Origin of the sequence: Pseudomonas wadenswilerensis (assembly GCF_900497695.1) — a bacterium.
GTDB classification, from domain to species: Bacteria; Pseudomonadota; Gammaproteobacteria; order Pseudomonadales; family Pseudomonadaceae; genus Aquipseudomonas; species Aquipseudomonas wadenswilerensis.
In genome coordinates, this window is the sequence record NZ_UIDD01000011.1 from 338,645 (window position 1) to 396,315 (window position 57,671).

47 protein-coding genes and 1 pseudogene (2 of these 48 running past the window's edge) are annotated in these 57,671 nt (G+C 62.7%); 19 read left to right on the forward strand and 29 right to left on the reverse strand.

The features are described from left to right. Nucleotides 1-708, reverse strand: the 5' end (the start) of a protein-coding gene (gene ettA / locus CCOS864_RS24470; RefSeq protein ID WP_115088784.1) for an energy-dependent translational throttle protein EttA. The gene continues 957 nt to the left of window position 1, outside the view; only the first 708 of its 1,665 coding nucleotides appear in the window; its start codon is at nt 706-708; its stop codon lies beyond the left edge, outside the window. A gap of 266 nt (nt 709-974) precedes the next feature. Here ettA and CCOS864_RS24475 point away from each other — a divergent pair, with 266 nt between their 5' ends. The 3 genes from CCOS864_RS24475 to CCOS864_RS24485 all read left to right on the forward strand — a co-directional run bounded on the left by CCOS864_RS24475 (nt 975) and on the right by CCOS864_RS24485 (nt 6,986). Continuing rightward, nucleotides 975-4,805, forward strand: coding sequence for a sensor domain-containing protein (locus CCOS864_RS24475; RefSeq protein ID WP_115088785.1), 3,831 nt, complete (start codon nt 975-977; stop codon nt 4,803-4,805). A gap of 195 nt (nt 4,806-5,000) precedes the next feature. Then, nucleotides 5,001-6,254 carry a serine hydroxymethyltransferase gene (gene glyA, locus CCOS864_RS24480; RefSeq protein WP_038997233.1) on the forward strand — a complete coding sequence of 418 codons (1,254 nt, stop codon included), beginning with the start codon at nt 5,001-5,003 and terminating at the stop codon, nt 6,252-6,254. A 162-nt stretch (nt 6,255-6,416) separates the two neighbouring features. After that, entirely contained in the window at nt 6,417-6,986 is a 570-nt protein-coding gene (locus tag CCOS864_RS24485) for a hypothetical protein (protein ID WP_115088786.1), read from the forward strand. 37 nt (nt 6,987-7,023) lie between these two features. Here the strand turns inward: CCOS864_RS24485 and yjiA are convergent, their stop codons facing one another. The 3 genes from yjiA to CCOS864_RS24500 form a co-directional block, all read right to left on the reverse strand. Beyond that, a complete protein-coding gene (gene yjiA / locus CCOS864_RS24490) occupies nt 7,024-7,989 on the reverse strand; it encodes a GTPase (protein ID WP_115088787.1) in 966 nt (321 codons plus the stop codon). A gap of 90 nt (nt 7,990-8,079) precedes the next feature. Beyond that, nucleotides 8,080-8,277, reverse strand: a complete 198-nt coding sequence (locus CCOS864_RS24495) for a YbdD/YjiX family protein (RefSeq protein ID WP_010226397.1) — start codon at nt 8,275-8,277, stop codon at nt 8,080-8,082. 18 nt (nt 8,278-8,295) lie between these two features. Further along, nucleotides 8,296-10,362 carry a carbon starvation CstA family protein gene (locus tag CCOS864_RS24500; protein ID WP_115088788.1) on the reverse strand — a complete coding sequence of 689 codons (2,067 nt, stop codon included), beginning with the start codon at nt 10,360-10,362 and terminating at the stop codon, nt 8,296-8,298. Between the two features lie 183 nt (nt 10,363-10,545). Here CCOS864_RS24500 and CCOS864_RS24505 point away from each other — a divergent pair, with 183 nt between their 5' ends. Continuing rightward, nucleotides 10,546-10,911 (forward strand): PilZ domain-containing protein, encoded by a 366-nt coding sequence (locus tag CCOS864_RS24505; RefSeq protein WP_115088789.1) that lies wholly within the window; start codon nt 10,546-10,548, stop codon nt 10,909-10,911. Between the two features lie 263 nt (nt 10,912-11,174). After that, nucleotides 11,175-12,695, forward strand: a complete 1,521-nt coding sequence (locus CCOS864_RS24510) for a nucleobase:cation symporter-2 family protein (protein WP_115088790.1) — start codon at nt 11,175-11,177, stop codon at nt 12,693-12,695. Between the two features lie 54 nt (nt 12,696-12,749). Here CCOS864_RS24510 and CCOS864_RS24515 read toward each other — a convergent pair whose 3' ends face one another. The 9 genes from CCOS864_RS24515 to radA form a co-directional block, all read right to left on the reverse strand. Beyond that, nucleotides 12,750-14,075, reverse strand: coding sequence for a TolC family outer membrane protein (locus CCOS864_RS24515; protein ID WP_115088897.1), 1,326 nt, complete (start codon nt 14,073-14,075; stop codon nt 12,750-12,752). A 5-nt stretch (nt 14,076-14,080) separates the two neighbouring features. Beyond that, nucleotides 14,081-15,415, reverse strand: coding sequence for an HlyD family type I secretion periplasmic adaptor subunit (locus CCOS864_RS24520; RefSeq protein WP_115088791.1), 1,335 nt, complete (start codon nt 15,413-15,415; stop codon nt 14,081-14,083). A 2-nt stretch (nt 15,416-15,417) separates the two neighbouring features. Next, nucleotides 15,418-17,193 carry a type I secretion system permease/ATPase gene (locus CCOS864_RS24525; protein ID WP_115088792.1) on the reverse strand — a complete coding sequence of 592 codons (1,776 nt, stop codon included), beginning with the start codon at nt 17,191-17,193 and terminating at the stop codon, nt 15,418-15,420. A 160-nt stretch (nt 17,194-17,353) separates the two neighbouring features. Continuing rightward, the gene (locus CCOS864_RS24530) at nt 17,354-17,971 is read right to left on the reverse strand and encodes a heme acquisition protein HasA (RefSeq protein ID WP_115088793.1); all 618 of its coding nucleotides are present in this window, start codon (nt 17,969-17,971) and stop codon (nt 17,354-17,356) included. Between the two features lie 82 nt (nt 17,972-18,053). Then, on the reverse strand, nt 18,054-20,744 hold the full coding sequence (locus tag CCOS864_RS24535; protein WP_115088794.1) for a TonB-dependent receptor: 2,691 nt from the start codon (nt 20,742-20,744) through the stop codon (nt 18,054-18,056). Nucleotides 20,745-20,922: 178 nt separating this feature from the next. Continuing rightward, entirely contained in the window at nt 20,923-21,381 is a 459-nt protein-coding gene (locus CCOS864_RS24540; RefSeq protein ID WP_115088795.1) for a hypothetical protein, read from the reverse strand. Nucleotides 21,382-21,456: 75 nt separating this feature from the next. Beyond that, nucleotides 21,457-22,455, reverse strand: coding sequence for a FecR family protein (locus CCOS864_RS24545; RefSeq protein ID WP_233674524.1), 999 nt, complete (start codon nt 22,453-22,455; stop codon nt 21,457-21,459). Between the two features lie 68 nt (nt 22,456-22,523). Then, a complete protein-coding gene (locus CCOS864_RS24550; protein ID WP_038997249.1) occupies nt 22,524-23,027 on the reverse strand; it encodes an RNA polymerase sigma factor in 504 nt (167 codons plus the stop codon). A 105-nt stretch (nt 23,028-23,132) separates the two neighbouring features. Beyond that, nucleotides 23,133-24,500 (reverse strand): DNA repair protein RadA, encoded by a 1,368-nt coding sequence (gene radA, locus CCOS864_RS24555; RefSeq protein WP_115088797.1) that lies wholly within the window; start codon nt 24,498-24,500, stop codon nt 23,133-23,135. 174 nt (nt 24,501-24,674) lie between these two features. Here radA and mscL point away from each other — a divergent pair, with 174 nt between their 5' ends. Beyond that, nucleotides 24,675-25,100, forward strand: a complete 426-nt coding sequence (mscL, locus tag CCOS864_RS24560) for a large-conductance mechanosensitive channel protein MscL (protein ID WP_115088798.1) — start codon at nt 24,675-24,677, stop codon at nt 25,098-25,100. Nucleotides 25,101-25,136: 36 nt separating this feature from the next. On the opposite strand, the gene CCOS864_RS24565 is transcribed toward mscL, so the two are convergent. Continuing rightward, on the reverse strand, nt 25,137-25,913 hold the full coding sequence (locus CCOS864_RS24565) for a ferredoxin--NADP reductase (RefSeq protein ID WP_115088799.1): 777 nt from the start codon (nt 25,911-25,913) through the stop codon (nt 25,137-25,139). Nucleotides 25,914-26,289: 376 nt separating this feature from the next. On the opposite strand from CCOS864_RS24565, the gene CCOS864_RS24570 reads away from it, so the two are divergent. Further along, complete coding sequence (locus CCOS864_RS24570) at nt 26,290-26,994, forward strand: autoinducer binding domain-containing protein (RefSeq protein WP_115088800.1); 705 nt, start codon at nt 26,290-26,292, stop codon at nt 26,992-26,994. A gap of 94 nt (nt 26,995-27,088) precedes the next feature. After that, entirely contained in the window at nt 27,089-28,213 is a 1,125-nt protein-coding gene (locus CCOS864_RS24575) for a methyltransferase (protein ID WP_115088801.1), read from the forward strand. A gap of 170 nt (nt 28,214-28,383) precedes the next feature. On the opposite strand, the gene CCOS864_RS24580 is transcribed toward CCOS864_RS24575, so the two are convergent. The 3 genes from CCOS864_RS24580 to CCOS864_RS24590 are packed head-to-tail and all read right to left on the reverse strand — an operon-like array spanning nt 28,384 to nt 31,002. After that, nucleotides 28,384-28,539 carry a DUF2474 domain-containing protein gene (locus tag CCOS864_RS24580; RefSeq protein ID WP_115088802.1) on the reverse strand — a complete coding sequence of 52 codons (156 nt, stop codon included), beginning with the start codon at nt 28,537-28,539 and terminating at the stop codon, nt 28,384-28,386. A 12-nt stretch (nt 28,540-28,551) separates the two neighbouring features. Then, nucleotides 28,552-29,559, reverse strand: coding sequence for a cytochrome d ubiquinol oxidase subunit II (gene cydB, locus CCOS864_RS24585; RefSeq protein ID WP_115088803.1), 1,008 nt, complete (start codon nt 29,557-29,559; stop codon nt 28,552-28,554). Between the two features lie 3 nt (nt 29,560-29,562). Next, complete coding sequence (locus tag CCOS864_RS24590) at nt 29,563-31,002, reverse strand: cytochrome ubiquinol oxidase subunit I (RefSeq protein WP_115088804.1); 1,440 nt, start codon at nt 31,000-31,002, stop codon at nt 29,563-29,565. A 361-nt stretch (nt 31,003-31,363) separates the two neighbouring features. On the opposite strand from CCOS864_RS24590, the gene CCOS864_RS24595 reads away from it, so the two are divergent. Further along, the gene (locus CCOS864_RS24595; RefSeq protein ID WP_115088805.1) at nt 31,364-32,590 is read left to right on the forward strand and encodes an MFS transporter; all 1,227 of its coding nucleotides are present in this window, start codon (nt 31,364-31,366) and stop codon (nt 32,588-32,590) included. A gap of 84 nt (nt 32,591-32,674) precedes the next feature. On the opposite strand, the gene CCOS864_RS24600 is transcribed toward CCOS864_RS24595, so the two are convergent. Next, the gene (locus CCOS864_RS24600) at nt 32,675-33,223 is read right to left on the reverse strand and encodes a DJ-1 family glyoxalase III (protein WP_115088806.1); all 549 of its coding nucleotides are present in this window, start codon (nt 33,221-33,223) and stop codon (nt 32,675-32,677) included. Between the two features lie 39 nt (nt 33,224-33,262). Then, the gene (locus CCOS864_RS24605) at nt 33,263-33,742 is read right to left on the reverse strand and encodes a GNAT family N-acetyltransferase (RefSeq protein ID WP_115088808.1); all 480 of its coding nucleotides are present in this window, start codon (nt 33,740-33,742) and stop codon (nt 33,263-33,265) included. Nucleotides 33,743-33,950: 208 nt separating this feature from the next. Between CCOS864_RS24605 and CCOS864_RS24610 the strand changes: the two genes are divergently transcribed. Both CCOS864_RS24610 and trmA read left to right on the forward strand, forming a co-directional pair. Then, nucleotides 33,951-35,246 carry an NCS2 family permease gene (locus tag CCOS864_RS24610; protein WP_115088809.1) on the forward strand — a complete coding sequence of 432 codons (1,296 nt, stop codon included), beginning with the start codon at nt 33,951-33,953 and terminating at the stop codon, nt 35,244-35,246. Further along, a complete protein-coding gene (gene trmA / locus CCOS864_RS24615) occupies nt 35,243-36,328 on the forward strand; it encodes a tRNA (uridine(54)-C5)-methyltransferase TrmA (RefSeq protein WP_115088811.1) in 1,086 nt (361 codons plus the stop codon). Before CCOS864_RS24610 ends, trmA begins: the two co-directional genes overlap by 4 nt. Before the next feature lie 75 nt (nt 36,329-36,403). Here trmA and CCOS864_RS24620 read toward each other — a convergent pair whose 3' ends face one another. After that, on the reverse strand, nt 36,404-37,576 hold the full coding sequence (locus CCOS864_RS24620) for an alkaline phosphatase family protein (RefSeq protein ID WP_115088813.1): 1,173 nt from the start codon (nt 37,574-37,576) through the stop codon (nt 36,404-36,406). 171 nt (nt 37,577-37,747) lie between these two features. On the opposite strand from CCOS864_RS24620, the gene CCOS864_RS24625 reads away from it, so the two are divergent. Next, complete coding sequence (locus CCOS864_RS24625) at nt 37,748-38,608, forward strand: shikimate dehydrogenase (protein WP_166675728.1); 861 nt, start codon at nt 37,748-37,750, stop codon at nt 38,606-38,608. A 100-nt stretch (nt 38,609-38,708) separates the two neighbouring features. Here the strand turns inward: CCOS864_RS24625 and CCOS864_RS24630 are convergent, their stop codons facing one another. Beyond that, on the reverse strand, nt 38,709-39,377 hold the full coding sequence (locus CCOS864_RS24630) for a TetR/AcrR family transcriptional regulator (protein WP_115088815.1): 669 nt from the start codon (nt 39,375-39,377) through the stop codon (nt 38,709-38,711). Between the two features lie 77 nt (nt 39,378-39,454). Next, nucleotides 39,455-41,365, reverse strand: coding sequence for a 3-dehydroshikimate dehydratase QuiC (quiC, locus tag CCOS864_RS24635; protein WP_115088817.1), 1,911 nt, complete (start codon nt 41,363-41,365; stop codon nt 39,455-39,457). A gap of 209 nt (nt 41,366-41,574) precedes the next feature. On the opposite strand from quiC, the gene CCOS864_RS24640 reads away from it, so the two are divergent. Continuing rightward, a complete protein-coding gene (locus tag CCOS864_RS24640; protein ID WP_115088819.1) occupies nt 41,575-42,915 on the forward strand; it encodes an MFS transporter in 1,341 nt (446 codons plus the stop codon). Here CCOS864_RS24640 and CCOS864_RS24645 read toward each other — a convergent pair. The 3 genes from CCOS864_RS24645 to CCOS864_RS24655 all read right to left on the reverse strand — a co-directional run bounded on the left by CCOS864_RS24645 (nt 42,912) and on the right by CCOS864_RS24655 (nt 45,543). After that, a complete protein-coding gene (locus CCOS864_RS24645) occupies nt 42,912-43,790 on the reverse strand; it encodes a DMT family transporter (protein WP_115088820.1) in 879 nt (292 codons plus the stop codon). The genes CCOS864_RS24640 and CCOS864_RS24645 overlap by 4 nt on opposite strands. Nucleotides 43,791-43,808: 18 nt before the next feature. Continuing rightward, nucleotides 43,809-44,615 (reverse strand): sugar phosphate isomerase/epimerase family protein, encoded by an 807-nt coding sequence (locus tag CCOS864_RS24650; RefSeq protein ID WP_115088822.1) that lies wholly within the window; start codon nt 44,613-44,615, stop codon nt 43,809-43,811. A gap of 151 nt (nt 44,616-44,766) precedes the next feature. Further along, entirely contained in the window at nt 44,767-45,543 is a 777-nt protein-coding gene (locus tag CCOS864_RS24655; protein WP_115088824.1) for an IclR family transcriptional regulator, read from the reverse strand. Between the two features lie 172 nt (nt 45,544-45,715). Here CCOS864_RS24655 and CCOS864_RS24660 point away from each other — a divergent pair, with 172 nt between their 5' ends. From CCOS864_RS24660 to CCOS864_RS24665, 3 genes are all read left to right on the forward strand, one after another. Next, a complete protein-coding gene (locus CCOS864_RS24660; protein WP_115088826.1) occupies nt 45,716-47,428 on the forward strand; it encodes an FAD-dependent oxidoreductase in 1,713 nt (570 codons plus the stop codon). A 107-nt stretch (nt 47,429-47,535) separates the two neighbouring features. Further along, the gene (locus tag CCOS864_RS28345; protein ID WP_208644393.1) at nt 47,536-48,093 is read left to right on the forward strand and encodes a hypothetical protein; all 558 of its coding nucleotides are present in this window, start codon (nt 47,536-47,538) and stop codon (nt 48,091-48,093) included. Beyond that, on the forward strand, nt 48,090-50,285 hold the full coding sequence (locus CCOS864_RS24665; protein ID WP_244211950.1) for a beta-eliminating lyase-related protein: 2,196 nt from the start codon (nt 48,090-48,092) through the stop codon (nt 50,283-50,285). The genes CCOS864_RS28345 and CCOS864_RS24665 overlap by 4 nt, the downstream gene beginning before the upstream one ends. Before the next feature lie 55 nt (nt 50,286-50,340). On the opposite strand, the gene pcaG is transcribed toward CCOS864_RS24665, so the two are convergent. Both pcaG and pcaH read right to left on the reverse strand, forming a co-directional pair. Then, nucleotides 50,341-50,946, reverse strand: coding sequence for a protocatechuate 3,4-dioxygenase subunit alpha (gene pcaG / locus CCOS864_RS24670; RefSeq protein ID WP_115088828.1), 606 nt, complete (start codon nt 50,944-50,946; stop codon nt 50,341-50,343). A gap of 11 nt (nt 50,947-50,957) precedes the next feature. Further along, nucleotides 50,958-51,677, reverse strand: coding sequence for a protocatechuate 3,4-dioxygenase subunit beta (pcaH, locus tag CCOS864_RS24675; RefSeq protein WP_115088830.1), 720 nt, complete (start codon nt 51,675-51,677; stop codon nt 50,958-50,960). Nucleotides 51,678-51,877: 200 nt separating this feature from the next. Between pcaH and ypfJ the strand changes: the two genes are divergently transcribed. The 3 genes and pseudogenes from ypfJ (at nt 51,878) to CCOS864_RS28845 (ending at nt 54,892) form a co-directional block, all read left to right on the forward strand. Continuing rightward, nucleotides 51,878-52,762 carry a KPN_02809 family neutral zinc metallopeptidase gene (ypfJ, locus tag CCOS864_RS24680; protein ID WP_115088832.1) on the forward strand — a complete coding sequence of 295 codons (885 nt, stop codon included), beginning with the start codon at nt 51,878-51,880 and terminating at the stop codon, nt 52,760-52,762. A 345-nt stretch (nt 52,763-53,107) separates the two neighbouring features. Beyond that, nucleotides 53,108-54,037, forward strand: a pseudogene (locus tag CCOS864_RS28840) (methyl-accepting chemotaxis protein); the annotation flags it as partial. A gap of 141 nt (nt 54,038-54,178) precedes the next feature. Next, nucleotides 54,179-54,892, forward strand: a complete 714-nt coding sequence (locus tag CCOS864_RS28845) for a methyl-accepting chemotaxis protein (protein ID WP_420849258.1) — start codon at nt 54,179-54,181, stop codon at nt 54,890-54,892. 113 nt (nt 54,893-55,005) lie between these two features. Here CCOS864_RS28845 and ggt read toward each other — a convergent pair whose 3' ends face one another. Further along, the gene (gene ggt, locus CCOS864_RS24690) at nt 55,006-56,673 is read right to left on the reverse strand and encodes a gamma-glutamyltransferase (RefSeq protein ID WP_115088835.1); all 1,668 of its coding nucleotides are present in this window, start codon (nt 56,671-56,673) and stop codon (nt 55,006-55,008) included. A 117-nt stretch (nt 56,674-56,790) separates the two neighbouring features. Then, nucleotides 56,791-57,671: the 3' portion of a LysR family transcriptional regulator gene (locus CCOS864_RS24695; protein WP_115088837.1), read on the reverse strand. 16 nt of this gene lie beyond the right edge of the window; the window shows 881 of its 897 coding nt (coding positions 17-897); its start codon lies beyond the right edge, outside the window — the gene reads right to left on this strand; the stop codon is at nt 56,791-56,793.

The window sequence follows — 57,671 nt, forward strand, 5'->3', positions numbered from 1 at the left end:
GGCGCCGCGGTCGAGTTCGAGAATCCAGCCAGCGACGTTGTCGAGGAAGTAACGGTCGTGGGTAATGGCTACCACGGTGCCCGGGAAGTCGTGGAGGAAGTGTTCCAGCCAGGCGACGGAGTCGGCATCCAGGTGGTTGGTCGGTTCGTCGAGCAGGAGCATGTCCGGGGCCGACAGCAGCAGGCGGCACAGGGCCACACGGCGTTTTTCACCACCGGACAGGTGCTCGACCTTGGCTTCCCAGGCCGGCAGGCGCAGGGCGTCGGCGGCTACTTCCAGCTGACGCTCGAGGTTGTGGCCGTCGCTGGCCTGGAGGATGGCTTCGAGCTTGGCCTGTTCGGCGGCGAGCTTGTCGAAGTCGGCATCCGGCTCGGCGTAGGCAGCGTAGACCTCGTCCAGGCGCGCCTGGGCGTCCTTGATCACGCTGACCGCTTCCTCGACCACTTCACGCACGGTCTTGGACGGGTCCAGCTGTGGCTCCTGGGGCAGGTAGCCGATGTTCAGTTCCGGCATCGGACGGGCTTCGCCGTCGAACTCGGTGTCGACACCCGCCATGATTTTCAGCAGGGTGGATTTACCCGAGCCGTTGAGGCCGAGCACGCCGATCTTGGCGCCTGGGAAAAACGACAGGGAGATGTTCTTCAAAATTTCCCGCTTCGGCGGGACAACTTTGCCCAGCCGATGCATGGTATAGACGTATTGAGCCATGGAAAACCTAGCGTCAGAGACGAAAAAATAGAAGCGAAACAGATGAAGGGAGCCGTAGCGCCCAGGAAAGGGCCAAAGCTACCGTAATGCGCCGGGTTGGGCAAACCGCCGACGAACAGGGCTGGCACTTTGCCACGTTTGCGGGCATGCTAGCCGCCCTTCGGGCGTCCGGCTTATAGTGCGCAACCGGAGCCGTCGCCAGGAACGCGGCACTTGCCAACCAGCAGCTCTAAACCTGCCATCCAGCCATACCGCAGGATCAACGTTTGACCAATCTCACTCAGCCGTCCTCCCTGCGCAAGCCGGCCACTGCGTCAGGCTCGCCGCTGCGCGGCTCATTGAAAGGCGCGCTGGCCCTGTTGGTCCTGTTGCTGCTCGGCCTGCTGCTGTGGCAGTTGATTGCCCAGTTCCGTCATACCCAGGCTGACCAGTATCAGCAGAGCTTGAACGACAGTGCCGAGCTCGCCGATCACATGAGCCTGAACATGGCGCTCAAGGCCCAGGTGGCGCTCAATCAGGTCCAGCAATACCGCTCGTCGCCTGGCCCTGAGCAATTGCCGAACGTCATCGCCCAGTTGCGCCAGCAACAACCGAACCTGCTCAGTGTCGCCTGGGTCGGCGCCGATGGCAGCCTGCAAGCCGACAGCCTGAACGGTACGCCCGATTACCAGGCGCTGGACGAGTTGCTGCGGCTCAACCAGGGCCGCGACCTCTATTACAGCAACAGCGCCGACAACCAGCAGGTCTACCTGTTGTTGCGCCAGCCGGGGAAAGCCCCCAGCGGCTATTGGCTCCTGCGCCTGGCGCCGAGCTACTACAGTGACCTGACCACTCACCTGGACCGCCCGGATCATCCTTTGTGGCTGCTGGAAAACAGCCGCACCGGCGAGATCATCAACCGTCACCAGCCGACGCCCGGCAGCGACGAGCCGCTACAAAGCGTGATGCTGGCGTTCCTCGACAACAGCACCTGGCAACTGCGCGGCCTGTTCGATGCCGGCCTGGCCCGCCAGCAACTGCTGCCGGCACTGATCGGCAAATGCATGCTCGGCTTGTTCTGCGCGCTCATCCCGCTGCTGGCCCTGATCAACATGCGCCGTCGTCATCGCCTGCTGCAGGAAAGCCGCCGGCGCTACCACGACATTTTCGAAGGCACCGGGGTCGCCCTGTGCGTACTCGACCTCTCCGGCCTGCCCGGCCAGCTCGAACGTTATCGCCTGCGCAGCCGCCCGGCCCTTGAGCAGCGCCTGGCCTTCGACCAGCCATTGCGCCGGGCGCTGCTGCAAGAACTGAAGGTCACCGAAGTCAACCAGGTCGCCTTGCAACTGCTCGGTGTCAATTGCTGCGACAGTGCCTGGCAGCGCCTGGTCGAAGGCGCGCAGACCGGCAACGACGGCATCGGCATCCAGCTGCTCGGGGCAATCCTCGACAACCAGCAACAGCTGGAGCTGGAGGTGCGCCTGCCGGTGGCTGATGGCGAGGACCTGCACCTGTGGCTGATGGTGCGTTTCCCGCAGCAGCGCCGTGATTACCAGGCGGTGATCCTCAGCATCAGCGATATCACCAGCCGCAAGCAGGTCGAGCTGTCGCTGCTCGAACGCGAAAGCTTCTGGTCGGACGTAGTGCGTACCGTGCCCGACCAGCTGTACGTGCAAGACGTGCAAAGCCAGCTGATGATCTTCAGCAACCGCAACCTGGGCCAGACCCTGGGCTACAGTCGCACCGAGCTGGCGCAGATGGGCGATCATTTCTGGGAGTTGCTGCTGCACCCGGACGATGCCCAGCTTTACCGGCAATTGCGCCAGCAGCAACGCAACTCGGGTTATGTCGAGCAACTGCATTGCCAACTTCGATTCCGCCACCACGACCAGTGCTGGCGCCGCTTCGACATCCGCGAACAGGCCCTGACCCGCAATAACGCAGGCTGCGTGACGCGGATCATCGGTGTCGGCAAGGACGTTACCGAACAGATCGAAGCCAGCGAATCCCTGCGCGACAGTGAGCAACGCTACCGCATGCTCGCCGAAAGCATCAGCGACGTGATCTTCTCCACCGACAGCCTGCTGCAGTTGAACTACGTCAGCCCGTCGATCCAGGCGGTCCTGGGCTTTGAAGTGGAGTGGATCTTCGAAAACGGCTGGCACTCGACCATCGCCAACCCGGCCCAGCTCACCGGCATCTACAGCCTGGTCGAGCGGGTCAACAAGGCCCTGGGCGACCCCGAGCAACTGGAGCAGTTGCGCACCCAACTGCCGACCCAGCTGTTTTTGTTCGACTGCCTGCGCGCCGATGGCCGCAAGATCCCTATCGAGTTGCGCCTGGTGCTGGTCTGGGATGACCAGGAGCGTTTCGAGGGCATCCTTGGCGTCGGCCGCGACATCAGCCAGCAACGCCGCGCCGAGAAAGACCTGCGCATGGCCGCCACGGTATTCGAGCACTCGACCTCGGCAATCCTCATCACCGACCCGGCCGGCTACATCGTCCAGGCCAACGAAGCCTTCAGCCGCGTCAGTGGTTATGCCGTGGCCGATGTACTGGACCAGTTGCCGAGCCTGCTGACCGTCGATGAGCATCAGGATGCCCACCTGCGCTACGTGCTCAAGCAGCTGCACCAGCGCGGCACCTGGGAAGGCGAAGTGTGGCTCAAGCGCCGCAGCGGCGAACACTATCCGGCCTGGGTCGGCATCACCGCAGTGCTCGATGACGAAGGCGACCTGGCCAGCTACGTGTGCTTCTTTACCGACATCAGCGAGCGCAAGGCCAGCGAACAGCGCATCCATCGCCTGGCCTACTATGACGCCCTGACCCACCTGCCCAACCGCACCCTGTTCCAGGACCGCCTGCACACGGCCCTGCAGCAGGCCGAGCGGCAGAAGGCCTGGGTGGTGCTGATGTTCCTCGACCTCGACCGCTTCAAGCCGATCAACGACTCCCTCGGCCATGCCGCGGGCGATCGCATGCTCAAGGACATGGCCGAGCGCCTGCTCGACTGCGTCGATGACGACGACACCGTGGCGCGCATGGGCGGCGACGAATTCACCCTGCTGCTGCAACCGCGCGCCACCCGCGAAATGGCCCTGAACCGCGCCATCCACGTGGCCGAACAGATTCTCGGCAGCCTGGTGCGGCCATTCGTGCTGGAGAACCGCGAGTTCTTCGTCACCGCCAGCATCGGCATCGCCCTCAGCCCGCAAGATGGCAGCGAGCTCAGCCAGCTGATGAAGAACGCCGACACCGCCATGTATCACGCCAAGGAACGCGGCAAGAACAACTTCCAGTTCTACCAGGCCGACATGAACGCCAGTGCCCTGGAGCGCCTGGAGCTGGAAAGCGACCTGCGCCACGCCCTGGAACAGAACGAATTCATCCTTTATTACCAACCGCAGTTCAGCGGCGACGGCAAGCGCCTGACCGGCGCCGAAGCGCTGCTGCGCTGGCGCCATCCGCGGCGCGGGCTGGTACCGCCGGGGGATTTCATCCCGGTGATCGAGGAGCTCGGCCTGGTGGTCGATGTCGGCGACTGGGTGCTCAAGGAGGCCAGCCGCCAGCTCAAGGCCTGGCACCAGGCCAAGGTGCGGGTGCCGAAGGTCTCGGTGAACATCTCGGCACGGCAGTTCTCTGATGGTCAATTGGGCGAACGCATCGCCACCATCCTCAAGGAAACCGGCCTGCCGCCGGCGTGTCTGGAGCTGGAGCTGACCGAAAGTATCCTGATGCGCGAGGTCAACGAGGCCATGGTGATCCTCGACAGCCTGAAGAACCTGGGCTTGAGCATCGCCGTCGACGACTTCGGCACCGGCTATTCGTCGCTCAACTACCTCAAGCAGTTCCCCATCGACGTGCTGAAGATCGACCGTACCTTCGTCGACGGCCTGCCCGAGGGCGAACAGGATGCGCAGATCGCCCGGGCGATCATCGCCATGGCCCACAGCCTGAACCTGGCGGTGATCGCCGAGGGCGTGGAAACCCATGAGCAACTGGAGTTCCTGCGTGAGCACGGCTGTGACGAGGTACAGGGTTACCTGTTCGGGCGGCCGATGCCGGCGCATCAGTTCGAAGCGCAATTCAGCAACGAAACGCTGTTCATGTTCGAGTAGCCCCATCGCTGGCAAGCCAGCTCCCACAGGTTCTGCATGCACAGTTCCTTGTGGGAGCTGGCTTGCCAGCGATTGGAGCACCACCGATCCCTGAATGAAGCCCACTTGTCTGCGACATGATGCCCTTTCATATGCCAGACAAAAGCTGATGAGGTAGAATGCCCGCCTATTTCAGCACGATCCTTGAGGACCGCCATGTTCAGCCGTGATTTGACCATTGCCAAGTACGACGCCGATCTCTTTGCCGCCATGGAGCAAGAAGCTCAGCGCCAGGAAGAACATATCGAGCTGATCGCCTCGGAAAACTACACTAGCCCCGCTGTCATGGAAGCCCAGGGCTCGGTGCTGACCAACAAGTACGCCGAAGGCTACCCGGGCAAGCGCTACTACGGCGGTTGCGAGTACGTCGACGTGGTCGAGCAACTGGCCATCGACCGTGCCAAGGAACTGTTCGGCGCCGATTACGCCAACGTCCAGCCGCACGCCGGCTCCCAAGCCAACAGCGCCGTCTACCTGGCCCTGCTGTCGGCCGGTGACACCATCCTGGGCATGAGCCTGGCCCACGGCGGTCACCTGACCCACGGCGCCAACGTCAGCTCCTCGGGCAAACTGTACAACGCCATCCAGTACGGCATCGACGCCAACGGCCTGATCGACTACGACGAAGTCGAGCGCCTGGCGGTCGAGCACAAGCCGAAGATGATCGTTGCCGGTTTCTCGGCCTACTCGCAGATCCTCGACTTCCCGCGTTTCCGCGAAATCGCCGACAAGGTCGGTGCCTACCTGTTCGTCGACATGGCTCACGTAGCCGGTCTGGTCGCTGCAGGCGTGTACCCGAACCCGGTGCCGTTCGCCGACGTGGTCACCACCACTACCCACAAGACCCTGCGCGGTCCACGTGGCGGCCTGATCCTTGCTCGCGCCAACGCCGAGATCGAGAAGAAGCTGAACTCCGCAGTATTCCCGGGCGCCCAGGGCGGCCCGCTGGAGCACGTGATCGCCGCCAAGGCCATCTGCTTCAAGGAAGCGCTGCAGCCTGAGTTCAAGGCCTACCAGCAGCAAGTGGTGAAAAACGCCCAGGCCATGGCCGGCGTGTTCATCGAGCGCGGTTTCGACGTGGTTTCCGGCGGTACCGAGAACCACCTGTTCCTGCTGTCGCTGATCAAGCAGGAAATCTCCGGTAAAGATGCCGACGCCGCCCTGGGTCGCGCCTTCATCACCGTCAACAAGAACTCGGTACCGAACGACCCACGTTCGCCGTTCGTCACCTCCGGCCTGCGCTTCGGCACCCCGGCTGTGACCACTCGCGGCTTCAAAGAAGCCGAGTGTAAAGAACTGGCTGGCTGGATCTGCGACATCCTCGCCGACCTGAACAACGAAGCGGTGATCGACGCCGTTCGCGAGAAGGTCAAGGCCATCTGCGCCAAGCTGCCGGTGTACGGCAAGTAAGCACAGCGGCATGATGTGAAAAAGCCCGGCTCTTGAGCCGGGCTTTTTTGTATCTGCCCCTGTGCTGCCCTAATTATCTAACACTTGAGGACTCACCTTCGCCCTTACCGTGAAGAGGTGCAGCGCCGCTGTGCTTCTGACACTCACAACTCAGGTGAATCCATGCCAACCCATCGTCAACAATCCTTCATTGCCCAACTGGAAACCGCCAGCCACCCAATCAACTTTCTCGGTGAGCTGGTGGGCTCGCCAGTGAAAGTAGCGCTGGTCCGCTCAGGCGGCGGCGCCTTCAGCGGTGCAATCCAGTACCGCGATGACTCGCATTTTCTTGGCCATCAGGCGCCTGCCAACCAGGCCATGGTGCCGCTGACCCTATACTTTCGCCACACGCCGGAAGGCTACAAGCTGTACGTCCGGTCCCCCGGTCCCCAGCATGGCAAACGCCTTGGTGCGAATGAAACGGGTCTGCTCGGTGCCTTTCCGGTAGAGAGCTGTCCACCCAGCACTTTCAGCCTGCTCAACCCGAATGGCCGGCCAATCAGCCACGAGCACCTGAACAACCTGCGCCTTCCCATTCACTTGAAGTTGAACAATGGCAGCTTGACGCACCGCCGCACCATTCACGACTCCAAACAGATCTATCTGGGTACCAAAGGGGGAGCACCACTGGAAATCACCCTCAATATCCTTGAGTTGAATGCGCCTTACCTTAGCGAGCCGAACGAGATCTGAGACATTCCCCCTATCGCCGAAACGCGGTAGGGGGAGCTCAAGTCAGCGCAGCGAATCCGGCGCGAATCTTCGCCTCCGGCAAATCATCCGCAATAAACACCATCACACTCTCGCGCGCCTCCCCCTCTGCCCACTCGCTGTCCCAATCAAAGCCATAGAGCTTGAGCACCCCCTGGAACACCAGGCGCCGATCCTCCCCGGCAATGTTCAGCACGCCCTTGTAGCGCAACAGCTGCTTGCCATGCTCTTCCAGCAACTGGTTCATGAAGTCGCTGAGGCGATCAATATCCAGCGGCGAATCAGTGCGCAACACCAGGCTGGAGATTCGATCCGGCGTCGCCGTCTGCCCGGCCGGGCGCAGACGCAAACCGCCGCCCAGGTCGGCATTGAGGTTGAAACCGCGGACATCGAGCAGCTCGGCCAGATCGATCTTGCCGTTGTCCACTACCCGAATCGGTGCGCGGCGGTTGATCCGCCCCAGACGCTCGCTCAGTGCCTGGAAGCTGGCGGCGTCGACCAGGTCGGTCTTGCTCACCAGCAGGCGGTCGGCAAAACCGACCTGTGCCTGGGCAATGGTCTGGGTCAGGTGCAGATCGGCGTGCGCGGCATCGACCAGGGTGATGATGCCGTCGAGGATATAGCGCTCGCGCAGCTCTTCATCGATGAAGAAGGTTTGCGCCACCGGCGCCGGGTCGGCGAGGCCCGTGCACTCGATCACCAGGCGGTCGAAGGCGATCTCGCCGCTGTCCAGGCGCTCAAGCAGCAGGAACAGCGCCTTGGTCAGGTCGGTGTGGATGCTGCAGCACACGCAGCCGTTGGCCAGGGTCATGACCTGCACCGGTTCATCACCGAGCAGTTGGGTATCGATACCGGCATCGCTGAATTCGTTTTCGATAACGGCGATCTTCAGGCCGTGCTCGGCCTTGAGCAGGTGGCGCAACAAGGTGGTCTTGCCGGCGCCGAGAAAGCCGCTGAGCACGGTAACGGGAATTGGAGGTAACAAACCGAATACTCCTGAACGCTGAAAATGACTGTGGGAGCCCGGCGCAAACCGGGCTCCCACAGCTTTGTCACTTGCCTTGCATGCCGCTTTTCAACAGCACTTGGGCCCACCCTTGCCGCCGTAACGAGCCTCCTGGCGTTCGCGGAAGAACTCCTCGTAGGTCATTACCGGTTTGTCCGGGTGCTTGGTCTGCATATGCTCGACGTAGTTGTCGTAGTCGGGCATGCCGACCATCAGGCGGGCTGCCTGCCCCAGGTACTTACCCAGTCGACCGAGATCGTTGAACATCACTGCATTCCTCTTGGGTTACGCATCCGGCAGGGCCTGGAACGGGGACTCTTTGTCAGTCCGCTCTTTTTTGCCCAGGGCAGCGATGCCGACCTTGAGGGCGAAGAACAGAATGCTGAAGACCACGAACAGGAACAGGCCGGTCAGGGCCGCGTTGGTGTAGGCGTTGAAGATCACGTGCTGCATCTGGCCGATGTCCTTGGCCGGGGCCAGCACCTGCCCTGCGTCGAGCGCCACGCTGTACTTGTTGGCCAGGGCCAGGAAGCCGACCGCCGGGTTCGGGTCGAACAGCTTGATGAAGCCGGCGGTGGTGGTGCAGATCAGCAGCCAGACCGCAGGCACCAGGGTGACCCACATGTAGCGCTGGCGCTTCATCTTGATCAGTACCACGGTGCCGAGCATCAGGGCGATACCGGCGAGCATCTGGTTGGAGATGCCGAACAGCGGCCACAAGGTGTTGATGCCGCCCAGTGGATCGATCACGCCCTGGTACAGCAGGTAACCCCAGAGCGCCACGCAACCGGCGGTGGCGAGCAGGTTGGCGCCCCACGATTCGGTGCGTTTGAGCGCAGGCACAAAGCTGCCCAGCAGGTCCTGGAGCATGAAGCGCCCGGCACGGGTACCGGCGTCCACTGCAGTGAGGATGAACAGTGCCTCGAACAGGATCGCGAAGTGATACCAGAAGGCCATGGTGTTCTCACCCGGCAGCACCTGGTGGAGGATCTGCGCGATACCCACCGCCAGGGTCGGCGCACCACCGGCACGGGCCAGGATGGTGTGCTCGCCGATGTCCTTGGCTACCGCCTCAAGGGCATCCGGGGTAATGGCAAAGCCCCAGCTACTGACGGTTTGCGCAACCGAGACAACATCAGAACCGACCACTGCGGCCGGGCTGTTCATGGCGAAGTACACGCCTGGTTCGATCACCGAGGCGGCAACCATGGCCATGATCGCCACGAACGACTCCATGAGCATGCCGCCGTAACCGATGTAACGGGCGTTGACTTCGTTATCCAGCAGTTTGGGCGTGGTCCCCGAGGAGATCAGCGCATGGAAACCCGACACCGCGCCACAGGCGATGGTGATGAACAGGAACGGGAACAGGGTGCCCTTCCACACCGGGCCGGTACCGTCGGTGAACTGGGTCAGCGCCGGCATTTTCAGCTCGGGAGCGATGATCAGGATACCGATGGCCAGGCCGACGATGGTGCCGATCTTGAGAAAGGTCGACAGGTAGTCACGCGGTGCCAGCACCAGCCACACCGGCAGTACCGCGGCAACGAAACCGTAGCCCACCAGCATCCAGGTGATCTGCACGCCAGTGAAGGTGAACGCCGGGCCCCAGACCGGATCGGCGGCAACCTGGCCCCCCAGCCAGATCGACAGCAACAGCAGCACCACGCCGATCAGCGAGATCTCGCCGATATGCCCCGGGCGGATGTAGCGCATGTAGATGCCCATGAACATCGCGATCGGGATGGTCGCCATCACCGTGAACATGCCCCATGGGCTCTCGGCCAGGGCCTTGACCACGATCAGCGCCAGCACCGCGAGGATGATGATCATGATCAGGAAGCAGCCGAACAGGGCAATGGTGCCGGGGATCCGGCCCATCTCTTCGCGGACCATGTCGCCCAGCGAGCGGCCGTTGCGGCGGGTGGAGAGGAACAGGATCATGAAGTCCTGCACCGCACCGGCCAGCACCACCCCGGCAATCAGCCAGAGCGTGCCCGGCAGGTAGCCCATCTGCGCCGCCAGCACAGGACCGACCAGCGGGCCGGCACCGGCGATCGCGGCGAAGTGGTGACCGAAAAGAATATGTTTGTTGGTCGGCACGTAGTCCAGACCATCGTTGTTAACCACCGCCGGGGTGGCCCGACGCGGGTCCAGCTGCATCACCTTGGTGGCGATGAACAGGCTGTAGTAGCGGTAGGCGACCAGGTAGATGGCCACCGAAGCGACGACGATCCACAAGGCGTTGATGGCCTCACCACGACGCAGGGCGACCACACCCAGCGCACAGGCTCCTATGACTGCCAGCGCCAGCCACGGAATGTGGCGTAGCAGGCTATTATTGTTGTTCATGGTTTGCTTCCAGCTAGTGGATAAAAGACAGCCTTTCGAGTCTAGCGATACTGGCAGGAAAGGCCAGCCCCCACGTTGGTCTAGAGCCCTCCAGCGCGGGCTGAGCAAATCTGGTTATGCGCCCTTGCGCAGACCTTGGCAAGTGCTGAGCTATAGTCAGGAAGAACCCTGGAGTGTCTGAACATGAGCGACCACCAAGAACGTCGACGTTTCAAACGCATTGCCTTCGACGCGCCCACCGAACTGGTACAGGGCGAACACCGCTGGCAGGTCAGCCTGCTGGACATCTCCCTCAAGGGCATATTGATCGAATCCCCCGAACCCTGGGATGCCGATCTCGAAGAACTGTTCGATGCAGTGATTCACCTGGGTGAAAACGCGCAGGTAGAGATGCAGGTGCAACTGCGCCACATCGACGACCGCCAGCTCGGCTTTATCTGCCTGCACATCGACCTGCATTCGCTGGAGCATCTGTGCCGCCTGATCGAGCTTAATCTGGCCGATCGCACCGAACTGGAGCGCGAGTTCCACGAACTGATCGAAGTTTAGAAACTCTTAGCTTCCTACCTACCATCACCCAAACACCTTTCTTGTCCACTTAGACAGCTTTCCAGCCAGTTCCACGGTGCCCTCACGAGGCCCTGTGGCGCTGGCCTGTGGCTGTTGGAACAGAATCTGCATCCAGCCCTGAAGCCAAACCATCAGTAGGACTGTTCCTACGCCAATCTAAAAATTGTATACAATTGTTCTGGCATTCGTGTGTAGGACTTGTCTACAGTAGCGCCACAACAATAAAACTGAGAACTTGCCCCATGAATACGTCCTCCCCTAGCACGTCTTCAGCCCAGCGTCCCGAAGACGAGAACCTGGGCCTTGGCGCCAACCTGGCTTATGGCCTGCAGCATGTTCTGACCATGTACGGCGGTATCGTCGCCGTGCCGCTGATCCTCGGCCAGGCGGCCGGCCTGGGCCCTGCCGACATCGGCCTGCTGATCGCCGCATCGCTGTTTGCCGGCGGCCTCGCCACCCTGCTGCAAACCCTCGGACTGCCGTGGTTCGGTTGCCAGTTGCCGCTGGTGCAGGGCGTGTCGTTCGCCGGTGTGGCGACCATGGGGGCGATCCTCAGCAGTGAAGGCGGTGGAGGCTTGCCCGGGGTACTGGGCGCAGTCATGGCGGCCTCTCTGATCGGTTTTCTGATTACCCCGGTGTTCTCGCGGATCACCAAGTTCTTCCCGCCGCTGGTGACCGGTATCGTCATCACCACCATCGGCCTGACCCTGATGCCAGTGGCCGCACGCTGGGTCATGGGTGGCAACAGCAAGGCCCCGGATTTCGGCAGCATGGCCAACATCGGCCTGGCCGGGCTGACCTTCGTCATCGTCCTGGTGCTAAGCAAGCTGGGCAGCGCGACCATCTCGCGGCTGTCGATCCTGCTGGCCATGGTCATCGGCACCCTGATTGCCTGGTCGCTGGGCATGGCTGACTTCAGCAAGGTCCTCGACGGCCCGCTGGTGGCGATGCCGACGCCGTTCCACTTCGGCATGCCGACCTTCCACATCGCCGCCATCCTGTCGATGTGCATCGTGATCATGGTGACCCTGGTGGAAACTTCGGCGGACATCCTCGCCGTTGGCGAGATCATCGACACCAAGGTCGATTCCAAACGCCTGGGCAATGGCCTGCGTGCCGACATGGCGTCGAGCATCCTGGCCCCCATCTTCGGCTCCTTCACCCAGAGCGCCTTCGCCCAGAACGTCGGCCTGGTAGCCGTGACCGGGGTCAAGAGCCGCTATGTGGTCGCCACCGGCGGGGTGATCCTGGTGGTGCTCGGCCTGCTGCCGATCATGGGCCGGGTCATTGCCGCGGTGCCGACTTCGGTACTCGGTGGCGCCGGCATCGTGCTGTTCGGCACCGTTGCCGCCAGCGGTATCCGCACCCTGTCCAAAGTCAGCTACAAGAACAACGTCAACCTGATCATCGTCGCCGCTTCCCTGGGCTTCGGCATGATCCCGATCGCTGCGCCAAACTTCTACGCGCAGTTCCCCAACTGGTTCGAGACCATCTTCCACTCCGGCATCAGCTCGGCGGCGATCATGGCGATCGTGCTCAACCTGGTGTTCAACCACTTCACCACCGGCAACTCCGACCAGCAGTCGGTATTCGCTGCCGCCTACGAACGCACCATCCACTACTCGGACATTTCCGCGCTGCGTGATGGCGACTACTTCGAAGACGGCAAGCTGTTCAACGCCGAGGGCATAGAAGTGCCGGTGATGAGCGAGGGCGAGCATGGAGAGCCGCCGGCGCGACGAGAGGCGGTTTCGGAACACTGAATGAGTTAGCGGTTGAATCTTCGGGGCCGGTGCACATGCACCGGCCTTTTTGTTTCAGCGCGAAGCAAAGTAGCCATTGAGCTGCTGCAAATCCTGCGGCTCCAGCACCCCGGCCAGATAACGCAACTGCAACCAGGCGCGCAGGTAGTCGTAGCGCGCCTGGGCCAGGTCGCGGCGGGCACTGTAGAGCTGCTGTTCGGCATCGAGCACGTCGAGGTTGACCCGTTCGCCACCGGCAACGCTTTTGCGCGTGGCGGCAATCAAGCCACGGGCTGACTCCACTGCCAGTTCATAGGCACGGATCTTCGCCGTACTGCTGGCGCAGAGGTTGAACTGCTTGCGCAATTGATTGACGGTATCGGCAATCTGCCCATCCAGGCTGAAGCGCGCACTGTCACGCTCGGCAGCCGCCTGGCGGGTGGACGCCGACACCCCGCCGCCGGCGAACAGCGGCAGGCTGATCTGGATGCCGATGCTGTCGGTGTCATAGCGCTGGTCGTAGCTGCTTTCGGAACTGGAGCTGGATTTGCCGGTGCTGGCATAGGCGCTCAGGGTCGGCAGGTGGCCGGCGCGCTGACGCTCGACGGCATAGTCGGCGGCTACCAGGGCGTGACGCTGGGATGCCAGCTCGGCGTTGTGGCTCACTGCCAGGTCGCGCCAGCTCTCGAAACGTAGCGGTTGCAAGGGTTGCACGCGAAAGTGGCCGCTCAGCGGTGCCAGGTCCTCGACCTCCAGCGGCTCACCAATGATTGCCTGCAAGGCGCGCAGGGCCGCATCGAGGTTGTCGCTGGCCTCGATTTCCTGGGCCTGGGCCAGCTCATAGCGCGCCTGGGTTTCCAGCAGGTCGGTACGGGTACCCTCGCCGCCCTTGAGCAAGCGCCGGTTCAATTGCAGTTGCTCGGCATAGGCACGGCGCTGGGCCTGGGCCAGGGCGATCTGCTCGTTGGCGAACAGCGCTTCGCTGTAGGCGCCGAACACCCGCACCGCCAGCTCCTGGCTGCGGCTACGAAAGCGCTCGTCCGCCAGCAACGCCTTGGCCACACCCTGGCGGTACTCGGCCCAGGCGCCGTAGTCGAACAGCGGCTGTTGCAAGGTCAGTGTCGAGGAGTAGCTGCGATAGTCACGCTGGCTGGTGACGTTGCCGCGGGCGTTGGTCTGGGTCACTTCGGAATCGTTGCGGGCATTGTTGTAGCGGTAGGACAGGTTCGGCAGCAACGCTGCCCGGCCGATGGCGCGGCTCTCAAGGCCGGCATCGCGCTCGGCGATGGCGGCATGGAAGGTCGGGTCGTTGCGCAGGGCCAGGGCATAGGCATCACCAAGGTCCACCGCAGCGGCCGACAGGCTGGTGCCCAGCAACAGCAGGCAGGACAACACACGCATCGACATCATTCCTCCGCCAGGGCGACATGCACCCGGTCGGTCAACGGCTTGAACAGGTAGTTGAGCATCGAGCGCTCGCCAGTACGCACGAAGGCTTCCACCGGCATGCCCGGGCGGATGTCCTGGCCGGCCAGTTGCTGCAAGCCGGCGTCACTGACCTTGGCGCGTACCTGGTAGTAGGGCTGCTGGGTTTTCTCATCGACCAGACGGTCGGCCGAGACCAGGGTCAGCTCGCCTTCGACCCGTGGGGTTTTGCTTTGGTTGAAGGCGACAAACATGATTTCTACCGGCAGGCCCGGGTGCAGGCGGTCGACAAGCTCCACCGGAGCACGCGCATCGATCAGCAAGGACGCATCGCTGGGGACGATCTCCATCAGTTGCTGACCGCGGGCGATCACTCCGCCATTGGTGAACACGCTCAGGCCCACCACGGTGCCGCTGGCCGGTGCGCGCAGTTGGGCGTTGGCCAGTTCGAAGGCGGCGCTGCGCAGGCGATTGCCGAGGTCTTCGGCGCTGGATTGCATGTCGCTCAACTGCTGGCCGACTTCACGTTGGTACTCTTGCTGACGCTGGGCCATGCGCAGTTTCAGCTCCAGAACCTGACGGCGGGTGCGGCCGATATTGCCCAGGTCTTCCGAGATCGCCCCGTTGATCTGCGCGTACAGGCGTTCGCTGTCGAGCAAGCGGTTGCGCGGGATGTAACCGTCGCGGGCCAGTTCACGCAGGCCCTGCAGTTGCTCATCGAGCGCGGCGCGTTGCTCCTGCTTGTGGCTCATCGAGCCCTGCACGCCGGCCAGCATGGCCTCGGCACCGGCGATGTTTTCGCGCAGGCCGGCCAGTTCCATGTCCAGTGACTGACGCCGGCTGCTACGCAACTGACGCTGCAGTTCCAGGGCGGTGGTTACCCAGGGCTCGCTGGCCAGTGCCTGCAACTCGGCCGGGAAAGTGATGCTTGCCAAGCCGTCACGCTCAGCTTGCAGGCGCGCCTCGCTGGCCCGGGCGTTGACGTATTGCACCCGCAACGAATCATGCTGGGCCTGGGCCTGGGTGGCGTCCATCTGCACCAGCACCTGCCCGGCACTGACGCTGTCGCCGTCGCGTACCAGCAGGCGCTCGATGGTGCCGCCGGTGGGATGCTGCACAGCCTGGCGACTGCCGGCGACTACCACGTTGCCTGACACCGGCACGCCCTTGTCCAGCGGTGCCAAGGCGGCCCAGAGGATGAAACCGCCAAAGCCGCCGATCACCAGCCAGCGGCCCAAACGGCTGTGGCGGCGGGCATCGAGGGTCAGCAGGTTGTCGGGAATGGCGTGAGCGTGAAGCGACTGGGGGGCGGTCATGATCAGGATCTCGGGGTGCCGTAGCTCATGCTGACGCTGGCCGCGCTGCGCAGCGCCGAAGTAGGAGTAGGAGTGGGGATGCCGGCCGGCTTGTGGCTGCGCTGCAGGTCCTGCAACACCCGCGCGGTCGGGCCAAAGGCCTGCATTTGACCGTTCTGCAGCACCAGCAACTTGTCTACCGCCGCCAGCAGGCTGGATTTGTGGGTGATCAGGATCAGCGTGCGCTGCTGCGCCTTGACCTGTTTGATCGCCTCCAGCAAGGCGCGCTCGCCGAAGTCATCGAGGTTGGAGTTGGGTTCATCGAGCACGATCAGCGCCGGCAGGCCGTACAAGGCCCGGGCCAGGCCGATGCGCTGGCGCTGGCCACCGGAGAGCCCCGCCCCGCCTTCGCCGAGCTGGGTGTCATAGCCGTTGGGCAGTTTCAGGATCAGCTCGTGCACACCGGCTAACCGCGCGGCGGCCACTACCAGCGACGAATCGACCTCACCCAGCCGGGCGATGTTCTCGGCAATGCTGCCAGCGAACAGTTGTACGTCCTGGGGCAGGTAACCGATGTGAGCGCCGAGCAGGCCCTTGTCCCATTGCTGCAGCTCGGCGCCATCCAGGCGCACCTTGCCGGCTGCAGGTGTGGCGACGCCGACCAGCAAGCGTGCCAGGGTCGACTTGCCGGAGCCGGACGCACCAATGATGCCAAGGCTGTCGCCGGCCGCCAGCTCGAAGCCAAGGTTGACCAGGCACGGCTTGCGCGTGCCCGGTTGCACCGCACTCAACTGCTCCACCAGCAAGTGCCCGAGCGGCGTCGGCAGTGGCATGCCGGCCGCGCGCGGCGGCTGCTCGCTGAGCAGGGTGTGCAACCGCTCATAGGCCTGGCGTGCCGAACCCCATTGACGCCACACGGCAATCAGCTGGTCGATCGGCGCCAGCACCCGGGCCATGAGAATGGAGCCGGCGATCATCATCCCCGGGGTAATCAGTTGCTCGATCGCCAGCCATGCGCCCAGGCCCAGTACCAGCGATTGCAGGGCCAGGCGCAGGCCCTTGGACACTGCGCTGATCGCTGCCGTGCGTTCGCTGCCGAGGTTCTGGCGCAGGAGAAAACCGTGGTGCAACCTGGCCCAGCGCTGACGCACCGCCGCCAGCATGCCCATCGCCTCCATGACTTCGGCATTACGCAGGTTGGCGCCAGCCTGCTGTCCGGCCTGCTGCGACAGCTGCCCGGCTTCGGCGAACGGCGCCTGGGTCAGGCGCTCGTTGATCCAGGCGAGGATCGTCAACAACACGGCGCCAACCAGCGCCATCAACCCCAGCCAGGGGCTGAACAGGAACATCACCAGCAGGTACACCGGGAACCACGGCGCATCGAAAAAGGCGAACAGCGCCTGGCCGGTGGCGAACTGGCGCAAGGTGGTCAGGTCGCTGAGCACCTGGGTCGCCGCGCCCTTGTGGCCGGCCAGGCTGGCATGATAGGCGGCCTCGAACACACGCGGGTTGAGGCGCATGTCCATCTGCGTGCCGAGGCGGATCACCACCAGGCTGCGCACCCATTCCAGCAGGCCCATGAAGGCGAACAGGCCGAGGACCATCAGGCTGAGCATCAGCAGGGTCATCTCGTTGCCCGAAGACAGCACCCGGTCATAGACCTGCAGCATGTACAGCGCCGGCGCCAGCATCAGCAGGTTGATCACCGCAGTGAACAAGCCAATGTTGGCAAAGCCGGCGCGGCAGGCCTTGAGCGCCTGCAACACCTCGTTCGCAGGGCGGGAGCGGGTTGCTTTCATGAAGGACCTCAACAGGGCAAGCCCACGGGCGATTGACCTCGCCGGCGCAGGCTCGCAGAATTCGCACCACCGCAGCCTGGGCCCGGCAAAGACGCAGGCGGCGGGGTAAGCAAGCAGCGAATGGAGGAGTGATCTTCCATTCGCTTTTTTTTGCCTGGGGTCAGGCGGCCAGGGCGAAGTCCTCGGCCAGGGCCTGGACACCCACCACATCGGCCGAAGCCACGCTCAGCGGACCGGCAGCCAGCGCGGCGCTGACCACATCGAAGCTGTCGTCGGTGGACACGCCGTAACCGGCCAGCAGGTTGTCCAGCACGCCTTCCAGGGCCGAGGTGTTGCCCTGCATCAGGCCGTAGATCACGCTCTGTACTTCGTTGCCGACGCGACCGGCACCCAGCGCCGCATCCAGATCCAGGCCATTGAAGCTGACCACGTAGTTGCTCAGGGTGAAGTCGCTACCGCTACCACCGCCCAGCACCTGCCCCAGGGAAACATTGTCCAGCTCGCCCCACAGGTAGTGGTTGAGGTTGTCACCGGCTGGCAGGCCGCGGTCGAACACATAGTGCAGACCATTGGCAGTGTTGCTGTCGGCGATGAATGCGTAGTCGGAGCCCTGGCTACCGTGGGTAGCGTACTGGTCGCCGCTCAGGCTGCCGTTGCTGAAGCCGCCGGTATTGCTTTGTCCATGACCTGCAGTGACGAAGCCCGAAGTCCAGAACGCCAGGTAGTCATCGATCGACGAGCTGGAGAAGGCGGCATCGTAAGTAACGGAAAGAGTCATAACGGTTCCTCGTTGCATTGCATGATTGCGAAGGCGTATTCCCTGCCTTCGTGTCGCCCGACATGGGCAAACCCGGTGTGGATCAGAATTTGTATTCGAGCATTCCGCTCAAGGTCCGGCCGCGGGCCAGCGACAGGTTGTCGGTGTCGCCCATGGCCACGAAGTAGGCTTCGTCGGTAGCGTTCTCCAGCGACAGCGCCAGGTTCAGGCTCGGCGTCATCCAGTAGCTGGCGTACAGGTCGTAGACCTTGTATTTGGGCCATTGCGCCTGGTCGATCAGGCGGTAGCCGTGGTCGTTGAGGTTCTCACCGTTGCCCTTGCTGTAACGCAGGCGGGCGCCGACATCGAGGGTGCGGTCAAGAAAGCGCATGCCGACCGTCAGCGAGCCACGGTCAGCCGGCATGTAGCTGGCGTTGCCCATGATGTGGCCGCAGCTGACGGCCTGGTCGAGGTCGGCGGCGTCCTCGGCACGCGAGACGCGTACCGGCAACATGATGACGCGGCTGCCGACCCGTACCGGGCGCATCACCGTTCCGGCGTTGGCCAGGCGCTGTCCGCCACCCATGTACAACTGCTTCGAGCAGAAATCATTGCTGCCGATCATGTGGGTGTAACTGAGTTGGCTGTAGTAGCGCCCTGCGTCGTAATCGAGGCTGTACTCAACCCCGCGAAAACGCGTCTGCTCAAGATTGTTCTGGTAGGCCGAGCGCCCGAGCGAAGTACCCAGCGCAGTTGCCCCGGGGAGATCGGCGTTGACATCCATGAACGAGAAATTGTCGATGCGGGTATCGAAATAGGCGACCTTGGCGCCAAAACGATCTCCTTCCTGCAACAGCGACTCCTTGAACAGGTTCACCCCCAGTTCCCAGTTGTGCGACTCCTCGGCCTTGAGGAACGGATTGGGATAGAGCATCTCGCTGCCACCGCCATGGGGGCGGCCGCTCATGAACACTTCGGTCACCGACGGCGGACGCCAGCCACGTCCCCAGCGGGTATAGACCTGCATCCAGTCGACACCGGGTCTCACCGCGATGCCGAAGGTGGGCGAGAAGCGGCCCTGCTCCTGTTCTTCGTCAAAGATCAGGTGGGTCTGGACACGTTGAAGGTTCTCACCAGTGACACCCCTTGGGTACATCCAGGTGGTGATACCGGTTTCGCCCGTCAGGCGATAACGGTCATAGCGTAATCCGGCATCGACCGTCAGCCAGTCGCCATGCTCGTACTGCACATCGCCGAACAGGCTGGCCATGATGCGCTTGCCTTCAGGCGTGGTGCCCTGAACGTAAGGCAAGGCCTGTTCATTAGGGGCCGGGACCCGGTCGGTGTTCGGCTTGAAGCTATCCTGGAACAGCTCGGTACCGTAGTTGAAGGTGATCTTGTCGGCATCGCCCAGGTAGAAGCGCGAAGTGTTTTGCAGCTGCAGGCCCCAAGTATCGGTCTGAAAACGATCGCCGTACGCCTCGACGCGGTTGTTGCTGCTGGCGGAGGCATCGTTACCGGCATTCCAGCGATCCTGCCGGGTCGAGACGAAATACAGCTTGGCCTTCAGATCGACCAGGTCGTTGTCTGGGCTGTAGCTGTAATCGAGCGAGGCATTCCTGGCGTTGAAATCACTGCTGCCGGTACGCTTGTAATAGAACTGCCGGGTTTGGTTGTCGTAGTAGGTCCAGGCGTCCTTGCTGTCGGTGTCGGTTTCCATGTAGTTGAGCTGCAGGCGCTGGTCGTTGGGCAGGTTCAGGCCCAGCTTGAGCAGTTGCGAACGGGTGACGCTGCCGGTCTCGCCGACCTCGGAGTGCAGCCAGTCCTTCCAGGCTTCGGGGTAGCTGGTCTTGCCGCGGATCTGGGTGCCGAGGTTATCGGCGTTGTTGGTGCCGGCGCGGTAATCACCGAAGTGCCGCTCACTGACGCCCAGCAGTACATCGCCTAGCTCATTGCCGAAGGCAAACAATGCGCTGCCATTGAAGTTTGTGCCATTGCCCAGCTCGCCGATGCCATTACCCGCGCGCAGGCGACCACCGTATTCCTTGTCGGGCCCGAGAAAATCACTGGCCTGCACTGTATTGAAGCTGGCGATACCGCCAATAACGCCGGCACCACCCATGCCCGCCTGGGTGCCTTTTTCGATCTCGATGGAGCTGATGAATTCCGGGTCGACGAACATCACCCCGTTGCGCTGCTGGTGACCGTTGACGTTGAAGTTCTGGCGCATGCCGTCGATGTTCATGTTGACCCGGCCGTAGTCCTGCACGCCGCGAATATTCACCGACAGGCCCGGGTCACGCTGGTTGACGGCGGTGTAGACGCCGGCGGTTTCTTCGAGCATGTCGGCGGCATGGCGTGGCGGGCGCTTGTCGATCTGCTCGCGGGTGATGACGCTGACCGAACGGGGAGTCTGATAAACCCAATCGGCATCGCTGTTCGAGTCGACATGCGTGGCGCCCAGCTCCAGCGCCTGGCCGTCGTCGCTCACCCGCTCCAGGCCGACCCGGTCGGAGCCGCTGAAGCGATAGCGCACGGGCGAGCCGCGCAACAACAGGCCAAGCCCTTCCTGTGCCGAATGCTCGCCACGCAAGCCTTCACTGCGCAGGCCTGCCAGCTTGCGGCTGTCGAAGAACACCTGCACCCCGGCCTGTTCGGCGAAGGCCAGCACAGCACTGTCCAGGGCCTGGGCGGGAATGTCGAAGTGGATCAGTGCGGTGCGCTGGCTGGGTGTCGCGGGCTCGGCCGCCTGGACGCTGCCAATCCCCATCGGCAAGGTCCAGGCGCCCAGCATCAGGCTGCTGGCAAGGGCTACCCGACCGAGCGGCCGGGTGCGTCGTTGGTGTGGATTGCTCACGTCTGTTGCTCGCTGTGTTGGCGTTTTCTAGTAATGAAAATCAATCTCAACAAACAGACGTGCAACGTGGGGAAAGTCAGTAAAGAAATTTCAAAAGAATTTTAACCCGTGAACATCAGACGCCGCAGGTGAGCGCCGATTGCCCTTGTTTACGGTCCTTGCCGCTGTTTTCGATGATCGACGCCGTCACCGCAACCTCATCGCCGCTGGCCGACATGTCACCGTCTTCGGCCACCCGGTAGCCCAGCTTGCGAAACAGCGAACGCACCTGATCCGGCGGTGCATCAAAATAGATCCCGTGCCATTCATAGCCGATGAATACACCAGTGACCTTGATGCCATGGAAGGGCTGATTGACCGGAGAGCTCACCTCCTCTTCCTGCGCTTCTACAGGCAGCGCCTGACGTTTGGCGATAGCCTGATCGAAGTACGGCTCAAGCTTTGCGCCGAACTCGCATGTGGCGGGGTTGAACTGCACCAGGTCGTCGGCCGCCAGCACTTGGGTGCTGGACAGTCCGAGCAGCAAGGCGCCGGAGATGGATGAAGCAATACACGCGAAAAAACCACTGGCCATATCCCTGCCTTCAGATCGTCGTCAAAACGCCAGTTTCGTGGAAAACAGTGCTACCGACAATCGGCCATGCGGCACTCAATAGATCAGGGTCAGCCCAGGCAGGTCGAGGCGGCTGGCCTTGAGCTCGTCGGTCAGCATGCCCAGCGCGGCATCAAGGTTGTCCAGGCGAAACATGCCGCTGACTTCACGCCGGGCCAGGGCCTGGTCGGTGATCAGCACGTGCCCGCCACGATAGCGATTGAGTTGCGCGGCAACCTCGCCCAGCGGCTCGCGCTCGAACACCAGCACACCACGCTGCCAGGCGGTAGCGCGACGTACATCGTGCTCGGGCCATGGACGAATACCGTGGGTCGTGTCGTAGCGCAGGCTCTGACCTTCCTTGAGCACCTGCTCGGCGCTGCCCGCTTGCGGGGTGGCCTGCAAGGTGACTGCAACACTGTGTTCGAGCATGCCGACCCAAGTGCCGCCATCAGGCTCGGGGCCCACCACGAAACGCGTGCCCAGGGCACGGCTGCTGCCCCCTGCCCGCTCGACCACGAACGGCCGTTGCTCATTGCCGGAGACCGGCGCAACGGTAAACACCGCCTCACCGGCCAACAGGCGTACACGACGTTCGCTGTCGCTATAGACCAGTTCGATGCCACTGTGACTGTCGAGGTCGACTTTACTGCCATCGGGCAAGGACACCTGGCGAACCTCACCTTTGGCCGTGGCGTAGTCAGCGCGCAATGCCAGTGAAAGGCTGGGCGCCTGCTCCACCCCCACCACCGCCAGCACCAGCAGCGCCGCCGTACTCAACGCCCAGCGCAGGCGTGAACGGCGTCGGCGCCCGGCCAGTGGACGAGCCACCGCAGGGAGCGCGATTGATACAGGCTGGTCCATACGCCCAAGACGGCCGAGGTCGGCCCAAGTCGCCTGGGCAAAATCCAACGCCTGCGCATGGCGCGGATCACTGGCCAACCACCGCGCCAGCGCCTGCTCCTGCTCGGGGTTCAACGGGCCGGCGCTGCGCAGCACCGCCCACTCGGCGGCCTGCTCGCGAATGGCTTGCTCTGGCGAGTTCTGGCTGGTCACACGGTTCTCTCGAATTCTGGTTATGTGAGTGCTGACGTCTGAAGGCGCATTTCCCAGTAAACCGTTCGTCATCCTGGTTCCTGCAGACACTGCATCACATAGGCCAGGGCCTTGGCCAGATGCTTCTGTACCGAGCTGTCGGAAATATCCAGCGCCCGCGCCACCTCGGCGTGGGTCATGCCCTCAAGCCGATTCAGACGGAACACTTCCTGGGTACGTGGCGGCAAGTCGGCCAGTGCCCTGCGCAAGCGGCGCATGTGCTGTTCGGTGGCGGCGTTTTCGTCCAGGCCGGGGCTGTCTTCGACGATGGACTCCAGTGCTTCATGGGGCACCGAATCGGTCTTGCGCCGTTGCTGCTGGCGCACGTGATCGATCATCAGGTTGTGCGCAGTGCGATAGAGGTAGGCCGGGGTGTTGTCGATCCGTTCACGGCCCTGTTGCTCGGCCAGGCGCAGGAAGCTTTCCTGTACCAGGTCGGCGGCCAGTTGCGGGTCGCGCACCTTGCGCGTCAGCAACCCCTGCAAGGTTTTCGCGTGCTTGAGGAACAGCCGCTTCAAGTCGGACTCCGCCACGCGAACTCCCTGTGGATGGCCGGAAAGAAGACGGCATGCTACTCGTTAGTGAGAATCAGTTGCAACTTCAACCCGGCAAGCCTTGCACTTGCCGGGGCTTTCAGGTCACTCGAACAACGCATCCAGCGCCTGCTCAAGACGGGTCACGGCAATCACCTGCAACCCGGGTGGCGCCTCTTTCGGCGCATTGCCCTTGGGCACGATGGCACGCTTGAAGCCATGCTTGGCCGCTTCCTTCAAGCGCTCCTGGCCGCTGGGCACAGGCCGCACCTCACCGGACAGACCGACCTCGCCGAACACCAGCAGGCCGTTGTCCAGCGGACGGTTGCGCAGGCTGGACATGATCGCTGCCATCAACGCCAGGTCGGAGGCCGTCTCCAGCACCTTGACCCCGCCGACCACGTTGAGGAACACATCCTGGTCATGGGTAGGGATGCCGCCGTGGCGATGCAGCACCGCCAGCAGCATCGCCAGGCGGTTCTGGTCCAGGCCCAGGGTGACGCGCCGCGGGTTGGACAGGTGGCTGTCGTCGACCAGCGCCTGGACTTCGACCAGCATGGGCCGGGTACCTTCCCAGGTGGCCATGACCACACTGCCCGGCACTTCTTCCTGGGCACGCGTGAGAAAGATTGCAGAAGGATTGGAAACTTCCTTCAGACCGCGGTCGGTCATGCCGAACACACCCAGTTCGTTGACCGCGCCAAAACGGTTTTTCACTGCGCGCAGCAGGCGCAGGCGGCCGTCGGATTCACCTTCGAAATACAGCACGGTATCGACCATGTGCTCGAGCACCCGCGGGCCGGCCAGCGCGCCTTCCTTGGTCACGTGACCAACCAGGAAAATCGCTGTGCCGCTCTGCTTGGCATAACGCACCAGCAAGGCTGCACTTTCACGCACCTGGGAAACACCGCCGGGGGCCGACTGCAACTGCTCGGTGAAGATGGTCTGGATCGAGTCGATGACCATCACCTTGGGCTTCTCGACCCGTGCCGTGGCGATGATGGTCTCGATGCAGGTTTCGGTCATCACCCGCAACTTGTCCTGGGGCAGGCCCAGGCGCCGGGCGCGCATGGCCACCTGTTGCTGGGACTCTTCGCCAGTGACGTACAGCGCCGGCATGCGCGTGGCGATGTTGCACAAGGTCTGCAGGAGAATGGTCGACTTGCCGATACCCGGGTCGCCGCCGATCAGCACTACCGAGCCGTCGACCAGGCCGCCGCCGAGCACCCGGTCCAGCTCGGTGCTGGCGGTGGTGAAGCGCGGGATCTCCTCGACGCTGACTTCAGCCAGGGTCTTGATCTGTGCCTGCTGCCCGGCCCAGCCGGTGCGCCCGCTGGGGGCCGCAGCGGCACCGCTTTCCAGTACGGTCTCGACCAGGGTGTTCCAGGCCCCGCATTCACCGCATTGCCCGGCCCACTTCGGGAAGGTCGCGCCGCACTCGGTGCAGCCGTACATGCGCTTGGCCTTGGCCATGGGACGGTCCTCTGGAAAAAGGGACCATGATAGCCGACCTCGACCGCATGGGCGGCCACAGAAATCGACAAAACTATTCGGTATAACCGCAGTCTGTTGCAGCAGCGCGGGGCATGAAGTGGATAGCTGATTTACACTGCGTTTACCAACCTCATCTGTTACAAGGAATAAACCATGGGCGTGCTCAGTGAATTCAAGGCCTTCGCGGTCAAAGGGAATGTCGTCGATATGGCCGTCGGTATCATTATCGGCGCCGCCTTTGGCAAAATCGTTTCATCTTTTGTAGGTGACGTGATCATGCCGCCAATCGGCTTGCTGATCGGCGGTGTCGACTTCAGTGACCTGGCGGTAACCCTCAAGGCTGCCGAAGGCGACATACCGGCCGTGGTCCTGGCCTACGGCAAATTCATTCAGACCATTCTCGACTTCATCATCGTTGCCTTCGCGATCTTCATGGGCATCAAGGTTATCAACCGCCTGAAACGCGAAGAAGCTGCGGCGCCAACCCTGCCGCCGGTACCGACCAAGGAAGAAGAGCTGCTCACCGAGATCCGCGACCTGCTCAAGTCGCAAAACCAGCAACCCAGAGATCCGGTATAAAAAAACGGCGCCTGCGGGCGCCGTTTTTCTTGCTGCTTACCAGTAGGTCTCGACAGCCACCTGCCCGGGGCGGCGGCTGAGGCTGAGGTTCATGTCGCGCTGTTTGAGCACCTTGCGGGTGTCGTCGATCATCTGCGGGTTGCCGCAGAGCATCACCCGTGAATGCTCCGGGGTCAGCGCCAGGCCCGCCGCGCGCTCCAGCTCGCCATTCTCGATCAGGGTGGTAATGCGCTGGTTCAGCGCACCAGGATGTTGTTCGCGGGTGACGATCGGGATGAACTGCAGCTTGCCGGCATGTTCGGCCAGGTAGTCGCGCTGCTCCAGGCCGGCGATCAGGTCCAGGTACGCCAGCTCGCGCGCTTCACGTACCGAATAGACCAGCTTGATCGACTCGAAGCGCTCCCACACCTCGAAGTCCTGGAGGATCGACAGGAACGGCGCAATGCCGGTGCCGGTCGCCAGCAGCCACAGGTCGCGGCCGTCGACAAAGCGGTCGAGGGTCAGGTAACCAAAGGCCTGGCGATCGATCAGCAGGCTGTCGCCTTCGCCCAGGCGGCTCAGCTCACTGGTGAATTCACCACCCGGCACCACGATGGAAAAGAAATCCAGATGCTCGTCGAACGGCGAGGACACCATCGAATAAGCGCGCCAGACCACGCTACCGTCAGCCTTGGTCACCCCCAGGCGGGCGAACTGGCCGGCACGAAAACGAAAGCCCTGGTCGCGGCTGGTGCGCAGGCTGAACAGGCTGGGGGTCAGCGGCTGGACGTCGAGCAGCGTCTGGCGGGTGAACTTTTCAGCACTGGCAGTCATGACTTACTCCAAAAAACAGATAGCCCAGTGTCGCGCAAACGCCGCAAGATAAACACCGCAGGTTTGTAGTGGCATCGGCCTGTGTCGATCCAACCGGGAATCAGCCAGGATGGCGCACTCCGGCACGCTGCAACAACATTTCAACAGCCAGAGGCGAAAATAGAAGCAGTGCCTGGTAATAGCTCAATGATTTCACACTGATATCAACCAAATAATAACGCGTCGCAACTTGAAACTAACTGCCACGCCTTAAAGAACCTGCCTATCGAAACGATCACATTTCTATAGCAAAAAAACCCAACAAAACCGTCGGACTTTTCCTACACTGCTCTCCACGTTTATCCGTTGTTGGATCCACCAACAAGAGACTGGCCCCATGCCGCACTGGAAAGAACAGCAACTAGAGCAGTTGCTTGGCGAAACCGACGAAATACGGATGTTTGAGCTCGCGGTTTCCCTGGCCCAGCAACTGGACATGGAGTACCTGGCTTTCGGCATGCGTGTGCAGATAGCGACCCAGGCGCCTCAACTAAGAACCTTCAACAATTATCCCGATGCCTGGAACGACCACTACCAAAGCTGCAACTACCTGAACATCGACCCCATCGTCACCCACTGCCATCGCTCGCTGATGCCGATCCTGTGGTGCGATGACCTGTTCCGAGAGACGCCTCAATTCTGGGAAGACGCCAAATCCCACGGTCTGCGCCATGGCTGGAGCCAGTCGGCACACGATATGCGTCACAACGAAAGCATGCTCAGCGTCGTCCGCAGCCAACAGCCAATCAGCCTCGAAGAACTCTACGACAAGGCCGGCCAGACCATCTGGCTGTGCAACCTGCTGCACACGCTGATGATTGACCGGCAGCCGGGGCACGACACGCCGTCCTGCAATTTGTCCGCGCGGGAGACCGAAGTGCTGAAATGGTCTGCCGCCGGCAAGACCGCCGCCGATATCGCCTGCATCCTTTCGCTGTCGCAGAGCACGGTGAACTTTCACATCCGCAGCATCATCACTAAAACCAACGCGAGCAACAAAGCCGGCGCAATCGCCATTGCAGCGATGCGCGGCCTGATCTGAGGCAACAACCCCGCACTCTTTCAAAGCACGGTAGAATCACGGCCCTGTAGAGCGCGCCGCGCGCACGCACATCAATGCCCCAGAGCCTTACACCATGCCCCTGCTGACCAGCCCCTTCGCCGAACTCGACCTGCTTCGCCAGCCCGAGCAAGCCAACGACCCCCTGCAAGCCTTCGATGCTGCCGACGAGTATTTGCTGGAGCACATGGCCGAGCAGTCCCCTACGGCAATTACCCGGGTGCTGGTGCTCAATGACAGTTTCGGTGCCCTGGCCATCAGCCTGGCACCGAATGTATCGGTGCTCAGCAGCGGCGATTCGCACCTGGCTCATCTGGCCCTGGAAAAGAACCTGGTACGCAACGGCCTGGCCTTCGACGCAGTGCCGTTCGTGGCGGCCAGCAGCCCCTGGCAAGGCCCGTTCGACCGCGTGCTGGTACGCGTGCCGAAGACCCTGGCCTTGCTCGAAGAGCAGTTGATCCGCCTGCAGGGCCAGCTGGCGCCCGGCGCGCAAGTGGTTGCCGGGGCCATGATCAAGCACCTGCCACGGGCTGCCGGCGATCTGCTGGAGAAGTATATCGGCCCGGTGCAGGCATCGCTGGCGAAGAAAAAGGCCCGGTTGTTGATTGCCACCTTCGAGCCGAAGTCGCCATTTGTCTCGCCCTACCCGACCCGCTATCAACTCGATGCGCCACGCCTTGAGCTGCTCAACCACGCCAACGTGTTTTGCCGCGAAGGCCTGGATATCGGCACCCGGGCGTTCCTGCCACACCTGCCCAAAGACCTCGGCGACGCCCGAGTCGCGGACCTGGGTTGCGGCAATGGTGTGCTGGCCATTGCCAGCGCCCTCGCCAACCCGCAGGCGCAGTACACCCTGGTCGACGAGTCGTACATGGCCGTGCAGTCGGCGCTGGAGAACTGGCAGGCCGCACTGGGCCAGCGGGAAGTCACTGTCCGCGCCGACGACGGCCTGGCCGGGCAAGCGCCGCAGTCGCTGGATGTGGTGCTGTGCAACCCGCCGTTCCACCAGCAGCAGGTGGTCGGTGACTTCCTCGCCTGGCGGATGTTCCAGCAGGCTCGGGAGGCGCTGGTGGTCGGTGGCGCGCTGTATATCGTCGGCAACCGTCATCTGGGTTATCACAGCAAGCTGGCGCGGTTGTTCCGCGGGGTCGAACAGGTGGCGGCGACACCGAAGTTCGTGGTGCTCAAGGCGCGTAAATAAACCAGCACTGCGTCGCCTGCATCGCTGGCAAGCCAGCTCCCACAATAGACCGGTGTCCACTGGCCATGTGGGAGCTGGCTTGCCAGCGATGAGGCCCTAAAAAAAACCCTCCGCAGCTGACGCTGCGAAGGGCTGTAAATCCGCCGCAAGGCGGGATGGGAAATAGCGTTTCAGTGCGTGCTCAGTCCGGCCGCACTCATGAACAGGCGCATCAGCCAGGCAACAATCGCCAGGCTCACCACGCTGCCCACCCAGATCAGCGCCAACCAGCCCAGGCGCTGCCAGAGCGGTTTTTTCTCTTCGTCAATCGTGCCTTTGCCAGTCATTGCCATGCTCCCCTAGTGGTAGCCATCTTCGTGGGTCACCTTGCCGCGGAACACGTAGTAGCTCCAGAAGGTGTAACCGAGGATGAACGGGATGATGAACAAGGTCCCGACCAGCATGAAGCCCTGGCTTTGCGGCGGCGCGGCAGCGTCCCAGATCGAGATCGACGGCGGGATGATGTTCGGCCACAGGCTGATGCCCAGGCCGCTGTAGCCAAGGAAGATCAACACCAGGGTCAGCAGGAACGGGGTGTAGTGAGCGTTACGCGCCACCGCCCGGAGCAAACCGTAAAGGGTCACCAGCACCAGGATCGGCACCGGCAGGAACCAGAACAGGTTGGGCAGGCTGAACCAGCGCTCGGCAATGTCCGGGTGGGCCAGCGGCGTCCAGATACTGACGATACCGGTCACCGCCAGCAGCACCAGGGCCAGCGGACGCGCCAGGTCGTGCATCTGCAGTTGCAGCTTGCCTTCGGTCTTCATGATCAGCCAGGTGCAGCCGAGCAAGGCGTAGGCAACGATCAGGCCCAGGCCGCAGAACAGGCTGAACGGGGTCAGCCAGTCGAGGCTGCCGCCGGCGTAGCTGCGATCGACCACCTTGAAGCCTTCGATGAAGGCACCCAGGGCCACGCCCTGGAAGAAAGTCGCCGCGAGCGAGCCGCCGATGAACGCCTTATCCCACAGGTGACGCTTGGCCGCAGTGGCCTTGAAGCGGAACTCGAAGGCCACGCCACGGAAGATCAGCCCGATCAGCATCAGCATCAACGGCAGGTACAGCGCCGAAAGCACCACGGCGTAGGCCAGCGGGAAGGCGCCGAACAGCGCCGCACCACCGAGTACCAACCAGGTTTCGTTACCGTCCCAGACCGGGGCGACGGTGTTCATCATCACATCGCGGTCCTGCTCACCCTTGACGAAGGGGAAGAGGATGCCGATGCCGAGGTCGAAGCCGTCCATGACCACGTACATCATGATGCCGAAGATGATGATGATGGCCCAGATAAGCGGAAGATCAACACCCATGATTCAGTTCCCCTTGTTCAGGCTGGCGTGCTCGCCATTGTCATGATCGTCATCGGCGGCAGACAGCGGCCGTGCCGGGGTGCGTTGCTGGCCGGGGCCACCCGGGTTGGTCTCGTCGCCTTCACCGGTTTTCGGCCCTTTGCGCACCAGGCGCATCATGTAGCCAAGGCCGGTGCCGAACAGCGCGAAGTAGACCACCACGAACATCACCAGGGTCAGGCCGAGCTGGCCGTAGCTGTGGTTCGAGGCACCATCGGCGGTACGCATCAGGCCGTAGACCACCCAGGGCTGACGACCGATCTCGGTGGTGAACCAGCCGGCAAGAATCGCGATCAGGCCGGACGGGCCCATCCACAGGGTCAGGTAGAGGAACGGCCGCGAGCTGTAGAGCTTGTCGCTCTTGCGCAGCCACAGGCTCCAGAGGCCGACGAAGATCATCAACATGCCAAGGCCGACCATGACCCGGAACGACCAGAAGACGATGGTCGAGTTAGGCCGGTCTTCTTTCGGAAACTCCTTCATCGCTGGCACTTGCTTGTCCAGGCTGTGGGTCAGGATCAGGCTGCCCAGCGCCGGGATTTCCACTTTGAAGCGGGTGGTCTCGGCTTCCATGTCGGGGATGCCGAAGAGGATCAACGGGGTCGGTTCGCCCGGCACGTTTTCCCAGTGGCCTTCGATCGCGGCGATTTTCACCGGCTGGTGCTTAAGAGTGTTGAGGCCGTGGAAGTCGCCGATCACTGCCTGCACCGGCGCTACGATCAGGGCCATCCACATGGCCATCGACAGCATCTTGCGGATCGCCGGATTATCGCGGCCGCGCAACAGGTGCCAGGCGGCCGAAGCGCCGACGAAGAACGCGGTAGCAACAAAGGCGGCAGTAGCCATGTGTGCCAGGCGGTAGGGGAACGACGGGTTGAAGATCACCGCGAACCAGTCCACCGGCACAACCACGCCGTTGACGATTTCGTAGCCCTGCGGGGTCTGCATCCAGCTGTTGGAGGCGAGGATCCAGAAGGTCGAGATCAAGGTGCCGATGGCCACCATCACTGTGGCAAAGAAGTGCAGGCCACGGCCGACACGGTTCCAGCCAAAGAGCATGACGCCAAGGAAACCGGCCTCGAGGAAGAAGGCCGTGAGTACTTCATAGGTGAGCAGCGGCCCGGTGACGGAGCCGGCGAAATCGGAAAACTTGCTCCAGTTGGTACCGAACTGGTAGGCCATGACCAGGCCGGAGACCACCCCCATGCCGAAGTTGACGGCAAAGATTTTCGACCAGAAATGGTAAAGGTCACGGTAGACGCTGTTGTTGGTCTTCAGCCACAAGCCTTCGAGAACAGCCAGGTAGCTCGCCAGGCCGATGGTGATGGCCGGGAACAGGATGTGAAAGGACACGGTAAACGCGAACTGAATTCGGGCGAGATCTAGAGCCTCTAATCCGAACATAGTGCTTCCTCTGTCAGGTAATCCGGCGTCAGGCGGAGGCCTTGGCGCCAACTGCCCCCACGGTAGTTGAGTGCGGCAAGTTGGAATTGTTCTGTAAACATCACATCGCAGGGAATTCGGCCGTCTGGCCCTACCGTTGCAAATGAAACAATTGATCCAGATCAACGGTTGCCTGAAAGGATAGTCCTGAACGGGCTGCTCGCTTGTGTGGTTGATTGCCGCGTGACCGGTTGTCTCACCCCCTTTACCGCGCCCCAAAACAGTGCGCTTACCGCACAAATGCGGTATTCCTCGCAACCCGCTGTTACAAAGTGATGCTAATCTGCACCGCCGATCCGTTCGCCGAGGCTCTGTTTCGCCGATGTCAGACCCTGTTCTGCTGCTGCGTCATCACCGTCCCTTCCTGGCTTTCTGGCTGGCCCGGGTATTTACCGCCAGCGGCTTCCAGATGCTCACTGTGGCGATCGGCTGGCACCTCTATCAGTTGACCGGCAATGTCCTCGACCTGGGCCTGGTGGGCCTGGTGGAGTTCGCCCCGCGGGTGCTGTTCATGCTGCACACCGGGCACGTCGCCGACCGTTATGACCGGCGTCGGGTAGCCGCCCTGTGCCAGAGCGCCCAGGCCATGATCGCCCTGGTACTGGTACTTGCCAGCAGCACCAACAGTGTCAGCCGCGAGCTGATCTTCCTGTTGGCGTTTTTGCTCGGCAGCGCACGCTCCTTCGAGATGCCGGCGACTCAAGCGCTGCTGCCCAATGTGGTGCCTTCCGAGCTGTTCCCGCGCGCGGTGGCGGCATCGGCTTCGGCCATGCAGGCGGCAACCATCGTCGCGCCGGCGGTGGGCGGTTTTCTCTATGCCTTTGGCAGCGTCTGGGTCTATGGCCCGACGGTGGCGCTGTACCTGATTGCCTGTGTACTGACCCTGGGCCTGGTCTCGCGTCAGCAGCTGAGCAACCAGGGCCGTGCCAGTCTTGAATCACTGATGGCCGGAATTCGCTTTATCCGCAGCCGCCCGGACATTCTCGGCGCCATTTCCCTGGACCTGTTTGCCGTGCTGCTGGGCGGAGCCACTGCATTGCTGCCGGTGTTCGCCAAGGACATCCTGCTGACCGGCCCCTGGGGCCTGGGCCTGCTGCGTTCGGCGCCAGCGGTGGGTGCTTTGCTGATGTCGCTGTGGCTGGCGCGCTTCCCAGTGGAGCGCAAGGTCGGGCGGGTGATGTTCACCGCCGTGGGGGTGTTTGGTGTGGCGACCATCGCCTTTGGCCTGTCCACTTCGTTCTGGTTTTCCCTGGCCGTGCTGGCGGTGCTGGGTGCCGCCGACATGATCAGCATGGTGATTCGCGGCGCCTTCGTGCAACTGGAGACACCGGATGAGATGCGTGGCCGGGTGAGTGCGGTGAACGGATTGTTCATCGGTGCGTCGAACCAGCTCGGTGAGTTCGAGTCGGGGGTGACGGCGCACTGGTTCGGCACGGTGCCGGCGGTGGTGCTGGGCGGGGTCGGGACCCTGGTGGTGACGGGGGTGTGGATCAAGCTGTTCCCGACCTTGGCTGGACGCGATCATATGCAGAACAGGCCCGAGGATTGACCTCAGGGGCCTCATCGCTGGCAAGCCAGCTCCCACAAGTCCGGTGCATGCAAAACCTGTGGGAGCGGGCTTGCCCCGCGATAGTCACACCCGCAACTCAGTTGCCACCCGCTTGCGCACCACCCTGCCCGCCAGTTGCTCGACCAATACCAAGGCAAACTCCAGCGCCGCCGCCGAGCCCTGCGCGGTGATGCAATTACCATCCACCACCACCGGCTGATCGACAAAACTGCACCCGGACAATCCCTGGCTGACAGCCGGATCACAGGTCATGCGCCGCTGGCGCAACACCCCGAAGGCCTGCAACGCCAAGGGCCCTTCGCCGATGGCGGCAAAAAACTTCCCGGTCTTGGCCTGGTCCTTCACCTGCTGCGCCAGCGGTTGGTGCGCAGCCATGTGCTGCGCGCCTTTTTCGCCCCCGGGCAACACGATAAGATCAAACGGCTGGGCCAGCAGATCCACCAGCATGCCGTCGGCGGTCAAGCGCGTGCCACGGGCACAGGTGAGCATCCGCCGGCCTTCGATACTGGCCACCACCACTTCCACCTTGGCCCGACGCAGCACGTCGATCAAGGTCACGCTTTGCAGGTCATCCACGCCTTCGGCGACTACGATCAGGGCTCTGTGGGTCATCAACTGCTCTCCGCCGGGGTATCTAACAAGCTTAGTCGCTCATAGCAGCAGGGTCAGTTGACACTCATGGCCCTTGCGCGCGCGGTAGCCGTCACCGCTGTCGACCCAGCCGGTGGCCCGGTAAAACGCCAGGGCGGTGTGGTTGCCCGGGTCCACCGACAGTTGCAAGCAGCGCACGTCGGGCCACAAATCGCGCACCAGGTCCGGCAACGCCTGCATGAAAAATCGCCCCAAGCCGCGGCCCTGCAGGCGCCGATCCACCTGCAAGGCATTGATTGTCGCGGCATCGGGCCGGGCCCAGGGCGCCAGGAACGCCCCACGCTGGAGCAGCAGGAAGGCGCTCGGCACATTATTCACCAGCAGCGCCACGCCGCGCAGGTCAGGGCTGTCGGTACTCAGCAGGATGTACAGCGCGCTGGCCATATCGCCGGCAAAGTGCTGTTGTTCGGGCCGCACCTGGATGTCGATCAGTTGCTCGCGCTGGGCCGGGGTGAGGTCGCGGTAGTCGGTCAGTTGCACAGCATGGTCAACTCGGGATGGGGGGAACGGCGCAGAACCTGCAGATATCTGCAGTGTATCGCGACATTAATTACCGCTGCCCGAGCATGCTGGTATGATGCGCGGCTTTTTTCCGACCCAGGGAAAAACCACAGTCTCCCGGTACAGTCTGTGCTTTGCTAACTGGGTCGATACATTCACGGCGCCGGGAGCGCCACGGGGAGCAGGCATGCTGGAAAGGCTGTTTCAACTAAAAGCACACGACACCAATGTCCGCACCGAGATTCTCGCGGGCGTGACCACCTTCCTGGCCATGGCCTACATCCTGTTCGTCAACCCGAGCATCCTCGGCGAGACCGGCATGGACAAGGGTGCGCTGTTCGTCGCCACCTGCCTGGCCGCAGCCATCGGCTCGACCACCATGGGCCTGATCGCCAACTACCCGATCGCCCTGGCACCGGGCATGGGCCTGAACGCCTTCTTCACCTACACCGTGGTCCTGCACATGGGCCACACCTGGCAGGTGGCATTGGGCGCGGTGTTCATCTCGGCGGTGTGCTTCTTCCTGCTGTCGATCTTTCGCATCCGTGAATGGATCGTCAACAGCATCCCGTTGCCGCTGCGTTCGGCAATCGCCGCCGGTATCGGCCTGTTCCTGGCGCTGATCGCCCTGCACAACGCCGGCATTGTGGTCGATAACCAGGCCACCCTGGTGGGCCTCGGCGACCTCAAGAAGCCAGCGCCGATCCTTGCCACCCTGGGCTTCTTCCTGATCGTCGCGCTGGAGGCCATGAAGGTCCGTGGCGCGGTGCTGATCGGCATCCTGGCGGTGACCGTGGCCTCGATCGCCCTGGGCGTCACCCCGTTCAACGGCGTAGTATCGATGCCGCCGTCGCTGGCGCCGACCTTCCTGCAGCTGGACATCAAGGGCGCGCTGGACGTCGGCCTGATCAGCGTGATCTTCGCGTTCCTGTTCGTCGACCTGTTCGACAACTCCGGCACCCTGATCGGCGTCGCCAAGCGCGCCGGCCTGATGCGCAAGGACGGCCACATGCCGAAGATGGGACGTGCGCTGATCGCCGACAGTACTGCGGCCATGGCCGGTTCCCTGCTGGGCACCTCGACCACCACCAGCTACATCGAATCCGCCGCGGGCGTGAGCGCCGGTGGCCGCACCGGCCTGACCGCCATCGTGGTGGCCATCCTGTTCCTGCTGGCGCTGTTCTTCGCGCCGCTGGCCGGCAGCGTGCCAGCCTTCGCCACGGCACCTGCGCTGTTGTTCGTCGCCGTGTTGATGGCTTCGGGCCTGGCTGAAATAAACTGGGACGACATTACCGAAGCCGCGCCGGTGGTGGTCACTGCCCTGGCCATGCCGCTGACCTACTCGATCGCCAACGGCATCGCCTTCGGTTTCATTGCCTGGACCGCGATCAAGCTGCTCTCCGGCCGTGCCCGTGACCTCAACGCGGCGCTGGTGATCCTCTCGATCCTGTTCGTCATCAAGCTGGGCTGGTTCAACGCATGAGTGCTGTCTTCGACCCTTCGACCTACACCCAGCAGCTCGACGCCAAGGTCGCGCGCCTGCGCGAGCTGCTGGCGCCATTCGCGGCTCCCGAGCCTGCGGTGTTCGACTCGCCGCGCGAGCACTATCGCCTGCGTGCAGAGTTTCGCCTGTGGCGTGAAAACGAGCAGCGCTTCTACGCAATGTTCGCCCCGGGCGAGAAGTACACGCCGATCCTGATCGAAGACTTCCCGATTGCCAGCCAGCAGATCAACGACCTGATGCCGCGGCTCAAGGCCGCCTGGCAGGCCAGTTCGGCGCTGAGTTTCAAGCTGTTCCAGGTGGAGTTCCTCACCACCCTGGCAGGCGATGCGATGATCACCCTGTGCTACCACCGTCCACTGGACGAGCACTGGGAAGCCGCGGCGCAGCAACTGGCCAGCGACCTGGGCGTGAGCATCATCGGCCGCTCCAAGGGCAAGCGCGTGGTGATCGGCCGCGATTACGCGGTCGAAGAACTGCAGATTGCCGGACGCACCTTCCGCTACCGCCAGCCTGAAGGCGCCTTCACCCAGCCTAACGGCGCGGTCAACCAGAAGATGCTCAACTGGGCCTATGAGGCCCTGGGCGAGCGCCAGGACGACCTGCTCGAGCTGTACTGCGGCAACGGCAACTTCACCCTGCCGCTGGCCACCCGGGTACGCAAGGTGCTGGCCACCGAGATCAGCAAGACTTCGGTGAATGCCGCCCTGCACAACCTCGACGACAACGCTGTGGATAACGTGCGCCTGGTGCGCCTGTCGGCTGAAGAGCTGACCGAAGCGCTGAACGAAGTGCGCCCGTTCCGCCGCCTGGAAGGTATCGACCTGAAGAGTTACCAGTTCGGCAGTGTGTTCGTCGACCCGCCGCGCGCCGGCATGGACCCGGACACTTGTGAACTGACCCGGCGCTTCGACAATATCCTGTACATCTCCTGCAACCCGGAAACCCTGGCGGCGAATATCGCCCAGTTGCACGACACCCATCGCATCGAGCGTTGCGCGTTGTTCGACCAGTTTCCGTATACCCATCACATGGAGAGTGGGGTGTTGCTGGTTCGGCGTTAGTCGGCGTCGGCTTCATCGCTGGCAAGCCAGCTCCCACACACCCTGTGGGAGCTGGCTTGCCAGCGATAGGGCCCTTCAGCCCTGCCCCGAACACATCAACAACGGCACCAGCTGATCCTCATCGGTCAACGCCCCATGGTGCCCCCGCCACTGGCTGGCGTGCTTCTCCACCTCGCTGCGAATGATCCCGCCGGCCCCGCTCGGGACCACGATCAGATCGCCAATCCGCGCTTCAGCCTGGCTCAGCAACACATCGCCGAACAGCCCCTTGGCAATTGCCTGGGCCTTGCTCAATATCCGGTACTGATCCCCGAGACGATTCTGCCAACGCTCGTGTACACGATCCTGCTGGTGCTCATGGGTGTACAGGTAGCGCGCGCGGATATCTCCGGCCATCGCCCGCACGCCCTCCTGCAGCACCGGATCCTGGTCAAAGTCACGCACCTGTTCGCTGTCCAGCGCCAGCATGCCGTGGTCGGCAATCACCATCAGCCGCGCCTGCTCGGGCAAACGGCGGGCGATGGCCTGGGCCAGCTGGTCGGCAATCTGCAGTTGCTTGAGCCAGCCCTCGGAGCCGGGGCCGAACAAGTGTCCGGCAAAGTCCAGGTCACCGAAATAGGCAAAACAGAACGCCGGCTCCGGCACCGCCAGGGCGGCATTGACCAGTTCCGGATAGGCGTCATAGGCCGGCGCAGGGAGAATCCTGCCAGCCTTGTAGATCGCCCGAGTGAAGTCGGAACTGGCATAGCGCCCGAGCATCACCGTGCTGATGGCGATGCCCTGCGCGGCGGCCTGGCTCCAGGCATCGGCAGGCACGATAAAGCTCTCCGGCAGCGGCGCGATGCTGGGCTGCGCCTCGACCTGCAGAGGCGACGTGGTCCACGACAGCGGCGACAGTTCGGTCTGCTCATCCAGGGCGAAGCCGCAGCCAACGATGCCGTGGGCGCCGCTGCCCAGCCCTGAGGTCACCGAGGCCAGGCTGGTCGCGGTGGTGGCCGGAAAACCCACCTTGAAGTGGCTGTCCGGCTGCATCAATGAGGCAAGAAACGGTGCATGCCGGGCATGGGCCTGCAGCAGGTTCCAGCCCAGGCCATCGATCAGCATCAGGCAAGTGCTGCGCGAATGATCAAGGCGAAAGGCATTGCGAAAACCATGGCCACCCAGGGCCGCGAAGATCGACTGGGTCAGGTTGGCCAAGCCTGGCCAGGTTTCACCCAGCGACTGCAGGTCGTTGATCGGCGTTGCCATGTCTCCCTCCGTGGTCAGGTACAAAGCAACAGGTGTAGCACAGGCTGTGCGATCAGCGCACAGAAAACACGCCTGCGACCTTGCGGCCAATTGACCAAATTAACCATTCGGTACATTTTCTAACTGAATCACTCCCATCCCATCACCAAGAACAACAATGGAGTTTTCAGCATGAGTTTGGCCCCCTCCTCCGGCATTCTCGCCGGCCTTATCGGCGCCGGCATCCAGGCCTCGCGCACCCCGGCGCTGCACGAGCGCGAAGGCGCCGCGCAAGGCCTGAATTACCTGTACCGGCTGATCGACCTGGACCAGCTCAAACTCGACAGCAGCGCCCTCGAAGAGCTGCTGACAGCAGCTGAGTACATGGGCTTCACCGGCCTGAACATCACTTTCCCATGCAAACAGGCGATCCTGCCGCTGCTCAACGAGCTGTCGCCGCAAGCCCAGGGCATCGGCGCGGTCAACACCGTGGTGCTCAAGGACGGCAAGCGCATCGGCCACAACACTGACTGCCTGGGCTTTGCCGAAGGCTTTCGCCGTGGCCTGGCCGATGCGGCGCGCCGTCAGGTAGTGCAGATGGGCGCTGGCGGCGCAGGGGCTGCAGTGGCCCATGCGCTACTGGAAGAAGGCGTCGAACAGCTGACGGTATTCGATGTAGAGCTGGCCCGGGCCCAGGCCCTTGTGGATAACCTCAACCAGCACTTTCCAGGCAGCCGGGCCAGGGTCGGCCATGACCTGCGAAGCGCCATGGCCAGCGCCGACGGCCTGGTCAACACCACGCCCATGGGCATGGCCAAGCTGCCGGGCATGCCGGTGCCCAAGGCGTTGCTGCGATCGGATCTGTGGGTGGCGGAGATCGTTTATTTCCCGCTGGAAACCGAGCTGCTATGCGCAGCCCGGGCCCTGGGTTGCCGCACCCTGAGCGGGGCAAACATGGCGGTGTTCCAGGCGGTGAAGGCGTTTGAACTGTTCAGCGGAGTGAAGCCGGATGCGGCGCGGATGATCGAGCACTTCAACAGCCTGGGTGACTGAAAAGCATCGCCGGCAACGCCGGCTCCCACAATGGATCTGCATGCGCCGCAACTGTGGGAGCTGGCTTGCCAGCGATGGGCCGCAAAGCGGCCCCGGATCCTCAGGCCTGCAAGAACCTCAGCACCGCCTCGCAAATCATTTGCCGATGCCGTTCCTTGACCGCCTTGTCCTCGAAATCCACCTGGAAGATCTCGCCAAAGGTATGCCGGTTCGACACTCGGTAGAAACAGAACGAGCTGATCAACAGGTGCACATCCAGCGCCTCCAGCCCCTGGCGGAAGACGCCCTCGGCAGCCCCGCGCTTGAGCACTTCATCCAGCGCTGTCAGCACCGTCTTGTTCATCGAGCGAATGGCCGACGAGCGCTTGACGTACTCGCCGTGGTGCATGTTCTCGTTGCAGACGATGCGCACGAAGTCGACGTTGCGATCATGGTGATCGAAGGTGAACTCCACCAGCCGGCGGATGCCCAGGCGCGGCTCGAGCTCGGCCAGGTGCAGGTTGCTTTCGGTACTGCGGATATCGCCGTAGAGTTTCTCCAGCACCTCGACGTACAACTGCTCCTTGCTGTTGAAGTAGTAGTAGATCATGCGCTTGGAGGTTTGCGTGCGCTCGGCGATCGCATCGACCCGGGCGCCAGCCAGCCCCTGCTGGACGAATTCGCTGATCGCCGCCTGGAGAATATTCTCGCGGGTCTTTTCCGGGTTGTTCTTGCGGCCCTTGCGCGGCGCGGGTTCAGGGGCTGCGCAGAGTGCTGGGGTAGTCGTCATACGGGACTCATGGCCATCGGTTAACCCGGCAATTATGAGCCCCGGGTGCTGAGTAAGGAAGCCTCGCAGCCTGTGCCCTACAACTTGGCCTGCGCTGGCGAGCCGGCGCGCGCCTTGGCCATCGCGGCCAGCCGCACGGCGACGTTGGCCGCGCCATAGCCACTGTAGCCGTTACGCCGTTGCAGTACCTCGAAGAAGAAGCGCTCCTCGAACGGCTCGGTGTACACATGAAACAGCTCACCGCCCTGGGCATCGCGGTCGTAAAGCACGTTGTAGTAGGCCAGCTCGCTGAGGAACTCGTCGTCGAAATCAAAACGCGCGGCAAGGTCGTCGTAATAGTTGAGCGGGATGTCGAGCAAGGCCACGCCAGCTTCCTTGGCCTGTTTGACCGCGGTAAAAATATCCTCGCAATCAAACGCGATGTGGTGCACGCCCGAACCGCGGTAATGCGACAAGGCATGGGCAATCGCCGTGTTGCGGTTTTCCGAAATGTTCAGCGGCAGGCGGATGGTGCTGCAGCGGCTGCGCAAGGCGCGGCTCTTGACCAGGCCGTAGGGGTCGGGCAACACCACTTCGTCATCGGCGCTGAAGTCCAGCACGCTCTTGTAGAACAGCGCCCAGCTGTCCAGGCCGTCGGCCGGCAAGGCCAGGGCCATATGATCGATGCGGGTCAAGCCGAGGCTGCTGCCCGCTTGCTGCTGCACACTGAAGTCGGTGTCGTAGATGGTCCGGCCCTGGGCGTCCTGATCCACCAGGTAGATCAGGCTGCCATCCGGTGCGCGCACCGCCGCCAGCTCGCGCTCGTTGGGGCCGACCAGGCCACGGTAGGGCTGGCCATGGTAGGCCACGGCACGGGCCAGGGCCTGGGCGCTGTCCTTGACCCGGATCGCCGTGGCGCACAGCGACGGGCCATGGCTTTCGAAAAAGTTGTGGGCGAACGAATAGGGTTCGGCGTTGAGGATCAGGTTGATGTCGCCCTGACGCAGCAGGCTGACATTCTTCGAACGATGCACGCCGGCGCGGGTAAAGCCCAGGCACTCCAGCCAGTTGCCCAGCTTGGCACCCAGGGCGTCGTCGACGGCAAATTCGAGGAACTCGATACCGTCATAGGCACTGGCAGGCGGTGGGGCGAACAACAGGTCGTCGCTGGCCGGCGCTACGCGGTCTTGCTCCAGGCGCTGACGGGTCTTCTCTTCCAGGTACAACAGCGAGCGCAATCCATCGGCGGCATTGGCCCGTGGCGGCGCGGCGCGGAAGCCATCGTTGAAGATTTCCAGCGACAGCGGGCCGCTGTAACCGCTGGCCAGGATCGGCGCCAGAAACCCCGGCAGGTCAAACTCGCCCTGCCCCGGGAAGCAGCGAAAATGCCGGCTCCACTCCAGCACGTCCATGGCCAGGATCGGCGCGTCGGCCATCTGCACGAAGAAGATCTTGTCCCCCGGCACCTGGGCGATGGCCCGTGGGTCGCCCTTGAGCGACAGGGTGTGGAAACTGTCGAGGATCATCCCGAGGCTGGCATGGTCGGCGGTTTTGACAATGTCCCAGACCTGCTCCCAGGTATTCACATGGCGGCCCCAGGCCAGGGCTTCGTAACCGATGCGCAGGCCACGGGCACCGGCGCGCTCGGCCAGCAGGCGCAGGTCGTCCACCAGCAGCTGGCGCTCACCGAGGGAATCGGCGGCGACGTTGCTGCACACCAGCACCAGATCGGTGCCCAGCTCCTGCATCAGATCGAATTTGCGCTCGGCCCGTTCCAGGTTGCGCGCCAGGCGATCGCGGCGGCAGCCCTCGAAATCGCGAAACGGCTGGAACAGGGTAATTGCCAGACCCAGGTCGGCGCAGCGCTGGCGAATTTCGCGCGGACTGCCGGCGTAGTACAGCAGGTCATTCTCGAAGATCTCGACCCCGTCGAAGCCTGCGGCGGCGATGGCTTCGAGTTTTTCTGGCAAAGTACCGCTCAAGGATACGGTGGCGATCGAACGCTGCATTATTCTGGCTCCGATGGGCAGGCAAAAACCGGTGGAGGAATTATTGGCGTTGGCCAATTTTTGCTCAATGCAAAAGGTACGAACTAGTTAGTTTTGTGTTCGATTATCGCCCAAAATAGCGTTCAGCGAATTGACCCTTTTTTGACCACGGGCGCACCATTTCAACACCAAGGCTTGACCCATAAACATAAAAATACGGGTAACCCGCGATGATCCACACTCAATCCACCCGCATGGCCCAGCCCCTGGGCAGTACTCCGCACGCCGGCATCGGCGACAAGTTGCGTGGCGCCATGGCCGTCGGCAAGACCCGCTGGGTCATGCTCACCCTGGTGTTCTTCGCCACCACCTTGAACTACATCGACCGCGCCGCCCTCGGGGTGATGCAGCCGATCCTGGCCAAGGAAATGAGCTGGACGGCGATGGATTACGCCAACATCAACTTCTGGTTCCAGGTCGGCTACGCCATCGGCTTCGTGCTCCAGGGCCGCTTGATCGACCGGGTCGGGGTCAAGCGCGTGTTCTTCTGCGCCGTGCTGCTCTGGAGCCTGGCCACCGGCGCTCACGGCCTGGCCACCTCGGCGGTGGGCTTCATGGTCTGCCGGTTCATTCTTGGCCTGACCGAAGCGGCCAACTACCCGGCCTGCGTCAAGACCACCCGCTTGTGGTTCCCGGCCGGTGAACGGGCAGTGGCCACTGGCATCTTCAACGCCGGTACCAACGTCGGCGCCATGTTCACACCGATGCTGCTGCCGTTGATCCTCACCGTGTGGGGCTGGCAAGCGGCGTTCATGGGCATGGGCGCGCTGGGCCTGGTGTGGGTGGTGTTCTGGGGCCTGAAATACTTCAACCCGGAAGACCACCCGACCGTCAGCAAGGAAGAGCTGGCCTACGTGCAAGGCGAAGCAGAAGCGGATCAGGCTCGCGTGCCGTTCTCACGCATCCTGCGCATGCGCGGCACCTGGGCCTTCGCCCTGGCTTACTCGGTGACCGCGCCGGTGTTCTGGTTCTACCTGTACTGGCTGCCGCCGTTCCTCAACCAGCAATACAGCCTGGGCATCAGCGTGACGCAGATGGGCATCCCGCTGATCGTCATCTACCTGAGTGCGGATTTCGGCAGTGTCGGCGGCGGCATTCTCTCGTCGTTCCTGATTGGCCGCGGCATGGCCCCGGTCAAGGCGCGGCTGCTGTCGATGCTGTTGTTTGCCACCACCATCATCGGCGTGATCTTCGCCGCTGGCGCCAGCAGCCTGTGGGTCGCGGTACTGGCGATTTCGCTGGCGATCGCCGCGCACCAGGCCTGGACCGCCAACATCTGGAGCCTGGTGATGGACTACACGCCCAAGCACATGATGAGCACGGTGTTCGGTTTCGGCGGCATGTGCGCGGCCATCGGCGGCATGTTCATGACCCAGTTGGTGGGTTATATCCTCACCACCACCAACAACAATTACACCCTGCTGTTCACCATGATCCCGGCCATGTACTTCATCGCCCTGACCTGGATGTACTTCATGGCCCCGCGCAAGGTGCCGACAGTCGAGGCCTAACGACGCCGCTGCAGCCAGGCGGCGCCCAGGCCGCTCAGGCAGATCAAGGCAATCCCCACCAGCCCGGCCATGTCCGGGCTGTGTCCGAACAGCACCAGACCGAGAATCCCGGCGAATACGATCTGACAGTAACTGAACGGCGCCAGCATGGCCGGCGGCGCATGGCGGAAGGCCTGGGTCAGGAACAGGTGTGCGGTCATCCCGCAGGTGCCCAGGGCCACTGCCATCAGGCCGTGGATCAAACTTGGAGTCTGCCAGAACATCGGCACCACGGCGCTCATCACCAGGGTGTTGAGCAGGCCGGTGAAGAAGTTGCTGGTGGTCGGGCTGTCGGTGCCGCTGAGCTTGCGCGTCAGCAACTGGTAGAAGCAAAAGCACAAGGCCGAACCGAACGGCAACAACACCGCCGGGGTGAACAACGCCCCACCTGGATGAATGATCACCGTCACCCCGACGAAACTCACCAGCACCGCCACCCACTGCCCGCGCGTGACCTTCTCGCCCAGCAGCGGCAGCGACAGCGCAGTGACCAGCAAGGGGGCAAGGAAGTTGACCGCAGTCGCCTCGGCCAGCGGTATGTACTGCAAGGCCGTGGTGAACAACAGGCTGGTGCCCAGCAGGCACAGCGCGCGCAAGGTCTGCAGCCCCGGCCTTCGCGTACGCAGCACGCGCAGGCCCGACTGCGGCAGGAAGATCACCATCATCAGCAGGGTGTGCACCAGATAGCGCGCCCACACCACCCAGAGAATCGGATAGAACCCCGCCAGGTACTTGGACAAGGCGTCGTGGCTGGCGAACAGCAAGGTCGCCAGCACCACCAGGGCAATGCCCTTGAGCGGTTGGCTGACAGCGTCGAGCGCAGTGGGACGGGGCATCGGTAAAGGCTCGCGGGTTCAGAGTTGACGGAGCAGCTGACAGGTCTTGTCCAGGGCCACCTGCGCCCGCTGCAAGGCACTCAGGCCCTGGTCGCGGACGGGGATTTCCAGGCTCAGCGCGATGTTCTGCGGCAGGCTACGCAACAAGCCGGGCAAGTCGCAATTGCCATCACCGGGAAAGCGCCGCTCGTTGCGCGCCTGGCGCAGGATCTCGGCCATGTCGTCCGGACGCGGACCGGCCACGTCACACAACTGTGCATAGCGTAGCCGCGAGGGCGGCACCTGGCGCAACTCGTCCAGCGATGAAGCCGAGCGGTCGAAGTGAAAGGCATCGACCAGCACCCCGCCATTGTCGCGCCCGGCTTGCTCGACGATACGCCAGGCCTGAGTGAGGTTCTTCGCATCGGTCCAGGGCATGAATTCCAGGTGCGGGTGCAGGCCGTACTGCCCGGCCAAATCGCACAGCGCGGCGAAGTTGTCGGTCTGGCGCTGCTCGTCGGGGTCATTGCCGGCGACCAGCAGCTCACTGGCGCCGAATTCCGCGCCCACTGCCAGCAGCGCTTCGAAGTCGGCGACGCGGGTGTCGGACTTGAGCCGCAGGATCTCCACATCCAGCACCTTGATGCCGGTGTCACGCAAGCGCGCAGCGGTCTGCCGACGCAGGCCGGCGTCGGCCACCAGCGGGAAGTGATGCTCCTCGGCCGTGGCCGGCTCCAGACGCAAGCCGACATGGCTGTAACCGGCGCGAGCGGCGACCTCGACCATTTCCACCGGCGACAGCTCGAGTACCGTCAGGGCGGCGAGGGACATCACGCGTTGAGTCATTGTTGTTGTCTCGGCGAGTTGAATTTGGAAATATTTAGAACTTAGTTCCAATTTCAATGCAAGCAAAAAAACGACACCCATCGCTGGCAAGCCAGCTCCCACAGGTTCGGTGTATGCAGTACCTGTGGGAGCTGGCTTGCCAGCGATGCTTTTAAACGAACAACTCGGACGCAGGACTCGCCGCCGACAACTCCGCTACCGCCGCCAGCAACACCGGCGCCAGTTCGTGCATGCGCGCCTCGCTCATCCGTGCACTGGGACCGGCGACGCTGAGCACCCCCAGCGCGTGGCCGTCGAGCGGGTGACGCACTACTGCCGCCAATGCCGAAGTACCCACCGCCGAACTTTCCACCACCCAGGCATAACCATGCTCGCGGGCAATACGCAGGCGTTCGAGCAGCTCGGCATTGGATTTCGGCGCATTGGGACCGAACTCCGCCGGGTCGGCAATCCCCTGGCGTTCCACCAGCAACAAGGCCTGGGCATCACTCAGGCTGGACAGCCAGGCATGCCCGGAGGCGGTGTAGAACAACGGCGCATCACGGCCCATGTCGGGGTCGTAACGCAAGCCGGAACGGGCGCCCTGGGCCTTGGCGATCCAGGTCTGACGCTCGCCGTCGATCACCCCCAGGCGCACCAGTTCGCCAGTCTGCTGCGCCAGTTGCTCGAGGATCGGCTGGACAATATCGGCGCCACTGCTGGCCAGGTAGCGAAAGCCCATGGCCACCAGGCGAGTGCTCAGGTGATAGCGGCTGCTCTCGGCGTTCTGGCGCACATAGCCCAGGCGCATCAGCTCGGCGAGCATGCGGTGGGTGGCGCTCTTGGGGATGTCCAGCTCTTCGGCCAGGGTCTGCAGGGGCAGCCCGCGCGGGGCGCTGGTAAGGCGTTCGAGAAGGTTGAACGCGCGTTCGATCTGACTGCCGGCCATGGTCATGGTCCCTGAAATTTGTGCCGATTCTAAAGAGCCCCGGCGAAAGCGCAAATCACTGTCCGATCTTCGCCCACTTTGTCGTGGCACGCCTTGGCTGAGCGATCTCTCGAACCATAGAATATGGAATCAAGTTCCAAAATATAACAAAACTTGTTGGAGGAGACTGCTCATGCCCGTCGACACCCCGCTGGTCGAATGCGATGTACTGGTCATCGGTTCCGGCGCCGCCGGACTGGCCGCTGCGGTGACTGCCGCCTGGCATGGTGAAAAAGTCATCGTGGTCGAAAAAGACCCGGTGTTCGGCGGTGCCACGGCCTGGTCCGGCGGCTGGATGTGGGTGCCGTGCAACCCGCTGGCACAGCGCGCCGGGATCATCGAAGAGCGCGCCCAGCCGCGCAGCTACCTGGAGCATGAACTGGGCGAGCGTTTCGATGCGCCAATGATCGATGCGTTCCTGGAAGCTGCGCCCAACATGGTGTCGTTCTTCGAGCGCCATACCCAACTGAAATTTGCCGACGGCAACGGCATTGCCGACATTCACGGCAACACCCCCGGCGCCGGCACCGGCGGGCGTTCGGTAATTGCGGCGCCTTACGACGGGCGCCAGGTGGGTAAGAAGCTGCTCAAGCGCCTGCGCAAAACCCTGCGCGAAACCTCGTTCATGGGCATGCCGATCATGGCCGGCAAGGACCTCGGTGCCTTCCTCACCCTCACCCGTTCCTGGCGTTCGCTAATGCACGTGAGCAAGCGTTTCAGCCGCCACCTGCTCGACCTGGCGATCCACGGCCGGGCCCTGCAACTGGTCAATGGCGTAGCGCTGATTGCGCGATTGGCCAAATCGGCTGAAGACCTTGGCGTGTTGCTCTGGGAGTCAGCAGCGGCTCGCCAGTTGATCCAGGATCAGGGCCGGGTAAGCGGTGCCGTTATTGAAACCACCCGCGGGCCGATCCGCATCCATGCCCGCAAGGCCGTGGTACTGGCCGCCGGCGGCTTTGCCAATGACGTCGAACGGCGCAAGGCGCTGTTCCCGCGAACACCCACCGGCCACGAGCACCTGGCCCTGCCGCCGCTGGGCGCCAACGGTGACGGCCTGCGCCTGGGCGAAAGCGTTGGCGGCCAGGTTGCCGATGACTTGCACAGCCCGGTGGCTTGGGCGCCGGTGTCGCGGGTGCCGCACACGGACGGCAGCATTGGGCATTTCCCGCACATCATTGATCGGGCCAAGCCCGGCATCATCGGCGTGCTCGCCGACGGCAAGCGCTTCGTCAACGAGGCCGACGGCTACTACGACTACGTCAGCGCCATGGTCGCCCAGGCGCCCGGGGACAAGGTCGAGTCGTGGTTGATCTGCAGCCATGCCTTCCAGCGTCGTTATGGCCTGGGCATCTCGCGGCCGTTTCCTTTACCGGTGCAGCCGTTGATCAATTCCGGCTACCTGAAAACCGGCGATAGCCTCGAAGCCCTGGCGCGGGCCTGCGGGATTGACGCTCAGGGCCTGGTCGCGACGGTCGCCGAGTACAACCTGCATGCCCGCAACGGCGAAGACCCGCAGTTCGGGCGCGGCTCCACGCCTTACAACCGCAAACAGGGTGATGCCCTGCACGGGCCCAATCCGTGCGTGGCGCCGATCGAACAGGGGCCGTTCTATGCGGTGAAAGTCGAACCGGGCTGCTTCGGCACCTTTGCCGGGCTCAGGACCAACGCCCATGCGCAGGTACTGGACGAGCAGCGGCAGGCGATTGCCGGGCTGTATGCGGTGGGCACTGACATGGCCAGCATTATGGGCGGGCACTACCCGGCGGGCGGGATCAATCTGGGGCCGGCGGCGACGTTCGGCTATATCGCCGGGCGGCATATTGCCGGGGTGACAGATTACGAGTAAGGCGTACCTTGCAGCATGGCATCCCAGGGAAAGCAGACAGGCTGCTCACGATTATCCGCCACGCCAATACTTCACGGCCCCGGCGACCGTTCAAAAGGAATTGAATCGTGAACAACCTGACCCTACCCGATGGCGACGCAAAGCCAATCGATCAACTGTTTTCCTGTACCACTGCCCGCGTTGACTTGTGGCGTGAGCTCAACGCCCTGTGTCGCCGCTGGCGCAACTGCAAAGATCAGCCCGCTAGCGCGAAGGTCCAGCAGCAATGCCTTGCCCAACTCGAGCAGCTTGCGCAATTGGAGGCTTACCAGGCCTACCCGGGCCCTCGCCTGCTGGCCCTGCTGGTCGAACGCGTAGCAGCGGGCAATGGCATCGGAGCCCTGCATCTGGCTCAGCGCATCAGCAGTTCGCTGCTCGACCGCAGTTACAAGCAAGACGCAAACGACTGGGAGGCCAGCGAAGACCTGCCCGACGCACCCGCGCCCCGTAGTTTCGCCGCTGCGTCCGCACATCGTCCGTATTTCGAAACACTGATTGTCAGCCCCGCGCCAATCTCGACATGGCCGCAGCACCTTCAGGCCATTCGCCAGTTGCGCCGCCACCAGGACCCCTTCATCTACGAGCCCGTCATGACGGCTCCTTTGAGGATGCGTTGCTCGCGGTGATACTCAACGTCAACCTGCAAGCGGTCGTGATCTACGAAGGTTTCGCTTTTACATCGAGCTGTCGCGCCGCCTGGGTGCGTGAGCTGCTGGCCCCACACCTGGGCAACAGCCCGGACGACGAAGACTCCACGAACCTGGCCTTGCCACTGGCCCGAGCGATCAAGTCCATCAGGCCGGAGCTCGATATCCTGCTGCTCAGCGATCGTCAGGTTGAGCGAATTGCCGGTGATGAAGACTACGCGTTCATCAGCCGGGTGTTCTACGAAGTCGAGGAGCCGCTGGAGATCCACCTGAGCCTGCTGCAAGGCGTTGCAAAACGCTATGAAACGCCGTTTTTCAACAACCTGAAACACTATGCTCAACGTCCTATCGGCACCTTCCATGCGCTGCCCATTGCCCGCGGAAAATCGATATTCAAGTCGAACTGGATCCGCGACATGGGCGAGTTCTACGGCATCAACCTGTTTCTGGCCGAAAGCTCCGCCACCACGGGCGGGCTCGACAGCCTGCTAGAGCCCACCGGCAACATCAAAAAGGCCCAGGACCGGGCAGCCCATGCGTTCGGCGCACAGCAGGCGTTTTTCGTCACCAATGGCACCTCGACCTCGAACAAGATCGTTGAACAAGCCCTGCTTGCGCCCAGTGACATTGTGATTGTCGATCGCAACTGCCACAAGTCACACCACTACGCCATGGTTCTGACCGGCGCCTACCCGCTGTATGTCGAAGCCTACCCGCTGCCCCGATACTCGATGTACGGCGCAGTGCCACTGAGCGCTATCAAGCAAGCGCTACTCGACCTGAAAAAGGAAGGAAAGCTGCATCGGGTCAAACTGCTGGTGTTGACCAACTGCACCTTCGATGGTCATGTCTACAACACCTTCCGGGTCATGGAAGAATGTCTGGCGATCAAACCGGACCTGGCCTTTCTCTGGGATGAAGCCTGGTTTGGCTTTGCACGCTTTTCACCCCTGCTGCGTCGTCGAACCGGCATGGGCGCCGCCGCACAACTCAAGCAGGCGCTCAGTTGCCCGCAGTACCGGCACGCCTTCGAATGCCAGCGCGAACGACTGCAAGCGCTTGCTGCCGATGACCCTGCGCTGCTGCAGGAGCACCTGCTGATGGACCCGGACACCACCCGCGTGCGCGTCTACCAGACCAACTCCACCCATAAGTCTATGTCGGCGCTGCGCCAGGGCTCGATGATCCTGGTCGACGATCAGGACTTCCATCACGTCGAAGCATCGTTCCGCGAGGCGGTATTTACCCACACGTCCACCTCCCCCAATCAGCAAATCATTGCTTCCCTTGATGTTGCCCGTCGGCAAATGGAGCTGGAAGGCTATGAACTGGTGATGTCGGCAACCCAGTTGGCCTTCGACATCCGTCGAGAGGTCAGCCGCCACCCGCTAATATCAAAGTATTTCAAGATACTCACGATCGAGGACCTGGTGCCAACGGTCTATCGGGCTTCAGGGCTGCAGGATTACCTGGCCAAGGGTACTGCGTGGTCCACCGTCGTCGATGCCCTGAACACCGATGAAGTCGCCCTGGACCCTACCCGCCTGACGCTGGTCTGTGGCCATGCAGGCTTTGACGGCACCACGTTCAAGAACTTGCTGACCAACCGCTACGATGTTCAGTTGAACAAGACCTCTCGCAACAGCGTGCTGCTGCAAACCAACATCAACAACACTCGCAGTGACGTAGCACACCTGATCCGGGTGCTGGTACGAATCAGCCGCGAACTGGAGGATCGCCTGCGCACCAGTGATGGCAAACTGCGGGACACCTTCAATGCCCGAGTCCAGTCACTCATGGAAGATGTGCCGGACCTGCCCGACTTCAGCTGTTTCTACCCCGCTTTTCGTGAGTCGGCGAACAGCAGTACGGCAGAAGGAGACATTCGCAGTGCTTACTACAAAGCCTACGACAGCGCAGCGTGCGAGCATATTCGTCTGTTCGACAAAACCATCGACGAACGCCTGGAAAACGGCCCGCCGCTGATCTCGGCAAACTTCGTGATCCCCTATCCGCCGGGGTTTCCAATCCTGGTACCGGGGCAGGTGATCACTGCTGAAACGCTCTCGTTCATGCGCAAGCTCGATGTGAAAGAGATTCATGGCTACAACGCCGATGAAGGCTTGAAACTGTTGAAGTCTGAATCCATCGGCGTTACGACACCACGCTGATCAGAACAAAAAGCCCGCCAATGGCGGGCTTTGCTCATGTCACTCGCTTCAACATTCAAAAATCGAAGAATACCGTCTCGCCTTCACCCTGAATGCGGATATCAAACCGATACGCCAGCTTGCCGTCTACCTCGCAACGGGTCGCAACCAGCGTCTCGCGCCGCTGCGGCTGCTCGATCAGGTTGAGCACCGGGCACTTGGCATTGGCCTCGGCTTCGTCATCGAAGTACAGGCGGGTCTGCAGGTGGATGTTGATGCCACGGGCAAACAGGCTGATGTTGATGTGCGGCGCCATCGGCACGCCCGCGGCGTTGTTCGCCACACCCGGCTTGATGGTGTGCAAGGCCCACTCACCGGCATCGAACGTCGTGGCCGTGCGGCCGAAGCTGTTGAACGGTTTTTCCGGATCGAAGTCGCCCTGGTAGTCGCCATTGTGGTCGGCCTGCCAGAACTCCAGGAACGAGTCGCGCACCAGATGGCCGTTGCCGTCATAGACATTGCCGAACACCAGGATGTGCTCGCCCGGGGCGTCAGTCCGCGCCATGCGGTTCCAGATCTCCTGGTCGCGGGTCGGGTTGCCGGCGGCCTCCAGGGCCAGGCCGATGTGCACGTAGGGGCCGGCGGTCTGCGAAGGGGTTTCCGGCAGCAGTTCGATAGGCATGGGGCACCTCCTCAGCAGTTTTCGAAGTGGGTCTTGCGCTGCCCGCGCAACACGATGTCAAAGCGGTAGGCCAGGCAATCCATGGGGTTGGCATTGCTCATGTCCAGCCGTGCGATCAGGCTCTGCACCGCGTCAGGGTTGGCAATCGACTTGACGATCGGGCACATCGGGATCAACGGATCGCCTTCGAAATACAGCTGGGTGATCAAGCGCGTGGCAATCGACGGGCCGCTGATCGACACATGGATATGCGCCGGACGCCAGTCGTTGGGGCCGTTGCGCCAGGGGTACGGACCCGGCTTGATGGTGCGGAAGCTGTAGTAGCCTTGGCTGTCGGTCAGGGCCCGGCCGACGCCACCAAAGTTGGGGTCCAGCGGCGCCAGGTAGCGGTCGTTCTTGTGCCGGTAGCGGCCACCGGCGTTGGCTTGCCAGATCTCGACCAGGGTGTGCGGGATCGGTTTGCCGTGCTGGTCGCAGACGCGGCCGGCCAGGACGATGCGCTCACCGATCGGCAGGCCGCCGTTGTTGAAGTTGAGCAGCAGGTCGTGGTCGTGCGGGCCGAACTTGAGGTGCGAGAAATCCGGGCCGGTGCTTTCGCTGACCGACTGCGGGATGCTCACCAGGGCCTGGCGCGGCGAACGGGCGACGGAAGTCTTGTAGTCCGGGGTGAAGGCTTTCGGGTGCCAGTTGCGATCACGGATAGCGAAGCGACTGTTGTCTTGCGCAGACATGCCGTTCTCCTGTCTTGGAATTATTGGAGGGCCTGGGCGTGGCAGGCGAGCATGCAGTTTCCGGTATGCGGGGCCCGGCGAATACTGAAAAGAACCGCACCATACATAACCAAATGGTTATGAATAGATCAGGAATCTGACAGAGCCCCACGCGGTGAACTAATCTTTGTCCTCATGTTTCCAAGCTCCGGAGAGCACTCATGCAATGGCGAAAAGGCAGGCGTAGCGACAATGTGGTCGATGCCCGTGGCGAGGGCGGTGGCGGCATGCGCTTCGGCGGTGGCAAAGGCCTGAGCATCGGCGCGATCCTGTTGATTGTCGGGATTGGCTGGATCACCGGCCAGGACCCGCTGCAGATCCTCGGCCAACTGGCCGGGCAGATGGGCCAGGAACAGACCGCACCGGTCAGCCCTGGCACCGGCAAGGCGCCGCCGGCCAACGACGAGCAGGCGGAATTCGTACGGTCCGTGCTGGGCGACACCGAAGACACCTGGAAGGCCATCTTCGCCCAGGCCGGCCGCCAGTACAAAGACCCCAACCTGATCCTGTTCAGCGGCCAGATCAACTCGGCCTGCGGCTTCGCCTCTTCGGCGGTCGGCCCGTTCTATTGCCCGGCCGACCAGAAGGTCTACCTGGACATGAGCTTCTTCCGCGAAATGGAGCAGCGTTTCTCGGCCGCCGGCGACTTCGCCCAGGCCTACGTGATCGCCCACGAAGTCGGCCACCATGTGCAAACCCTGCTCGGCGTCTCGGCCAAGGTCCAGGCCGCGCGCCAGCGTGGCGAGCGCATGGAAGGCGACAACGGCTTGCTGGTGCGCCAGGAACTGCAGGCCGACTGCCTGGCCGGCGTCTGGGCTTTCCAGGCGCAAAAACGCTTGAACTGGCTGGAGCCCGGCGATATCGAAGAGGCCCTGAACGCCGCCAACGCCATCGGCGACGACCGTCTGCAGCAGCAGGGCCAAGGCCGGGTGGTCCCGGATTCGTTCACCCACGGCACCTCGCAACAGCGCCAGCGCTGGTTCAAGACCGGCTTCGCCAAGGGCGATATAAACCAGTGCGACACCTTTAGCGCACGCTCGCTCTGACCCGCCTGCCCCACCGTTTCGCGGCCACCTGAAGTCTCAGGCTGGCCGCAGAAATGCCCTGTTACCTACCGCTGATCATTTTTGCTGAAAAAGCGTTTCAGCTCCGGCGCAAGCCGCCGATAAACCCTGCTCAGAACATCGGCTGGCCATCAATAACAACAACCTTCCACCGATTCGGATCAAGAAGCACAACGTTCCTGGAGGGATTGCATGAATAGCTGGTTTGCCAACATCAGCGTCAACCTGAAACTCGGCCTGGGCTTTGGCCTGGTGCTGTTGCTTACCGGCCTGCTGGCCCTGACCGGCTGGAACAGCCTGGGCAGTCTGATCAATCGCAGTAACTGGATGAGTGACATCACCCAGCTCAACAGCGACTTGACCAACCTGCGCATCACCCGCCTGCAGTACATGCTGACCAACGGCGACGATGCGGCGGCCGGTAACGTTCAGGTCAAGCTCAATGCCTTCAGCGAACAGCAGCAAAAACTGCTGAAGAGCTTCAAGAGCCCCGAGAACATCAAGCTGCTCCAGGACCTGGGCCAGACCATCAGCGAATACCAGGTGTCGATCAACAAGATGCGCGCCGGCTACAAGACCAGCCTGGCCGCTCGCGATTCGATGAACCAGGCCGCGGCCCGCGCCATCGAGCTGATCGAAGCGATCAACCGCGACGTGCTGGCCCTGCCCGAGGGTGACGCCAGCCGCCTGGAGCAGTTCCGCACCACCACCCAGGCCAAGGAACAACTGCTGCTGGTACGCCTGGCCGTGCGCAGCTACATCGCTGACATCAGCAGCGAGACCGAGCAACTGGCCTTGCGTCAGCTCGACACCGCCCTGGCCGAAATCGCCAGCCTGAACCGCCAGCTGCCTGGCGAAGCCGCGCGCATCAAGCAGTTCGAGACTGCCGTCATGGCTTACCGTGATGCCGTGCGCCAGTTCCGCGACGCCACCGCTGATATCGCCGTGTCACGTCAGGAGATGACCGTTCAAGGTGCCGACATCGTCAAGACCAGCGACGCCCTGTACCAGATCCAGCTCGACCGTCGCGACATTGAAAGCGCTCAGGCCCGCACCCTGCAGCTGACCGCCACCTTGCTGGCGCTGCTGGTCGGTGTACTGGCCGCCGTGATCATCACCCGGCAGATCACCCGTCCGCTGCGCGAGACCCTGGCCGTGGTCGAGAAGATCGCCGCCGGCGACCTGACCCACAACCTGCGCGTCACCCGCCGCGACGAACTGGGTGTGCTGCAGCAAGGCATCCAGCGCATGGGCTCGACCCTGCGCGACCTGATCACCGGTATCCGCGACGGCGTCACCCAGATCGCCAGCGCCGCCGAAGAGCTGTCGGCCGTCACCGAAGAAACCAGCGCCGGGGTCAACAGCCAGAAGGTTGAAACCGACCAGGTCGCCACCGCCATGCACGAAATGGCTGCCACTGTTCAGGAAGTCGCGCGCAATGCCGAGCATGCTTCCGAGGCTGCCACCGAAGCTGATGGCCAGGCTCGCGCCGGTGACCAGGTAGTCGCCGAAGCGATCAGGCAGATTGAACGCCTGGCCGAAGAAGTGCACCGCTCCACCGAGGCCATGGGCCAACTGCAGCAGGAAAGCCAGAAGATCGGCAGCGTCATGGACGTGATCAAGTCGGTGGCCGAGCAAACCAACCTGCTGGCGCTCAACGCTGCCATCGAAGCGGCCCGCGCCGGTGAAGCCGGTCGTGGTTTTGCCGTGGTGGCCGACGAGGTTCGCGGCCTGGCCCAGCGCACGCAGAAATCCACCGAAGAGATCGAAGAGCTGGTCGCTGGCCTGCAGAGCGGTACCCAGCAGGTGGCCAACGTGATGCTCGGCAGCCGCAACCTGACCGACAGCAGCGTCGAGCTCACCCGCAAGGCCGGTGCCTCGCTGGAAAGCATCACCCGCACCGTGTCGAACATTCAGTCGATGAACCAGCAGATTGCTGCAGCGGCGGAGCAGCAGAGCGCGGTGGCCGAGCAGATCAGCCGCAGCATTCTCAATGTGCGCGATGTGTCCGAACAGACGGCGGCGGCCAGCGATGAGACCGCAGCGTCGAGTGTTGAACTGGCGCGCCTGGGTAACCAGTTGCAAACCATGGTCAGCCACTTCCGCGTCTGACCCGCTGAAGCCGGGGCTGCTTTGCAGCCCATCGCCGGCAAGTCCGGCTCCCACAATGGATCTGTTTACACCGAACCCTGTGGGAGCTGGCTTGCCAGCGATAGCTTCACCACTTATTTAACAATCTGCCCCACTCCCCGCCCACGCGGATCGGAAGCGGTTTCCAGCGCCGTGCCATTAACCCGGATGGCCTGGATGTCGCCCATCTCCCAACCCTGATCTTCCAGGGTGTAGCCCATCTTCTTCAGCTCTTCAGCGACCTTGCCGTTAAGCGGTGCAAAGGCATCGAAATAAATGGTGTCCTTGGGCAGCAACTGGTGATGCACGCGCTGCGCAGCCACGGCTTTTTCCAGCGGCAGGTTGTAGTCATAGAGGTTGTTCAGCACCTGGAAGATCGAGGTGAAGATCCGCGAACCACCCGGGGTACCCAGCACCAGGGTGACATTGCCATCGCGAGTCACCAGGCTCGGGCTCATCGACGAGAGCATGCGTTTGCCCGGCTCGATCGCGTTGGCATCGCCACCGACCACACCAAAGGCGTTGGCCACACCCGGCTTGGAACTGAAGTCGTCCATTTCGTCGTTGAGCAAAAAGCCCGCGCCCTTGACCACCACGCCGCTGCCGTAGTCCCAGTTCAGGGTGTAGGTGTTGCTGACCGCGTTACCGTCCTTGTCGACGATGGAGAAGTGCGTGGTCTGGTGCGGTTCGAGGCCCGGGCGGACTTTCGCGGTTTCCGAGATGGCCGTCGGGTTTACCTCCTGGGCGCGCTTGGCAATGTAGTCCTTGGCGATCAGTTGCTCGACCGGCACCTTGGAGAACGCCGGGTCGCCGAGGTAGTCGGCGCGGTCGGCAAACACGCGTTTTTCGATTTCGGCCAACAGGTGGATGTAGCGCGCCGAGTTCAGCTCGACACCCTTGAAGTCAGCGGCGCGCGCTTCCTTGATGCCCAGCAGCTGGGCCAGGGCGATACCGCCCGAGCTTGGCAGCGGCGCGGTGTAGACGGTGTTGCCACGCCAGTCGATCTTCATCGGCTCACGCCACACCGCTTTGTAATCCTTGAGGTCGTCCTTGCTGATCAGGCCCTTGTCGGCCTGCATCTGCGCCACCAGCAGGTCGGCGGTCTTGCCCTGGTAGAACTCGCTGACGCCCTTGTCGGCAATGCGCTCCAGGGTTTGTGCCAGCTCCGGCTGCTTGAAGGTCTCGCCGACTTTCATGCTGCCGAAATAGTCGTTGAAGTTGGTGCTGTCCTTGAACAGGCCCAGGGCATCTTCGCGGTACTGGTACTGCTTGGACGCGACCTTGAAGCCATTCTTGGCATAGCCAACCGCCGGGGTCAGCAGCTCGGCCCAGGGCAGCTTGCCGAATTTCTGATGCGCCTCCCACAGCCCCATCACCGTGCCAGGCACGCCAGCGGCACGGGAGCCGACCAGGCTGAGGTTCTCGATGATCTCGCCCTTGTCGTCCAGGTACATGTTGCGACTGGCGGCCTTCGGCGCGGTTTCGCGGTAGTCGAGGAAGTAGGCCTTGCCGTCGACATAGAGGGTCATGAAACCACCGCCACCGATGTTGCCCGCCTCGGGGTAGGTGACCGCCAGGGTGAAGGCGGTGGCCACTGCCGCGTCCACCGCGTTGCCGCCTTTTTTCAGGATATCGGCGGCGACCTGTGCACCATATTGATCGGGTGCAGCGACCGCACCGCCCTCCAGGCTAACCGCGTAAGCCGCGTTACTGGCGAGGATCGCGGCGCCGAGGGCCAGGGATCGGAACATCACAACGCGCATGAGAGCTTCCTTAGTGTTGTTTTCGTTGAACAGCCATTAAGGCTGATGTCAGACGAGTTATCAAACACGGCAGGAAATTTCGCCGCTCACAGGCAGAAGCTGTCGCGGATGGATGCTTCAGCAGGCGTAGATCGCCAGCTTGTTCTGGATGAAATCGAGAAAGCACTGGATGCGCAGCGCCAGCTGGGTGTTGCGGTAGTACACCGCATTGATCGGCTGGCGATAGCCACTGTTGTGCTCGGGCAGGAGCACCTGCAGGCGCCCGCTGCGGATGTCTTCATGGGTCATGAAGTGCGACAGGCAGACGATGCCTTCACCGGCCAGGGCCAGTTCGCGCAGGGTTTCACCGCTGGAGGCCGACAGCGCCGGGCGGATCAGCAGGCGATCGCCTTCGGCATGGCGCAGTGGCCAGTGGTTGAGGGTCTCGGTCTGGGTGAAGCCAAGCAGCGCATGGCCTTGCAGGTCTTCAACCTGCTCGGGCGTGCCATGCCGGGCCAGGTACTCGGGGCTGGCCAGCAGGTTCAACGGGCTGCAACCGAGCGCGCGGGCATGCAGGCTGGAGTCGGCCAGCTCGCCGATGCGAATGGCAACGTCGGTGCTCTGTTCGATCAGGTCGATGATCAAATCGCTGGTGTTGAGCTCCAGCTGGATCTGCGGGTACAGCGCGCGGAACTCACCGACCCAGGGCACGATGGCGTGCAGCATGAACGGCAGCGCGGCGTTGATGCGCAAGCGCCCGGACGGCGTCTGGTGGTGCACCGACAGATGCTCTTCGAGCTCGTCCATCTGCTGCAGGATCGACTTGGCCCGCTCGAAGAAAAACCGCCCTTCTTCGGTCAGGTCCATGCGCCGGGTGGTGCGGTTGATCAGGGTGGTGCCGAGCTTGGTTTCCAGGCGCGACAGGGTCCGGCTGATCGCCGACGGCGTCTGCCCACCCTGCTCGGCAGCCGCGGAAATCGAGCCGCACTCGATCACCGAGACGAACACCTGCAATTCAT

What these genes read in the sequence shown, in the direction of transcription:
- glyA (WP_038997233.1), top strand. Translation starts at nt 5,001, where the DNA reads ATGTTCAGCCGTGATTTGACCATTGCCAAGTACGACGCCGATCTCTTT.
- CCOS864_RS24485 (WP_115088786.1), top strand. Translation starts at nt 6,417, where the DNA reads ATGCCAACCCATCGTCAACAATCCTTCATTGCCCAACTGGAAACCGCC.
- CCOS864_RS24495 (WP_010226397.1), bottom strand. Translation starts at nt 8,277, where the DNA reads ATGTTCAACGATCTCGGTCGACTGGGTAAGTACCTGGGGCAGGCAGCC.
- CCOS864_RS24500 (WP_115088788.1), bottom strand. Translation starts at nt 10,362, where the DNA reads ATGAACAACAATAATAGCCTGCTACGCCACATTCCGTGGCTGGCGCTG.
- CCOS864_RS24505 (WP_115088789.1), top strand. Translation starts at nt 10,546, where the DNA reads ATGAGCGACCACCAAGAACGTCGACGTTTCAAACGCATTGCCTTCGAC.
- CCOS864_RS24510 (WP_115088790.1), top strand. Translation starts at nt 11,175, where the DNA reads ATGAATACGTCCTCCCCTAGCACGTCTTCAGCCCAGCGTCCCGAAGAC.
- CCOS864_RS24515 (WP_115088897.1), bottom strand. Translation starts at nt 14,075, where the DNA reads ATGCGTGTGTTGTCCTGCCTGCTGTTGCTGGGCACCAGCCTGTCGGCC.
- CCOS864_RS24520 (WP_115088791.1), bottom strand. Translation starts at nt 15,415, where the DNA reads ATGACCGCCCCCCAGTCGCTTCACGCTCACGCCATTCCCGACAACCTG.
- CCOS864_RS24525 (WP_115088792.1), bottom strand. Translation starts at nt 17,193, where the DNA reads ATGAAAGCAACCCGCTCCCGCCCTGCGAACGAGGTGTTGCAGGCGCTC.
- CCOS864_RS24530 (WP_115088793.1), bottom strand. Translation starts at nt 17,971, where the DNA reads ATGACTCTTTCCGTTACTTACGATGCCGCCTTCTCCAGCTCGTCGATC.
- CCOS864_RS24535 (WP_115088794.1), bottom strand. Translation starts at nt 20,744, where the DNA reads ATGCTGGGCGCCTGGACCTTGCCGATGGGGATTGGCAGCGTCCAGGCG.
- CCOS864_RS24540 (WP_115088795.1), bottom strand. Translation starts at nt 21,381, where the DNA reads ATGGCCAGTGGTTTTTTCGCGTGTATTGCTTCATCCATCTCCGGCGCC.
- radA (WP_115088797.1), bottom strand. Translation starts at nt 24,500, where the DNA reads ATGGCCAAGGCCAAGCGCATGTACGGCTGCACCGAGTGCGGCGCGACC.
- mscL (WP_115088798.1), top strand. Translation starts at nt 24,675, where the DNA reads ATGGGCGTGCTCAGTGAATTCAAGGCCTTCGCGGTCAAAGGGAATGTC.
- CCOS864_RS24565 (WP_115088799.1), bottom strand. Translation starts at nt 25,913, where the DNA reads ATGACTGCCAGTGCTGAAAAGTTCACCCGCCAGACGCTGCTCGACGTC.
- CCOS864_RS24570 (WP_115088800.1), top strand. Translation starts at nt 26,290, where the DNA reads ATGCCGCACTGGAAAGAACAGCAACTAGAGCAGTTGCTTGGCGAAACC.
- CCOS864_RS24575 (WP_115088801.1), top strand. Translation starts at nt 27,089, where the DNA reads ATGCCCCTGCTGACCAGCCCCTTCGCCGAACTCGACCTGCTTCGCCAG.
- CCOS864_RS24580 (WP_115088802.1), bottom strand. Translation starts at nt 28,539, where the DNA reads ATGACTGGCAAAGGCACGATTGACGAAGAGAAAAAACCGCTCTGGCAG.
- cydB (WP_115088803.1), bottom strand. Translation starts at nt 29,559, where the DNA reads ATGGGTGTTGATCTTCCGCTTATCTGGGCCATCATCATCATCTTCGGC.
- CCOS864_RS24590 (WP_115088804.1), bottom strand. Translation starts at nt 31,002, where the DNA reads ATGTTCGGATTAGAGGCTCTAGATCTCGCCCGAATTCAGTTCGCGTTT.
- CCOS864_RS24595 (WP_115088805.1), top strand. Translation starts at nt 31,364, where the DNA reads ATGTCAGACCCTGTTCTGCTGCTGCGTCATCACCGTCCCTTCCTGGCT.
- CCOS864_RS24600 (WP_115088806.1), bottom strand. Translation starts at nt 33,223, where the DNA reads ATGACCCACAGAGCCCTGATCGTAGTCGCCGAAGGCGTGGATGACCTG.
- CCOS864_RS24610 (WP_115088809.1), top strand. Translation starts at nt 33,951, where the DNA reads ATGCTGGAAAGGCTGTTTCAACTAAAAGCACACGACACCAATGTCCGC.
- trmA (WP_115088811.1), top strand. Translation starts at nt 35,243, where the DNA reads ATGAGTGCTGTCTTCGACCCTTCGACCTACACCCAGCAGCTCGACGCC.
- CCOS864_RS24620 (WP_115088813.1), bottom strand. Translation starts at nt 37,576, where the DNA reads ATGGCAACGCCGATCAACGACCTGCAGTCGCTGGGTGAAACCTGGCCA.
- CCOS864_RS24625 (WP_166675728.1), top strand. Translation starts at nt 37,748, where the DNA reads ATGAGTTTGGCCCCCTCCTCCGGCATTCTCGCCGGCCTTATCGGCGCC.
- CCOS864_RS24630 (WP_115088815.1), bottom strand. Translation starts at nt 39,377, where the DNA reads ATGACGACTACCCCAGCACTCTGCGCAGCCCCTGAACCCGCGCCGCGC.
- quiC (WP_115088817.1), bottom strand. Translation starts at nt 41,365, where the DNA reads ATGCAGCGTTCGATCGCCACCGTATCCTTGAGCGGTACTTTGCCAGAA.
- CCOS864_RS24640 (WP_115088819.1), top strand. Translation starts at nt 41,575, where the DNA reads ATGATCCACACTCAATCCACCCGCATGGCCCAGCCCCTGGGCAGTACT.
- CCOS864_RS24645 (WP_115088820.1), bottom strand. Translation starts at nt 43,790, where the DNA reads ATGCCCCGTCCCACTGCGCTCGACGCTGTCAGCCAACCGCTCAAGGGC.
- CCOS864_RS24650 (WP_115088822.1), bottom strand. Translation starts at nt 44,615, where the DNA reads ATGACTCAACGCGTGATGTCCCTCGCCGCCCTGACGGTACTCGAGCTG.
- CCOS864_RS24655 (WP_115088824.1), bottom strand. Translation starts at nt 45,543, where the DNA reads ATGGCCGGCAGTCAGATCGAACGCGCGTTCAACCTTCTCGAACGCCTT.
- CCOS864_RS24660 (WP_115088826.1), top strand. Translation starts at nt 45,716, where the DNA reads ATGCCCGTCGACACCCCGCTGGTCGAATGCGATGTACTGGTCATCGGT.
- pcaG (WP_115088828.1), bottom strand. Translation starts at nt 50,946, where the DNA reads ATGCCTATCGAACTGCTGCCGGAAACCCCTTCGCAGACCGCCGGCCCC.
- pcaH (WP_115088830.1), bottom strand. Translation starts at nt 51,677, where the DNA reads ATGTCTGCGCAAGACAACAGTCGCTTCGCTATCCGTGATCGCAACTGG.
- ypfJ (WP_115088832.1), top strand. Translation starts at nt 51,878, where the DNA reads ATGCAATGGCGAAAAGGCAGGCGTAGCGACAATGTGGTCGATGCCCGT.
- CCOS864_RS28845 (WP_420849258.1), top strand. Translation starts at nt 54,179, where the DNA reads ATGCACGAAATGGCTGCCACTGTTCAGGAAGTCGCGCGCAATGCCGAG.
- ggt (WP_115088835.1), bottom strand. Translation starts at nt 56,673, where the DNA reads ATGCGCGTTGTGATGTTCCGATCCCTGGCCCTCGGCGCCGCGATCCTC.